Raw genomic sequence first — 47,294 nt, 5'->3', positions numbered from 1 at the left:
CCGCGACGGCCCGCCACCGGCGCACGGAAAACGCTGGTGCTGAGCTGGTCCTGGGCGGCACGGGCGCGCGGGCCGCCGCCTCGCCTTCGGATGGCCGGGTTCGCATCTCGCCGGCGGGGTCGACCCTTGCCCTTCAGCGCGCGCCGGGGCTGACCGCCGGAACCGACGACCATGCCCTTCTTGGTGCCTTCCTTGCGGATCGCACCGCGGCGCTTGGAATTGCCTGCCATGAGTTCTTCGAGTCCTAAGCGTCTTTGAGAGTCCAGGTGGAGCCGCCGGCGCCGTCCTCGACGGCGATCCCGGCGGCGAGCAGCTCGTCGCGGAGCCGGTCGGCGGTGGCGAAGTCACGTCCGGCGCGCGCGGCCTGGCGGCGCTCCAGCATGGACTCCACCAGGGTGCCCAGCGCCTGCCGGGCGGCGTCGCCCGACTCCTCCGCCACGCCGCCGGCGCGGCGAGCGGGTCCAGGCCGAGCACCTCGGTCGTCGCGCGGACCGCGGACGCGGCGCGCAGCGCACCGGTGGCGTCCCCGCCGTCGAGGGCGGTGTTGCCCTCGCGCACCAGGGTGTGCACGGTGCCGAGCGCGAGCGGGGTGCCGAGATCGTCGTCGAGGGCGGCGGTGAACGCGCCGGGCAGCTCGGCGGCGACCTCGGGCAGGCCGTGCCGCTCGCGCACGCGGTGCACGAACGACTCGATCCGCCGGTACGCGGCGACGGCCTCGTCCAGCGCGGCGTCGGAGTACTCGATCGCCGACCGGTAGTGCGGACCGACCAGGTAGTAGCGCAGCTCGGCCGGGCGGACCCGCTCGAGCAGGTTCTCGATCGCCAGGGTGTTCCCCAGCGACTTCGACATCTTCTCCCCGCCCATGGTGACCCAGGCGTTGTGCAGCCAGTAGCGGGCGAAGCCGTCGCCCGCGGCGTGGCTCTGGGCCCGCTCGTTCTCGTGGTGCGGGAAGACCAGGTCCATGCCGCCGCCGTGGATGTCGAACTCCGGCCCGAGGTAGGCGGTCGCCATCGCCGAGCACTCCAGGTGCCAGCCGGGACGCCCGTTCCCCCAGGGGGTGGGCCAGCTCGGCTCGCCGGGCTTGGCGGCCTTCCACAGCGTGAAGTCCAGCGCGTCGCGCTTGTGCCCGCCGTCGCCCTCGCCCTGGTGCACGTCGTCGACGCGCTGGCCGGACAGCGACCCGTAGTCGGGCAGCGTGCGCACCGCGAAGTACACGTCGCCGCCGGCGGGGTAGGCGTGGCCGCGCTCGATCAGCCGCTCGATCAGCTCGACCATCTGCGTGATGTGCCCGGTCGCCCGGGGCTCCACCGACGGCGGCAGGCAGCCCAGCGCGTCGTAGGCGGCGGTGAAGGCGCGCTCGTGGGTGGCCGCCCACTCCCACCACGGACGGCCCGCGGCCTGGGCCTTGCGGAGGATCTTGTCGTCGATGTCGGTCACGTTGCGCACCAGCGTGACGTCGTAGCCGGACCGGGCCAGCCAGCGGCGCAGCACGTCGTAGTTCAGGCCCGAGCGGACGTGACCGATGTGCGGGAGGCCCTGCACCGTCGCCCCACAGACGTACATCGACACGGCTCCGGTCCGCAGCGGCGTGAAGGCGCGCTGCTCCCTGGTCGCTGAGTCGAGAAGTCTGAGGCTCACGTCACCAGGGTACGGGCCTCCGATTCGTCCACTACACGGGCGGTGCCGGGGCGGCAAGGTGTCCTTCATGGCTGTTCAGCGGATGTACCCGCGGCTGGTCGTCGCCGACGCCGACGCCGCGATCGACTTCTACCGGGCCGCGTTCGGCGCGCAGCTCGTGGAGCGCCACACCGACGGCTCCGGGGCGGTCGTGCACGCCCTGCTGCGGGCCGGGGGTGCGGAGTGGGCCGTCAAGGACGGCGACGCCGCCGACCCGGCCCGGACGGACCCGGCGCGGTGATCCTGGCGCTGGAGGTCGACGACCCGGACGCGGTCGCCGCGGCGATGGTCGGGAGCGGCGGCACCGTCGTCTTCGAGGTGTCCGACCATCCCTACGGGCGGGCCGGGCGGCTGGCCGATCCGTTCGGGCACAGCTGGATGGTCGCGGCGCACAGCGGGCCGCCGTCGCCCGTGGGGGGCCGGTGACGGACCGCCGCCGACGCCCACCGGTGCACGACCGGGCCTCGCCCGCCTCACCCCGCCGCCGCCTCCCGGCGCCGCGCCCGTCGCTCGGCCTGCCGGTCCGGGTCCGGCACCGGTGAGGCCAGCAGTAGGGCCCGAGTGTAGTCGTGTGCCGGCTCGCGGGTCACCTGCGACGCCTCCCCCTGTTCCACGATCCCGCCGCGGTGGAGCACGGCCACCCGGTGGCTGATGTGGCGCACCACGTCCAGGTCGTGCGAGACGAACAGGTAGGCGACCCCGGTCGCCTCCTGCAGCTCGAGGAACAGGTCGAGCACCCTGGCCTGGGTCGACAGGTCGAGCGCGCTGACCGGCTCGTCGCACACGATGAGCTTCGGGCGCAGCGCGAGCGCCCGCGCGATCGCGATCCGCTGCCGCTGACCGCCGGAGAACTCCCGGGGCAGCCGGTGCATCGCGTCGCGCGGGAGATGGACCCGGTCGAGCAGCGCGGCGACCCGGTCCCGGGCCTCCGCGCCCCCGATCCCCTGCACCTGCAGCGGCTCGGACAGCGTGTCCCCGACCGTCAGCGCCGGGTTGAGCGAGCTGTACGGGTCCTGGAAGACCACCTGCAGGTCGCGGCTGAGCACGCGACGGGTGGCCCGGTCGGCGGCGGAGATGTCCCGGCCGTCGAACACGATGCGGCCCCCGGAGACCGGGGCGAGCCCGAGGACGGCCCGGCCGATCGTGCTCTTGCCCGACCCCGACTCGCCGACCAGGCCGAGCGTCTCACCGGCCGCGACGTGCAGCGACACCCCGTGCAGCGCGCGGAAGGCGCGGCCGAAGCGCTTCGCACGGAACTCGACCACCAGGTCCTCGACACGCAGCAGCGCGCCGCCGTCGATCGTCGGGCTCATCGGGTGCTCCCCTGGTTCTCGGTCCGCGCCGGGCTCCGGTCCGGCGCCACAGTCGCGAGCGGCCGGGCCCGCGGTGGCTTGTCGGCGAGCATCGCCTCGAGCAACGAGGCCGTGTACCCGTCGGTGGGTTCGCGCAGGATCGTGCGGACGTCGCCGGACTCCACCACCGTTCCGTCGCGCATGACCACGACGCGGTCGCAGAGGTCGGCGACGACGCCGAAGTTGTGGGTGACCAGCAGGACCGCCAGGCCCAGCCGCTGCTGCAGGTCGCGCAGGACGTCGAGCACCTCCGCCTGCACGGTCACGTCGAGCGCGGTGGTGGGCTCGTCGGCGATCACGAGGTCCGGCTCGCAGGAGATCGCGCCGGCGATCAGCACCCGCTGGGCCATGCCGCCGGAGATCTCGTGCGGGTAGGACCGCATGATCCGGGTCGGGTCGGTGATCCCCACGCTGCGCAGCAGCTCCTCGGCCCGGGCGGTGGCCGCGGCGCGCGGGACACCGAGCAGGTGCCGCATCGGCCGGGTCAGCTGGTACCCGACGGTGAACGCCGGGTCGAGGTTGCTCATCGGTTCCTGCGGGATGTAGCCGATCCGCCGGCCGCGCAACGGGGCGAGCCGGCCCTGGTCCACGGCGACGTCACCGGGGCCGACGGTGAGCTCGTCGTCGATCCGGATCGTGCCGCCGGTGATCAGGGCGTCGCCCGGGAGCAGCACCAGCACCGCGAACGCGGTCTGGGACTTGCCCGAGCCGGACTCCCCGACGACCCCGAGCACCTCACCGCGGTCGAGGGTGAACGACACCCCGTCGACCACCTGCCTGGTCGTCCCGTCCCCCTGTGGGTAGGCGATCCGCAGGTCGCGGACCTCCAGCAGGTGCCCGCCCCCGTCGGGGACGGCGCCGGCGGAGCCGGACCGGCGCCGCGCGACCGCGTCCCGGACCGCGGCGGCCGCACCCGCACCGCCGGACCCGGCGCGGGCCGGGTCCTCGAGCGCGTCACGCAGCGCGTTGCCCAGCAGCACCAGCGCGCTCGTGGTGACCGCGATCGCCAGCGCCGGCCACAGCAGGGTCATCGGCGCGTCGTACACGCTGCGGAAGCCCTCGTTGAGCATCACGCCCCAGGTGGGCACCGAGGCGTCACCGAGGCCGAGGAACTCCAGCCCGGACTGGACGGCGATCGCGATCCCGCAGACCAGGGCGCCCTGGATGATGAGCGGGGCGCGGACCACGGAGAGGACGTGCCGGCGCAGGATGCGGGCGTCGGACAGGCCCGACACCCGCGCCGCGTCGATGTAGAGCTCGGCGCGCACCCCGCGGACCGCGGTGCGGGCGAGGCGGAAGAACCCCGGCGCGAGCATGACCCCGAAGACGGCCATGGCGATCCACACCGACGGTCCCAGCGCGGCCCGCATCGCGAGCAGGACGATCATCGACGGCAGCGCGAGGACGATGTTGGTGACCCAGGTCCCCGCGGCGTCGATCCCGCCCGCGAAGTAGCCGGCGAGCAGCCCGGCGGGCACCCCCACCGCGATGGCGACGCCGGCGCACAGCAGCGCCGCCAGCAGCGTCGTCCGCCCGCCCCAGAGCAGCCGGCTCAGGACGTCCCGGCCGCCGCTGTCGGTGCCCAGCGGGTGGTCCGGTGAGCTGCCCGCCAGGATGTTGCGGATGTCGGCGTAGGTGGGGTCGAACGGGGAGAGGACGCCGGCGAGCAACGCCCCCAGCACGATCAGGCCCAGTACGACCGACGCGGTGAGGCCGAGCGGGTTGCGCAGCAGCCGCCGGGCGACCTCACCGCCGCGCCCCCGGGGGGCCGGCGACGCCGGGACGGGCGGGACGGTGGATCCGGTGTGCTCGGTCATGCGACACGCACCTTCGGGTTGAGCCAGCCGTTGGCCACGTCGACCAGCAGGTTGACCACGACGACGATCACGGTCGTGTAGGCGACCACCCCCATCACCAGCGGCAGGTCACCGATGGTCGTCGCCGACACGGCGAGCGTCCCGACCCCGGGCAGTGCGAAGACCTGCTCCAGCACGACCACGGCGCTCAACATGCCGATGAACTGCAGGCTCAGGACGGTGAGCCCGGCCGGAGCCGCGCTGCGCAGGACGTGCCGGACCAGGATCTCGCGTTCGGGCAGGCCGCGGCTGCACAGCGTGCGGACGTGGTCGCGCGACATCTGGGTGAGCACGGCGCCGCGCACCTGCTGGGCCGACGCCGCGACGCCGTTGATCAGCAGCGCGATCATCGGCAGGGTCAGCGAGGCGACCCACGGGCCGATCCCGGACCCCGGCGCGATCGTGCTGACGGCCGGGAACCAGGGCAGGGCCACCACGAACAGGCTGACCAGCAGCAGTCCGATCAGGAAGCTGGGCAGTGCGTCGCCGATGGCCGCACCGATCTGCACGGCCCGGTCGGCCCGGCCGCGGCGGACGGCGGCGGTCGTGCCGAGCGCGGTCGCGATGACCCCGATGGCGACGATCGCCACGGCGACGACGGCCAGGGTGACCGGCAGCCGGGCCGCGAGCGCGGCGACCACGGTCTCGTTGTTGAACCAGGACGCACCGAAGTCACCGGTCAGCGCGCCGGCCCACCACTCGGCGAGCCGCTCGAGCAGGGGCCGGTCCAGGCCGAGCTCGGCGTTCTTCGCCGCGATCTGGTCGGGGGTCGCCTGCTCACCGAGGATGGTGGAGGCGACGTCGTCGGTGGAGAAGAACAGCAGCAGGAACGCCAGACAGCAGACGGCGGCGAGAACGACCGCGCCCGACAGCAGCCGGCGGAGCAGGAACAGCAGCACCGCGTCCTCCTTGGTGTGCGACGGCCGTGGGTCAGCCGACCGGCCGGTAGTTGTAGATCGAGGGGATGACCTGGCCGATCTGCGGCTCGACCGCGATCCGCTCCGGGTCGATGGCGTTCGTGGTGCCGATCCGGGCCCACGGGGCGAACCAGGCCTGCTCGGTGACGTGGCGGGCCATCTGTCTCGCCACGTCGTCGGCGTCCGGGCCGCCCGCCCGCACCCGGTCGAGCATCGCGTCCAGCGCCGGGTCCCGGGAACGCAGCGGGTTGTAGAGGGTCTGCGGGACGAGCAGCTGCTCCACCGCCACCCAGGTCGGCCCCTGGAAGATCGCGAAGAAGCTGGCCGGGTAGCGCCCGCTCCCGATCGCGGCCTGCGACGACTGCGCGGGCACCGACTCGATCCGGGCCGTGATCCCGATGTCGGCCAGGGGCTGCACGATGAACGGGATGAACTCGTTGAGACCGGTCGACAGCGGCATGGTCATCGAGAAGCCGTCGGGGTACCCGGCCTCGGCGAGCAGCGCACGGGCGCGGACGGGGTCGTAGCCGTAGTGGTCGTCCAGCGCCGGGTCGAAGGCCGTGCTGGCCTCGCCGAAGACCTGGCTGGTCGGCGTGCCGTAGCCGTTCAGCACCCCCTCGATGGTCACCTCCCGGTCGAACGCGAGGTTGATGGCCCGGCGGACACGCACGTCGGCCAGCTCCGGGGCGATCGCACCGTCCCGGTCGAACAGCAGCAGGCCCGCCCAGTTCGCGTCCCAGCTCACGATCTCGCGGCCTGCGTTCTCCGCCTGGGCGATGTTGCGCGGGCTGATCTGCGTCGCGTCGATCTGCCCGGAGACCAGCGCGTTGATCCGCGCGGTCGGGTCGGTCAGGACCTTCAGCACGACCTGGTCGAATCTCTGCAGCGCCGGGTCCCAGTAGTCCGGGCGGGCCCGGAAGACGTACCGGTCGCCGGGCACCGAGGCGGCGGCGTCCATCACGTAGGGCCCCGCCCCGACCGGGACCCGGTCCAGGGCGGGGTCGCCCAGCGCGGCCGGGCTGGCCATCATCCCGGCGGCCTGGCTCAGGTAGAACTCCAGCGCCGGGTTCGGGCGCTCGAGCTCGATCTCGACCCGGTCGGTGCCGCGCGTGCGGACCTCGGCGACGTCGGCCAGCTGGACCGCCTGCGGGCCGTTCGCCGTCCGGAAGTGCTCCAGGTTGGCCGCCACCGCCGCGGCGTCGACCGGGGTCCCGTCGCTGAAGGTGACGCCCTCCCGGATCCGCAGCGAGAACGTCGTGTTCGTGCCGTCGGTGTAGCCCCATCCGACGGCGAGCATCGGGACGAAGGTCCCGTCCGGCTCCCGCCGGATCAGGGTGTCGTAGGCGGGCTGGAACGCGACCAACCGGTGTCCGTTGTGGCCCTGCCCGGTGTCCCAGGTGGCCACGTCCTGGACCAGACCGATGTTGAGCACACCCGGTGGGGCGGTGGGGGTGCCGATGCCGGTGCACCCGGCCGCCGCCAGCACGCCCAGCACCGTCAGCAGGACGGGGAGAACTCGTCGGGTCGACCTCATCGTCAACAACCTCGTGGGTCCAGGGGTCCGCCGGCGGAGCGCCGGACCACGCGTCGGACAGCGTGCGGGATCCCGGCACGGGCCCGGATCGGGACCGGCGTGCCGGCAGGTGGTGCGGACCGGCCACCGGGGCCGGTCCGCTCAGAGCAGCTTCTCGTAGCCCAGGTCGACGAGGTGCTCGCGCGAGGTCGCCAGGCAGTCGAACGCGTCGCGGCCGTAGAGGACGTCCTGCTCGATCAGCAGGTACTCCGCCCCCGAGGCGATCGACTGGTCGACGATCTCGGCCCACTCCAGGTTGCCCTCGCCGACCTCGCCGAACTCGACGACGGCGGCGAACTCGCGCAGGAAGGCCTCGCGGTCGCCGCTGCGCTGGGCCTCCAGCGCCCCGGGGCCGAGCTCGCCGATTCGGTAGTCCTTGAGGTGGACCAGGTCGACCAGCCCGGCGTACTTCTGCAGGGTCCGGACCGGGTCCCTGCCGCCCCGCTGCACCCAGTGCACGTCGATCTCCAGGCGCATGCCGGGCGCCTCGGCCCGGATGGCGTCGAGGACGGTGACACCCCCGCGTCTGGCGAACTCGACGTGGTGGTTGTGGTAGTGAAGCTGGACCCCCTCGTCCGCGAGGCGGGTCGCGATGTCCTGCGTCCGCCGGCAGAACTCGACCACGCCCTCGGTCGTGGCCAGCGCGGACAGCGGCATCATCCCGATGCGCACGTGCCGGGCGTCCAGCGCCCGGCAGTCGGCAACGATCTTGTCGAACCGCTCCACCAGGCAGTCGTTGGGCCCGGGGCCCACCGCGGCGGACAGGGCGCCGAAGTCCACCCCGAGCTCGTCGCGGGCACGCCGCATCTCGGCCACGTTCTCCGGGGTCATCGGGATCTGGGAGACCTCGACCGCCCGGAAACCCGCGTCGGTGAGCCGCCGGAGCACCTCGTAGGGCCCGGCCTTCCCGACCTCGTCGCGCAGCATCATCATCTGGACGCCGATCGTGGGCATCGTTGCTCCTTCAGACGTTCAGGGGGTGGGCCGGGCCGAGCCGGCTCCGGCGGTAGACGTCGGTCAGCACGCGCAGGGACCGCATGGCCTCGCGGGGCCCGATCCAGAACGGCTCGTCGGGTGGCCCGGAATGGAAGTCCCGGATGAGCGCCTCGTGGGCGACGCCCCAGTAGGACCGCCCGTTCGACGACGCGCGGCGTTCGGTCACGGTCTCGGTGCGGCCGTCGGCGTGGGAGACGGTGAGGTCCCCCCGGATCGACAGGCTCCCGTGCTCGGCGGTCACGTCGACCGTCACGGGTGCGTGCACGACGTTCGCCAGCGACCCGAACAGCACGCTGCGGGCGCCGCCGGCGTGCGAGAGCAGCAGCTCGGCGGTGTCCTCGACCTCGATGACGTCGCCGAGCAGCCGGGTGGAGGCGGAGCCGGAGACCTCGACGACCTCGCCGAGGAACCACTCCACGAGGTCCAGTGTGTGGATGGCCTGGTTGATCAGGAGCCCGCCGCCTGCGGTCGCCCACCGGCCCCGCCACGGCTTGGCACGGTAGTAGTCGGCGTCGCGGGTCCACAGGACCGTCGCGGTCGCGCCGCGGACCGCGCCCAGCTCGCCGGAGCCGAGGATCCGCCGCACGGCGCGCGAGGTCTCGTTGTAGCGGTTCTGGAGGCACACCCCGATGCGGGTCCCGGTCCGCTCGGCCGCGGCGACGATGCGCCCGGCCTCCTCCACGGTGTGGGCCAGTGGCTTCTCCAGCAGCACCCGGACCCCGGACTCCAGCAGGTCGAGTGTCACCTCGACGTGCTGGTGGTGCGGGGTGCAGACGTGGACCGCGTCCGGTGCGGCGCCCGCCAGCAGCGCGCGGTGGTCGGTGAAACCGGGGACGCCGCGCGCCGTGGCCGTGCACTCCAGCACGTCCGGATCGGTGTCACAGACCGCGACGAGCTCGATGCCGTCGATGGCCGCGATCGCGTCCAGGTGCACCGTCGAGACGTCGCCGCAGCCGACGACCGCCACCCGGGTGGTCACCGGAACCCGATCCCCTCGGCCGTCAGGATCCCGGTGAACGCCTTCCACGCCTCGGTGAACAGGTCCGGTCCGGAGAAGCCGCCGAGGCTGTGCGCCTGCGACAGGTGCGGCTCGAGCGAGAAGAAGCCGTCGAAGCCGTCCGCCCGCAGTGCCCGGACGGTCTCGACCAGCTCGCCGTCGCCGAGGCCTGCCGCGACCACCTCGCCGTCGTCCAGGCGGGCGTCCTTGATCTGCACGTACTCCAGGTGCGGGCGCAGACCGGCGTAGCCGTCGCTGAAGGGGCGCACCCCGACCTGGACGAAGTTCGCCGCGTCCCAGGCCGCACGCAGGTTCGGCGACCCCACCGACTCGACCAGGTCGACGCACCGGCGCGGGACGTCGCCGTAGATCTCCTTCTCGTTCTCGTGCAGGAGGATCACGTCGCCCCGTTCGGCCAGGTCGGCGAGGGCGCGCATCCGCCGCAGCACCTCGTCGCGCTGGGCGTCGGGGTCGGTCCCGGGGCGGACGAAGAAGGAGAAGACGCGGATGTAGCGGGCGCCGAAGCGGTGGGCGAGGTCCACGGCGTGCCGGGACCGGACGAGATGGGCGTCGAAGTCCTCGTCGACGAAGATCTTCCCGATCGGGGACCCGATGCTCGACACCCCGATGTCGTTCGCGTCCAGCGTGCGCTTGACCTCGCCGAGCCGGTCGGCGTCGAGGTCGAGCACGTTCGTGCCCCAGGCACTGCGGAACTCCAGCCAGGACATGCCGAGCTCGCGCAGCAGGGTGGTCTGGTCCCCGGGGTCGGGGGAGATCTCGTCGGCGAAGCCGGAAAGAGTCCACATACGCAGAGATCCTCACTGATCCGTCGGCCCGGATTGCCCCACCACCCTGTGCGGGGGCCCGGTGGTCGGCCACGACTTGCCATTTGTTGCGTCGCCGGTGGACGCGACGGCCCGGGGCGTGTGGCAATCCGTGCGACGGCCGCGTCCGACCCACGAAGGAGAACCGCCGCATGACCAGGAAGGTCAGACTCGGGATCATCGGTCTCGGGGCCCAGGGGACCCTCTACGCCGACTTCCTGCGGGACGGCACGATCCCGAACACCGAGCTCGGCGCCATCGCCGACATCGACCCGGCCCGGCGCGCCGCCGCCGAGGCCTACGGGGTGCCGGTCCACGACGACCACCGGGCGCTGATCGCGAGCGGCGACGTCGACGCCGTGGTCACCACCGTGCCCCACTACCTGCACCCCGAGATGGGCATCGCCGCGCTGGAGGCGGGGATCCACGCGCTGGTCGAGAAGCCGGCGGGGGTCCACACCCGGCAGGTCGCCGAGCTCAACGCCGTCGCCGCCCGGCACCCCGAGCTCACCTTCGCGATCATGTTTAACCAGCGCAACAACCCGCTCTACCGCCGCATCAAGCAGATCGTCGACGACGGCGAGATCGGTGCGATCCGGCGGACGAACTGGATCATCACCACCTGGTGGCGGCCGCAGGGGTACTACGAGCAGTCCGCCTGGCGGGCCACCTGGGGTGGCGAGGGCGGCGGTGTGCTGGTCAACCAGGCGCCGCACCAGCTCGACCTGTGGCAGTGGATCTGTGGTGTCCCGCGGTCGGTGTACGCCAAGGTCGCCTACGGGTTCCGCCGCGACATCGCGGTGGAGGACGAGGTCACCGCGGTCGTCGACTACGGCGACGGCGCCACCGGCACCTTCGTCACCGCGGTGCACGACATCGCGGGGACCGACCGGTTCGAGATCCTCGGCGACCGCGGCAAGATCGTCGTCGACGGCTCGCGGACGGCGGCCGTCACCCGCCTGGTGAAGGACGAACGGGAGATCTCGGACTCGCTGACCGGCGACGACGTGCGGAAGCTGTTCACCGGCCGGCTCGACCGGAGCGAATACTACACCCAGGAGGTGCTCGAGTTCGAGTCGGCCTGGGGCGCCCAGCACCGGGGCGTGCTCGAGAACTTCGCTGCTAACGTCCTCGACGGGACCCCGCTGCTCGCACCGGGCAGCGACGGCACGGCCGGGGTCCGGCTGGCCAACGCGATCCATCTGTCCAGCTGGCTCGGCCGGGAGGTACCGCTTGAGTTCGACGAGGACCTCTACCTGTCCGAGCTGAACGCACGCATCCGGGCCGAGGGCAGGTTCGCCGAGCGGGGCCCGGGCGCGTCCGGCTGACGCCGGGCGGGACGGCACCGCCGGTCCCCCGACCGCACCGACGGAGGGCCATGCAGTCCCGGCACACGATCTACGACGTCGCCGCGCTCGCCGGGGTCTCCTCCTCCACCGTCTCGCGGGCCCTGGCGCGGCCGGGCCAGGTCAGCGCGGCCACCGCGGAGCGCGTGCGCCGGGCCGCCGAGCAGCTCGGCTACCGCGCGGCGGCGGTGGGCGCGCCGGCGGGACCGGCACGGACGGGCATCGTCCTGCTGGTCACCGCCGATATCGGCAACTCCTTCGTGTTCGAGATCCTGCGCGGCGCCGAGGAGGTCGCGGCCGCCGCGGACCTCACCGTCGCCGTGATCGACTCGCACGAGTCGGGCACCCGGGAGCGGGAGCTGGTGGAGCGGATGCTCCCGCTGGCCGACGCGGTCGTCCTGGCCAGCTCCCGGCTGCCGGACGCCGCGATCCGGATACTCGCGAAGCAGAAGGCGACCGTCGTGCTCAACCACGCCGTGCGCGACGTCGCCAGCGTGTCCACCGACTACCGGCCCGCGGCCCGCGACATGGTGGCGCACCTGCGCGAGCTGGGACACGACTCCGCCGCCTACCTCGCCGGGCCCGCGGCGTCGTGGGCGGACGGGGCCCGCTGGCGGGCCCTGCTGGACGCGGCACGCGCCGGCGGGGTGGCCCTGCACCGGGTCGGCCCGGCCGCACCGACGGTCGAGGGCGGGGCCCGGTTCGCCGGGACGCTGGCCGGGCGGCCACCGACCGCCGTGGTCACCTTCAACGACCAGCTCGCGGTCGGCCTGGTCCAGGGCCTGGGCGCGGCCGGCCTGGCGGTCCCCGGGGACGTCAGCGTCGCCGGGTTCGACGACAGCGTGCTCGCCGGGCTGGTCCTGCCGACTCTCACCTCGGTCGCCACGCCGCTCGCCTCGATGGGCCGCACGGCCCTGCGCACCGCGGTCACCCTGCTCGGCGGCACCGTGCCCACCCCCGTCGAGGAGATGCCCGCCGAGCTCGTCGTCCGGGACTCGACGGGCCCGCGTCGCCGACGGGCGGGACTCTGACCGGTCCGGCCCCGGTTCCGGCGCGGCGGCGTGGACGCAAGCCCCGGCAACACCTTGTCCACCACCGCCGCCACGACCACCGTGGGTCTCCGGCACGACCAACGACGACGGGAGCCGGAGTGACCACGCAGCTGGGCAGGCCACTGGCCCGGGGCCGGGACGGCGCGCACGCCGTACGGCCGACCGGGATCGTCCACATCGGCCTGGGCAACTTCTTCCGCGCCCATCTGGCCTGGTACACCGAGCACGCGCCGGACCGCGACGACTGGGGTATCGCCGCCTTCAGCGGGCGCAGCACGGACCTGGTGCACCGGCTCAACGCGCAGGAGGACCTCTACACGCTGATCACGCGTCATCCGGGCGGGCCGGCGGTCGAGACCGTCTCCAGCGTGGCGCGGAGCCTGCCGGGCCCCGACCACGCGAGCTACCTCGCCCTGCTGGCACAGCCGCGCACCCGGATGGTGACCCTCACCGTCACCGAGGCCGCCTACCACCGCGGACCCGACGGCGGTCTCGACCACGCCCACCCCGCCGTCGCCGCGGACCTGGCGGCGTGGCACCGCTCGGCGCAGGCGCCGGTGACCACCGTCCCGGTCCGGCTGGCCGCCGGGCTCGCCGCCCGTCGTGCGGCCGGCGCGGGCCGGGTGACGGTGCTGTCGTGCGACAACCTCGACCGCAACGGCGCGGTGACCGCCCGGGTGGTGCACGACGCCGCCACGGCCCTCGACCCGTCGCTGGCGGCGTGGATCGCCGAGCACGTCGCGTTCCCGTCGTCGATGGTCGACCGGATCACCCCGCGCGCCGAGCGTGCCGACGTCGACGACGTGCTCTCCGCGGCCGGGATCGCCGACCGGGCCCCGGTCGTCACCGAGCCGTTCAACGAGTGGGTGCTCGAGGACGCCTTCCCCGCGGGACGGCCGGCCTGGGAGGCGGCCGGGGCGCGGTTCGTCGCGGACGTGACGGCACACGAGCGGCGCAAGCTGCTGATGCTCAACGGGGCGCACTCGCTGCTGGCCTACGCGGCCCCGCCCCGGGGGCACCGGACGGTCGCGGACGCGATGACCGACCCCGTCGTCCGGGGCTGGGTCGACCAGTGGTGGGAGCTGGCCCGCCGGCACGTCCCGCTCGACGAGCACACCCTCACCACCTACCGGACCGAGCTCGCCGACCGGTTCGCCAACCCCGCGATCCGGCACCGGCTGGCCCAGATCGCCGCCGACGGGTCGCAGAAGCTGCCGGTGCGCGTGCTGCCCGTCCTGCACGCCGAGCTCGCCGCGGGCCGCCCCGCCCGGGCCGCGCTGCGCACGCTCGCGGCCTGGCTGCTGGCCCTGCGCGGCGACGAGCGGCCGGCCGACCCGCTCGACGGCACCCTGGCCACCGCGGCGGCCGGCCCGCTCGCCGAGGCCGCGCCGCGGGTGCTCGAGGTGCTCGAGACCGGTCTCGCCCGGACCCCGGGGGTCGTCGAGGGGCTGCTCGCCGAGGCGGAGCGTCTGGGCCGGGCGGCGGGATGAACGCGCGTACGGCGTGGATCGACGCCGGGGCCGGCGTGGCCGGGGACATGCTGCTCGGTGCGCTGCTCGACGCCGGTGCCGATCCGGAGGTCGTCCGGCACCGGATCACCTCGATCCTGCCGGGGGAGGTCGCGGTGGACATCGGCCCGACCCGGCGGGCGGGCCTGCGTGCCACCCGGGCCCTGGTGCGCAGCACCGCCGAGGACCACCCGCACCGCGCGTGGGCCGACATCCGCGACCTGCTCGCGCACGGCCCGCTGCCGCCGGAGGTGCGGGACCCCGCGCTCCGGGTGTTCGGGCTGCTCGCCGAGGCCGAGGCCCGGGTCCACGACGTGCCGGCGGACCGGGTCCACTTCCACGAGGTCGGGTCCTGGGACTCGATCGCCGATGTGGTCGGGGTCTGCGCCGCGGTCGCCGATCTCGCGCTCACCGCACTGGTGTCGGGCCCGGTGGCGCTGGGGTCCGGTCGGGTCCGCACCGCGCACGGCGACCTGCCGGTGCCGGTGCCCGCGGTGCTGGAGCTGGCCGTGGGCAGGCCGGTGGTCGCGGGCGGGGAGGGCGAGCTCACGACGCCGACCGGGATGGCGCTGCTGCGCGGGCTCACCGAGCAGGCGGGTCCGCTCCCCGCGATGACCGTCGAGGCGACCGGCTACGGCGCCGGGGCCCGCGACGTGCAGGGCCGGGCGAACGTGGTGCGGGTGGTGCTCGGGTCGCCCGCCGACCGGCCGGCCCCGGCGGCCGGGGAGCTGGTCGTGCTGGAGACCAACGTCGACGACATGGACCCGCGGGTCTGGCCCGGCGTGCTGCAGGGCCTGCTCGACCGGGGTGCCGCCGACGCCTGGCTCACCCCGATCCTGATGAAGAAGGGGCGGCCCGCGCACACCCTGCACGTGCTGACGGCCCCGGAGGGGGTCGCGGTGCTGCAGGCACACGTGCTGCGGGCGACCTCCACGCTCGGCGTGCGGCGGACCGTGGTGTCCCGGCACGCGCTGGACCGCACCTGGACCCGGGTGACCGTGGAGTCCGCACCCGTCCGGATCAAGATGGGCGTCGACGACGGGCTGATCATGCACGCCGCACCCGAGTACGAGGACGTGGCCGCGCTGGCCGTGGACCGGGACCTCCCGGCACGCCAGGTGCTGGAGAGCGCCGTGGCCGCCGCCGAGGCGGCAGGCCTGCGGCCCGGGGCGCCGGTCCCGCGCGACTGAGCGCGCCGGCGGCTCAGCCGGGCGCGGCGATCTGCGCGGCGAGGTGCCCGGCACCGTAGCCGTTGTCGATGTTGACCACGGCGACGCCGGGTGCGCAGGCGTTGAGCATCGTCAGGAGCGCGGCGACCCCGCCGAAGGCGGCGCCGTAGCCCACCGAGGTGGGGACCGCGACCACCGGAGCCGGGATCAGCCCGGCCACGACGGTGGGCAGCGCTCCGTCCATCCCGGCCGCCACGACCACCGCCCGGGCGGTCCGCAGGGTCTCCAGGTGGGCGAACAGCCGGTGCAGGCCGGCCACGCCGACGTCGGCGACGAGCTCGGTGCGGCGGCCGAGGTGCGTCGCGGCGACCGCCGCCTCGCGGGCGACCGGCAGGTCGGAGGTCCCGGCGGCGAGCACGACGACCCGGCCGCCCTCGGCCGCCGGGGGCTCGGCCGGCCAGGCGAGCATCCGGCACTCCGGTACGTGCAGCGCCCCCGGGGCCACCTCCGCGACGGCCGCGGCCTGCTCCGGCGAGGCACGGGTGAACAGCGTCCGGGCCCCGCGGGCGACGAGCTCGCGGGCGATCTCCCGGACCTGGTCGGTGGTCTTGCCCTCGCAGAACACCGCCTCACCGAAGCCCCGGCGGTGCTCGCGGCCCAGGTCGAGGTGGGCGAAGTCGCCCACCTGCACCGTCGCGTCGCCGTCCGGGACGCTCACCGGACCGACACCAGGGGCAGGGTGAACGCACCGGACTGCAGCCCGGCGAGGTCGACCGTGACGAACCGGAACCCGGCCTCGCGCACCGCGGCCAGCAACGCGGCGCGGGCGGCGCCGAGCGCGGCCGGGAGGGCGTCCTCGGGCAGCTCGATCCGGGCGACCTCGCCGTGGTGCCGGACGCGGACGTCGTCGAACCCCAGCGCGCGCACCGCCCGCTCGGCCCGTTCCACGGCCGACAGCTTGTCCTCGGTGACCGGGTCGAAGTGCGGGATCCGCGAGGCGAGGCAGGGGGCGGCGGGCTTGTCCGCGTTGCGCAGGCCCATCGCCCGGGCGATCCGCCGCACCGCCGCCTTGTCCAGGCCTGCGGTGGCCAGCGGGCGGAGCACGCCGTGCTCGGTCGCCGCGCGGGCGCCCGGCCGGTCGAGCCTGCGGGTGTCGTCGAGGTTCTCGCCGTAGGCGACCGCGGTGAGGCCGTGCCGGGCGGTGACGGTCGCGTCGACCGCGGTGAAGAAGGTGTCCCGGCAGGCGTAGCAGCGGTCGGGACCGTTCGCCCGGTAGTCCGGCCGGTCGAGTTCGGCGGTCGCGATCTCGACGATCCCGACCCCGAGGTCCGCGGCGACCCGGTGCGCGAGCTCCCGCTCCTCGGCGGCCAGACTGGCCGAGGTCCCCACCAGCGCCAGTACCCGGTCGCACCCGAGCCCGACGGCGGCGAGGGCGAGCAGCACCGACGAGTCGACACCGCCGGAGAGGGCGACCCCGAGCCGGTCGACGCCGCGGACCTCGCCCAGGACCTCGGCCACCATCCTCCGGTCGCCGTCGTCCAGGGCGTCGCGCCACCCCTCGACCGGTGTCCTGTCCGGCACCACCACGTCGGTCCTCCTCGCTCGCCGGTCCTCCGGTCGCGGACACCGGCGCCGTCACCGCGACCCCCACGACCCGGCGACCCCGCGACCCGGGCACCGGACGACGCCATTGACCCCCGGGGAGCTCCGCGACGGCAACAGGTTGCCGTCAGTTGCGGGGTTAGGCTACCGGCCGTGACCGGCCGCCCGACGATCTACGACGTCGCCCGCGCGGCCGGCCTGGCGCCGTCGACGGTGTCCCGGGCGCTGACCCGGCCGGGCCGGGTCAGCGCCCACACGGCCGAGCGGGTCCGGCGGATCGCCGCCGAACTCGGCTACACCCGTGCCCCGGCTCCGGGGCCCGTCGCGCCGGGCCAGGTCGTGGCGCTGATGACCTGCGACATCACCAACCCGCACGTGGCCGAGATCGTCCGTGGCGCCGAGCAGGAGGCCGCCCGGCGCGGCTACACGGTGCTGCTGTGCGACACCCGGGAGTCGCCGGCGCGCGAGGCCGACGTGCTGCGCCGGGTCCTCCCGGTCGTCGACGGGGTGGTGCTCGCGAGCTCCCGGCTGTCCGACGCCGAGGTGGGCGAGGCCGCCCGCACGCGACCGACCGTCGTGATCAACCGCTCGCTCGAGGGCGTCCCGACCATCGTCCTGGACCACGCACAGGGAGCCCACCTCGCGATCGACCACCTGCACGGGCTGGGTCACCGCTCGGTCGGCTACGTCCCGGGCCCGGCGACGTCACCGGTGGAGGACGAACGCTCCCGCGGCCTCGAGCGGGCCGCGCGGGAGCGCGACGTCGGCCTGGTCCGGCTCCGTCCCGCGAGCCCCACCCTGGAGGGCGGTGCCGGCGCCGGCGCCGAGCTCGTGCGGACCGGGGTGGGCGCGGTGATCGGCTACAACGACCTGATCGCGATCGGTCTCCTGCAGGGCCTCGCCCGTCGCGGCGTGCGGGTCCCCGACGACGTCAGCGTCGTCGGGTTCGACAACATCGACCTCGGACGGGTCGTGCGCCCCCGGCTGACCTCGGTCGGCGCGCCGCTGCGGACCCTGGGTGAGTCCTCGATGCGCAACCTGCTGCAACGGCTGACCACGCCCGGCCGGGGCACCGTGCGCACCGCCCGGCTGCCGGTCGGGCTGGTCGTACGGGGATCGACCGGGCCGCCGGCTCAGGCCGGGCCGCGCAGCCGGTAGAGGATCTCCCCGGCCGGGTCGACCACCAGCGTCGTGGGGTCGGCGCGCTCGGCGTCCAGGTCGACGGCCGCGGGGTCGGCCCACCCCAGGTCCACCGCCTCCACCGTCGCGCGCGGGATGCCGGTCGCGAGCGTCACCCGGACCCGGGCCCGTTCCCCCTCGACGGGGTCGTAGGTGCCCGCACCGCGCAGGTGCGTCGAGTGCGCGAGCACCCCCCAGGGGACGTGCCGGAAGCGCTCCCACTGGGCGGTGAAGTAGTCCCGGCAGTGGTAGCCGATCTCCTCGATCTCCGGGTGCGTCACCGAGACCGTGTCGATGCCCGGCGCGACGATCACGACCTCGCCGCCGTCGGCGACGACGGGTTCGAGCTTGTAGAAGCCCTTGGCCGCGGTCCAGATGTCCTCGTACTTGTCGGGCATGACCGAGACCACCCGCCGGACCGGCGCGTCCAGGTACCGGACGTGGGTCGCGGCCGAGACGTCGGCGGCCGCCGCCCAGGCCCCCTCCGGCTCCCCGAACGTCATCGCGTGCAGATCGGTGGTGCCCGACCGCACGACCAGGCACAGCGCCCGCCGCTCGGTCGGGATCATCGCGGCCGCCTCGTCGATCAGCGCCCGGACCGGCGTGATCCCCCGGGTCCCGATGATCTCGACGCTGGAGATGAGGGCACCGAGCCAGTGCGAGAGGTCGATGATCTCCGGGCCGGCCACACCCGGGAAGAAGTACTTGTTGCCGCCGGAGAAGCCCACCACCTCGTGCGGGAACACCGGCCCGACGACCAGTGCCAGGTCGGCCTCGACGACGTGCCGGTTCACCCGGACGTCCACCGCCTCCGACAGCCGCCCCTCGGACAGCTCGCGCACCCGGTCGGCGCTCACGACCCCGACCGACACCAGGCTGTCGGGATCCCACCAGGCGTGGTTGCGCACCGTCATGCCCGGGAAGGCCGTCTCCGGCGACTGCCCCGGGCAGCCGATGTGGGCCGCCAGCCGCTCCGGTGACATCGGCTGGTGGGTGCCGAGCGCAACCAGCACCACCACCTCGCGCGCCCGGCCCGCCAACGAGCGGTGCACCCGGTCGATCAGCAGCGGCAGCGGGCAGCTCCGGGTCCCGTCGGGGACGACCACACACACCGAGCGGCCCTCGGCCGGGAGCGCGTCGAGCTGCTCGGTGACGAAGGCACCGGCCTCGTCCGGGTCCAGGACCGTGTCGGCCGACCCGATCGTCGGCACCGGCCTCGTGGCGTTCACCATGCCGACGACGGTCGCCGGTCGGGCCCTCCGGGGCAAGGCCGGGAGCAACCGATGGCAATCCCGGGGCCGGTCGCAACCGGTGGCAACCGCTTGTCCGCGTCCGCAGCGGGCTCGGATCCTGACCGGCATGCCAGCACTGCGGCTGCACCCGGACCGTCTCTTCCCGTCCGACCCGGCCACCCGCCGGATCGCCAGGGACCTGCATCGCACCGTGCAGGACCTGCCCGTCATCTCGCCGCACGGCCACGTCGACCCGCGGTGGCTCGCCGACGACGTCCCCTTCACCGACCCCACGTCACTGCTGATCAGCCCGGACCACTACGTGACCCGGCTGTTGCACTCCTCCGGCGTACCGCTCGACGAGCTCGGGGTCGGTGCCGAGCCGTTGGACGAGGACACCGCGCGCCGCGCGTGGCGCACGTTCTGCCGGCGGTGGCCGCTCTTCCGCGGGACGCCCGTGCAGTACTGGTTCGAGGTGGAGCTGCACGAGATCTTCGGGGTCCGGGAGCGGCCCGACGCGGACAACGCCGACGCCCTGTTCGACCGGATCTCGGCCGCGCTCGCCACGCCGGCGTTCCGGCCGCGCGCACTGTTCCAGGACTTCGGTATCGAGGTGCTGGCCACCACCGACGACCCGGCGGACGACCTGGCGGCCCACCGCGCGCTGCGCGACGACCCGTCGTGGGACGGCCGGGTCGTCCCCACCTTCCGCCCGGACCGCTATCTCGAGCCCGCGGCGGCAGGCTGGGCCGACGCGGTGGCCGCGCTCGGACGGGCCGCGGACACCGACACCGGCTCCTACCCCGGCTACCTCGAGGCGCTGCGCCGACGCAGGCAGTACTTCCTCGACCACGGCGCGACCTCGGCCGACCACAGCCACGCCGACGTACGCTCCGAACCGCTGAGCGAGTCGGCGGCCGCCGCCGTCTACGACCGCGCGCTGCGCGGGGAGGCGACGCCGGAGGAGGCGACCGCCTTCCGCAGGCACATGATCTTCCACATGGCTGCCATGTCGGTCGACGACGGCCTGGTCATGACGCTGCACCCCGGCATCCTGCGGAACCACCACGGCCCGACCTTCGAGCGTTTCGGGCCCGACCGCGGGCACGACATCCCGACCGGCATCGAGCTGACCGAGGCACTCCGGCCGCTGCTGCAGCACTTCGGCACCAGCCCGGGCTTCCACCTCGTGGTCTTCACGACCGACGAGACGGTCTTCTCCCGGCAGCTGGCCCCGCTGGCGGGCTTCTACCCGTCGCTCTACATCGGAGCGCCGTGGTGGTTCCTCGACGCCCCGGACTCGATCGCCCGCTGGCGGTCGGCGGTCACCGAGACCGCGGGGTTCAGCCGCACGTCCGGGTTCATCGACGACACCCGTGCGTTCTGCTCGATCCCGGCCCGCCACGACATGTCTCGCCGCCTGGACGCGGCGCACCTGGCCGAGCTCGTCGTGCGGCACCGCCTCGCCGAGGACGAGGCGGCGGACACCCTCTGCACACTCGTGTCGGACCAGCCACGGGCCGTGTTCAAGCTCTGACCCGGCCACCGGGGCCGGGCCGCTCCTACGCGGCGGGCAGCAGCAGCGCCGTCGCGACGGCGGCACGGCCCTCACCGCGGCCGGTGAGGCCCAGCCCGTCGGTGGTGGTGCCGGAGACCGACACCGGGCCGCCGACCACCTCCGACAGCACCCGTTCGGCCTCGGCCCGACGCTGTCCGATCTTCGGGTCGTTCCCGATCACCTGGACGGCCGCGTTGGCGACGGTCCAGCCGTCGCGGGCCAGCAGGCGGCGGACCTCCGACAGCAGGGCCGCCCCGCTCGCCCCGGTCCACTCCGGACGGCCGGTGCCGAACACCGCACCGAGGTCGCCCAGCCCCGCAGCCGACAGCAGGGCGTCGCACAGGGCGTGCGCGGCGACGTCGCCGTCGGAGTGACCGGCGCAGCCGTCGGTGCCGCTCCACAGCAACCCGGCGACCCAGCAGTCCCGGCCCGGCTCGACCGGGTGCACGTCGGTTCCGATCCCGACCCTCACGTGTGTTCCTCCACCTCGGCCCCGGCGAGCAGCAGTTCGGCGATGCGCAGGTCCCACGCGGTGGTGACCTTGAAGGCCAGCGGGTCCCCGGCGACGGTCGCGACCGGGTCCCCCAGCGCCTCGACCAGCCCGGCGTCGTCGGTGCGGGGGTCGGGCGTCCCGGCGTGGGCACGGCGCAGGTCCTCGACGCGGAACCCCTGCGGCGTCTGGACAGCACGCAGCGCGGAGCGGTCCACCGTGGACACGACGGTGCCGTCGGCGTCGACCCGCTTGACGGTGTCGGTCACCGGGAGCACCGGGATGACCGCGGGCGCACCCGCCCGCACGGCGTCGACCACCCGGCGGACGACCGCGGGCGGGGTGAGCGGGCGTGCGGCGTCGTGCACCAGCACGACCTCGGCGTCCGGTCCGGTCACGGCGAGACCCGCCGCGACCGAGGCGGTGCGGTCGGCACCACCGGCAACGACGGTCGCCGGTCGTCCGGGCAGCATCGCGGCGGCGTCGTCCACCTGGTCCGCGGGGACGACGACCACCACGTGCCCGACGACGTCGGACGCGAGGAGGCCGTCGACCGCGCGTACCAGCATGGGCACCCCGGCCAGGCCGACGAACGCCTTGGGCACACCTGCACCCAGCCGCACCCCGGAACCGGCCGCGGGAAGCACCGCGACGACACCCGCCCCGTGGGACGGTCCGTGCACGCCGTCAGGCGTTCGCGGTGGCGAGCACCTCGTCGAGCAGGACCTCGGCCCGCTCCTCGTCGGTGCCCTCGGCCAGCGCGAGCTCACTGACCAGTATCTGCCTCGCCTTGGCCAGCATCCGCTTCTCACCGGCGGACAGGCCCCGGTCCTTCTCCCGCCGCCAGAGGTCGCGGACGACCTCGGCGACCTTGTTCACGTCACCGGACGTGAGCTTCTCCCAGTTCGCCTTGTACCGCCGAGACCAGTTCGTGGGCTCCTCGGTGTGCGGCGCGCGCAACACCTCGAAGACCCGATCCAGCCCCTCCTGGCCCACGACGTCACGAACACCGACCACCTCGACGTTGTCGGCGGGGATGCGCACCGTCAGATCACCCTGCTGGACCTTCAGGACGAGGTACTGCACTTCCTCGCCCTTGATCGTCCGGGTCTCGATCGCCTCGATGAGCGCGGCACCGTGGTGCGGGTAGACGACGGTCTCTCCGACCTTGAAAACCATGTGTCCTCTGGCCCCTTTCGCTGGGTCCAGATTAACACGCCGCCCGGGCGGGACGGTGACCGGCTTTCACCGTCGTCGCAGGTCAGGGGGTTGACAATGGCGGAGGAACGTGTTCCCCGCGGGCGTGGCGCACAACCGGAGCGCCGGGGCCACGTGCCCGTCGCCGCCACGTCACCTCCCCGACCACCGGGTCTGCCGCCCCACCGCGGGGCGGGGACGCGGTCGTCACACCCGGGAGCCCGACCGCGCGTCGCGCCGGAGCCCGCGACTAGGCTGCCCCCGGACAGACCCAGCATGTGCGCCGGGGGCACTTCGGGGCACCGGCAAGGAAGGACACGACGACCGTGAGCCGCACCCGCCGTTCCGCCCGGACCCTGGCCGGGGTCGCCGGCGCCGTCGCCCTGACCGGACTGCTGATCAGCGGCTGCGGGGCAGGGCAGATCTCGCAGACCGCCCTCCAGGTCGCCGCCGTGAACGGCGCCAACGCCACGGTCGGCTCGGTCGACCTGCGCGACGTGCAGATCGCCTACCCGACCGCGCCCGCCGGCCCGGACGCGCTGTACCGCCAGGGCGGCGCCGCACCGATCGTGGCCACCCTGGTCAACACCGGCACCGTCGCCGACCGGCTCCTGTCGGTCACCTCCCCGGCCGCGGCGTCGGTGCAGGTCGAGGGCGACGCGACCATGCCGCAGGACATCGCGCTGGTCTCGCAGGGCAACCTGCAGCTGTCCCCGACCAACGCCAAGCGCGTGCAGCTCGTCGCCGAGGGCCTGACCCGTCCGGTCCCGGCCGGCGCACAGGTCCCGATGACCTTCGTGTTCGAGCGGGCCGGCTCGGTGACCCTCACCGTCCCGACCGGTGTCCCGCACACCGAGGGCGCACCGGGGCACGCCCCCGAGCGGGCCTCGACCGGCTCGGAGGAGTCGGGCGCCAACGGCGCCGAGACCGGGTTCAACTCCGAGACCGGGGGCCAGGCCGAGGTCCCGCCGGTCGACCGGCCGAACCCGGTGCCGGCCGGTGAGGGCGCCGAGGTCGCGCCCGGCAACGAGGGCAGCGGCGCCGGCGGCGCCGCCGGCAACTGACGCCCCGGTCGCGCGCCGCGCGCTCGGGCGGCTACCGCTGCACCGAGTGCGACCACCGCACGGCGCAGTGGGTGGGCCGGTGTCCGGGCTGCCAGGCCTGGGGATCGCTCGAACAGGTCGAGCCGGTGCGCACGGGCGGGGGCGGGCGGACCGTCGTCGCCGGGGCACCCAGCACCCCGGCCCGGCGGATCGCCGAGGTGGAGCTGGACTCCGCCCGGGCCCGGCCGACCGGCGTCGACGAGCTGGACCGGGTGCTCGGGGGCGGTCTCGTCCCGGGCGCGGTGGTGCTGCTGGCCGGTGAGCCGGGCGTCGGCAAGTCGACGCTGCTCCTCGAGGTCGCGGCGCAGGCGGCGTCCCGGTCCCGGGTCCTCTACGTCTCGGGCGAGGAGTCCGCCGGCCAGGTCCGGCTGCGCGCCGAGCGCACCGGCGGCGTCCACGACGAGCTCTACCTCGCCGCCGAGTCCGACCTCGAGTCGGTGCTCGGCCACGTCGACGCGCTGCGCCCGTCGCTCCTGGTCGTCGACTCCATCCAGACCATGTCCACCGCCTCGGTCGACGGCAGTCCCGGCGGGGTCACCCAGACCCGCGCCGTCACCGTGGGACTGACCGCGCTGGCCAAGGAGCGCGGTCTCGCCGTGCTGCTCGTCGGCCACGTCACCAAGGACGGCGGCATCGCCGGGCCCCGGGTCCTGGAGCACCTCGTCGACGTGGTGCTGCACTTCGAGGGCGACAAGCACTCCGCACTGCGGATGGTGCGCGGGGTGAAGAACCGGTTCGGCCCGGCCGACGAGGTCGGCTGCTTCGAGCTGCGCGACTCCGGCATCGTCGGCCTCGCCGACCCCTCCGGACTGTTCCTCGGCCGGTTCGGCCAGGGCGCCGAGTCGGTGCAGCCGGGCACCGCGGTCACCGTCGTGATGGACGGCAGGCGGCCGCTGCTGGCCGAGGTGCAGGCGTTGGTGGCGGGGGCGAACATCCCGAGCCCGCGCCGGGCGGTGACCGGGCTGGACTCGTCCCGGGTACCGATGCTGCTCGCCGTCGTCGAGCGGCGGGGCGGGCTCAAGCTGCACGACGCCGAGGTCTACACCGCCACCGTCGGCGGGATGCGGATCACCGAGCCGGCGGCCGACCTCGCGATCGCGCTCGCGGTGGTCTCGGCGAAGCGCGACGCGGCGCTGCCCGCGGACCTCGTCGGGCTGGGCGAGCTCGGGCTGGCCGGCGAGCTGCGCCGGGTGCACGGCGTGGACCGGCGCCTCGCCGAGGCCGCACGGCTGGGCTTCACCCGGGCGATCGTCCCGACCGGGGCGGAGGTCGGGCGGACCGGGATGCAGATCACCGAGGCGTCGTCGCTGCGCGAGATCATGGCCCGCATCCGCTGAGCCTCAGCTCATGAGCAGCGGGGCCGGCTCGCTCACGACCCGGTCGAGCCGGGCCAGGACCCGGTAGCCGCCCGGACCCACCCGGTTCCGTTCACCCGCGCAGCCGGGTTCGGAGGCGAGGCCGGTCCAGGTCACGGCGAAGGCCACCGGCTGCCCGGGCACCAGGGTGCGCAGGTCGTCCGACGACGGGTTCGCGCAGTCGTTGGACGACCACAGCCTGCTCGCCCCGTCACCGCTCCACACCGCGATCTCCTGCTCGGCGCCGTCGAGGTCGCGCACGCAGGGCTGGCCGGAGACGTTGGTGACGACCAGCCGCAGCTCGGGCCGTGCGTCGGAGGGGTAGGTCGGCTGCCCGGTCTCGGCCCGCACCTCGATCATCGCGTCGGTGCACGGCACCGGGCCGGTCGGCGGCGACGGCGCGGCCTGCGGCACCTGCACCGAGGGGCGCGGGGTGTCGTCGGGGCGGACCGTCTCGTCCGCCGGGCCCGCGTTCGGGGTCGCGGGCCCGGCGGACGACCCCGCCGCGGGAGCCGGGGGAGCTCCGGGGGCGGCGGGGGCGGGGAGCGGCGCGGACGTGTCCGGCGCCCCCGGCCCCGGGGCTGGGGATGCCGGGGACGGGGACGCCGGGGCGCCCGGTGTGGTCGGCGGCGGCGCCTGCGAGGTCTGCGCCGCGGTGCCCGCGGGCTCGTCGGAGCCCCGCGGGACGAGCATCCAGGTGGTCAGCCACAGCAGCGCGACCAGCGCGACGCCGACCGCGCACGCGCGCCGACGCCAGTAGACCGACGCCGGCAGGGGACCCACCGGGTGCATGTCACCGACGGTAGATCGCCGGTTACACGAAGTCGCCGTCGCCGCGCCGGGACGGGACAGGTCCGGCGAGGTCCACCCGGCGGGGCGACCCGGGCCTCCCGAGCGGGTGAGCACGCCTGCGCACCGCTCCTGCGAACGGCTCGCGGCCCGACCCGGACGGGGTCGGCGACCCGGATCGCCCGACCCCCGGGCGGGTGGCACACCGACCCCGGGTGACCGCCGCCGCCCGCCGACGTGGTCCCGCCCGGTCCCCGGCTGCCGGGAACCGCCCCGGTCGTGACGCGCGCCCCGACGGCGATCGCGGTAGTGGCCCCCGTCCGCGCGCCGGTCCGGGAGGGCCGCCGTGCGGCGGCACGGTGCCCGCTCCGTGACCCCGGCGGGCCCGTCGTCGCGGACCGGGCCGGGCACGCGACACTGGACCCGTGGTGGCCGATCTGATCTCCCCGTGGTTCCGGGCGCACGCCCGCGACCTGCCGTGGCGGCGCCCCGAGACCACCCCGTGGGGCGTGCTGGTCAGCGAGTTCATGCTCCAGCAGACCCCGGTCGCCCGGGTGGAGCCGCTCTGGCGGGACTGGATGGCGCGCTGGCCCACCCCGTCGTCGCTGGCCGCCGCGCCGCGCGCGGACGTGCTGCGGGCCTGGGGCAGGCTCGGCTACCCGCGCCGGGCGATCCGGCTGCACGACGCGGCCGCGGCGATCGCCACGCAGCACGGCGACACCGTCCCGTCCGACGTCGAGGCCCTGGAGGCGCTGCCCGGCGTCGGGTCCTACACCGCGCGGGCCGTGGCCGCGTTCGGGTTCGGGCTGCGGGCGGCGGTCGTCGACACGAACGTCCGGCGGGTGGTCGCCCGCGCGGTGCACGGGCAGGGCGACGCCGGCCCCGCCCGCACCCGGGCCGACCTGGCCGACGTCGACGCGCTGCTGCCCGCCGACGACGCCGGGGCCGCCGTCGTCTCGGCCGGGCTGATGGAGCTGGGCGCGGTGGTGTGCACCGCCCGCGCGCCGCGCTGCGCGGACTGCCCGGTCGCGACCCGCTGCGCCTGGGTGGCCGCGGGCCGTCCCGCCTACGACGGCCCGCGCAAGCCGGTACAGGGTTTCGCCGGCACCGACCGGCAGGTCCGCGGCAAGCTGATGGACGTGCTGCGCACCGCGCACGGGCCGGTCGAGCGGGCCGCACTCGACGCCGTCTGGTCCGAGGCCGGTCAGCGCGACCGGTGCCTGCACTCGCTGCTGGTCGACGGCCTCGCCGAGCAGACCGACGACGGCCGCTTCGCCCTCCCCCGCTGAGCGGGGGGACCGATGCCCGGGACCGTCCGCTTCCGCCTCGACGACGACGGCGCCGCCTCGCTGACCGCACTGCGTGACCGGCTCGCCGCCGCCGGGGTGCCGGTCGCGACCGGGACGCCGCACGTGACCGTCGCCGCGGCCGGAACGGTCCCGCCACCCGCCGTGCGGGAGCTGACCGCGGACCTGCGCCTGGTCGCGCTGCCGGTGCTGTGGCTGGCCGGGCTCGGAACGGTCGGTCCGCACGCACCGGACGTGCTGGCGCTGACCGCCGTCACCGACCCCGAGGTGCTGGCCGTGCACACCGCGGTGCACGACGCACTGGCCGGGCGGGTGCGCGGCGTGCACGCACCACATCTGCCGGGGTCCTGGCTGCCGCACGTGGTACTCGCCACCGGGCGGCCCGACCGGGCCTTCGCGCTGCTGCACCCGGTCGAGCCGGTACGGGCGCGGATCACGGCCGTCGAGCTGCACGACTCGCGCACCGGGGAGACCGTGGCCCTCAGCGCGGGCTGAGCCCCGCCATCGCCTGCTCGACCAGCGCGTCCAGCACCGGGGTGAGGGGTCCGCGCCGGGTGGCGGGGAGCGCGCACCAGCGTTGGACGGCGCCGAGGTAGGCGTCGAACAGCAGGTCCGCGGCGATGTCGGGATCGGTGCCCGCGGCGATCCCGCCACCGTCGCGCCCCCGGTCGATCCACCCGGCCAGCTGGTGGGCCGCGGTGGTGCGGTGCCGGACCGGCCCGAGCGCGGCGAGCCAGCCGAGCATCATCTGCTCGGTCCCGCCCGGGTCGGCGTCGGCCAGCTCCCCCAATGCCCGGAACCAGGCCCGGATCCGGTCGGGGACGTGGTCTCCCGGCCCCGGCTCACCGACCGCCGCGTTCGCCGCGGCCTGCCGGCGCGACGCCCACTCGACCGCCAGCCGGCCCTTGTTCGGGAAGTGGTTGAAGGCCGTGCGACGGGACAGCCCGGCCCGCTGCGCGACGTCCTCCATCGTCGTCGCGGCGAAGCCGTGCTCGGCGAACAACGCGGTCGCGGCGTCGTAGAGCAGCTCTCGGCTGCGCACCCCCCGAGGATCGGGAGCCCGGGTCGTCACGGCGTACCCCCCTCGACATTTTCTGCACTCAGGTGCACTCTAGCACTCTTGCGCCTGAGTGCAGAAAAGGGAGGTCGTCATGTCCGAGGTCTTCGCCGACGAGGCACTCGCCGGGGTCGCCGCCGGGTCGTCCGCGTTCGGTTCCCCCGATGTCGCGTCGATCCGGGCCGCGATCGCGGCCCGCGCCGCCGGCCGGCCCCCCGGGCCGCGGATGCGCGAGGTCCGCGACCTCGCACTGCCGACGTGCCCGGGCCGGCTGTACCGCCCGGGGCCGGGCCCGGCACCGCTGGTCGTGTACCTGCACGGCGGCGGCTGGACGGTCGGAGACGTCGTGTCCTTCGACCGGCCGGTGCGCCGGCTCGCCGCGACGTCCGGTGCCGACGTGCTCGCGCTCGACTACCGGCTCGCGCCCGAGGCACCGTGGCCCGCGTCGGTGGACGACACCGTCGCGACCCTGCGGGCCGTCGCCGCGGGGGCGCTCGGTGCGCGGCCGCCGGCGGTCGTCGTCTGCGGGGACAGCGCGGGCGGCACCCTGGCGGCGCTGGCCTGTCTGCGGCTGCGCGACGAGGCCCCGGACGCATCGCCCGACCTGCAGGTGCTGGTGTATCCCAACGCCGACCTGTCCGACACCACCTCGGTGTCGATGCGGGAGAAGGCGGGCGGCTTCGGGTTCGACGCCGCGGCCGCCACCTTCTTCGCCCGGCTCTGGGTCGGCGGTGACGAGTCCCTGCTGCGGGATCCACGGGTCAGTCCGCTGCACGTACCGGACCTGTCCGGGCTGCCGCCCGCGGTCGTCGTCACCGCCGAGCACGACCCGATCCGGGACCCGGCCGAGGCCTACGCCGCCCGGCTCGCCGCGGCGGGTGTCCCGACGACGCTGCGCGGCGAGCCCGGGATGATCCACAACTTCCTGCAGCTCGACGAGGTGTCGCCCGCCGCCGCCGCGGCCGACGACCGGGTCGCCGCCGACGTGGCGCCGGCGCCCCGGGCCGCGCGGACCCGGGCGGGGGTGCGGTGACCGCCGGCCCGGCGCAACCGTGCGGCCTGCCGGCCGGCAGGTCCGGCCCGGTGTCCACGGTGGACACCGGGGCAGGCGCGGCCCGCGGGGTGCCCGGCCCGGCGCGGCCGCCCCACCGGGTCCTCGTCGCGCAGTTCGTCGGCTCGCTCACCGACGGCGCCGTGCTCGCCACCGCGGTCCTGTACGCGACCACCCGGATCGGGGTGGGAGCCGCGACCGTCGGCGTCGTGCTCGCGACGGCCGCCGCGGCCGCACTGGTGCTGTCGGTGCCGATCGGGATGCTCGCCGACCGGGTGGGACTCGGCCGGGCCGCGACCGGCCTGGGCGCGGTCGCGGCGGCGGGGCTGCTGCTCCACGCGGGTGCGGGCGGCACGGCCGGCTACGCCGCGGGCGCGGTCTGCTTCGCGGTCGGCCAGGCCGGGCTGTCCGCGGTCCGCCAGGCCGTCGCGGTGTCCGCGGTGGCACCGGCGGCGCGGCGACCTGGCAGGCCGCACTGGCCCGCGTGCCCGACGGCGCGCACGGCGAGTACCAGGCGGTGTTCGGCACGTCGTCGTCGCTGGCCCGGATCCTCGGGCCGGCGATCGCACTCCCCGCCGTCCTGGCCGGCGGGACCGTCGGCTGGCTCGGGGTGGGTGTGGTGACGGCGGCGGCGTCGCTCATCCTGGCGACGCTGCTGCGCCCCCTCCGGTCGCCCGCAGCAGCGCGGTGACCTCGGCCGTCCAGGTCTCGGGAGCGGTGTCGTGGACGAGGTGCCCGGTCCCGGGGACGCGCACGTGCCGCGCGCCGGGGACCCGGCCGGCGAGCTGCGCGAGCTGCCCCGGCGGCGCGACCGACGTCCCGGCCTCCAGTACGTGCAGCGGCACCCGGACCGCGCAGGCGCGGTCCAGCAACGGGGTGCGCACCCAGTGCCGGGCGACGGCCAGGGCGTCGTCGACGGCGCAGGCCAGCCACCAGCCGTCGTCACGGCGGACGGCGCAGCGGCCCATGTGCCGTCCGACCTCGGGATCCGGCCCGGCCAGCGCCCGCTCCAGTGCGGCCCGGGTCGGGTGCGGCCCGGCGACGGCGGCGAACCAGGCCCGCGCGTCGTCGAGCCGGTGCGGCGGGCTCGCGGTGAGGTCGAGCGGCGGGTCCTCGGCGACGACGGCACCGACCAGGTCCGGCCGGGCGGCCGCGGCGAGCAGCGCGGAGATCCCGCCCATCGAGTGCCCGACCAGCGCGGCGGGGGCGTCGAGGGTCTCCAGCAGCGCGACGACGTCGGCGGCGAGCCGCTCCGGCGACCACGCGACCGGGTCGCCGGGGTCGGACGGCCGCCCGGACCGGCCGTGCCCACGCGCGTCGGGCGCGAGCACCCGGCCGTACGGCCTCAGCGCCGCCGCCCGCGGTCGCCAGCTCTCCGCGCAGCTCATCAGCCCGTGCAGCAGCACCACCGGCGCTCCGGTCCCCCCGAACGCGGTGACCGCGAGCTCGACACCGTCGGAGGAGCGCACCCCCCGACCCTAGGCTGACCGTGTGGCTGGTGAGCAGGACGTGCGCCGGATCGCGCTCGGTCTCGACGGGGTCGTCGAGAACCCGAGCGACGGGTTCGATTTCCGCGTGCGCGGCAAGGGCTTCGTGTGGTCCTGGCCGGAGCGGGTGCCCGGGCGGCGGCGGGTCATCCGGACCGACGTCGCGGTGCTCTACGTCGGCGACGAGGCGGAGAAACAGGCCCTGCTGCGCGGCGAGCCCGACCTGTTCTTCACCGACCCCGGGCACGAGCCGTGGCCGCTGGTGCTGCTGCGTCTGGACCGGGTGGCCGACGAGCGGCTGGCCGAGCTGGTCGGTGACGCGTGGCGCATGCGCGTCGACGAGGCCGGGCGGGGATAACGTGGCGGACATGGCCATTGTGAAGATCAACGCGATCGAGGTCCCGGAGAACGCGGGCCCCGAGCTGGAGAAGCGGTTCGCGAACCGCCTGCACGCCGTCGACGGGCAGCCCGGGTTCCTCGGGTTCGAGCTGCTGCGTCCCGTCTCCGGCGAGGACCGGTACTTCGTCGTGACCCGCTGGGAGACCGAGGCCGACTTCCAGGCCTGGCGCGAGGGGCCGGCCGCCGAGGCGCACGCCGGCCAGCGCTCGCCGCAGCCGGTCGCCAAGGGTGCGTCGCTGCTGGAGTTCGAGGTCGTCGACCTGCAGCAGATCGCGGCGGGGTCCTGATCACACCCGACGAGGTCGCCGCGGCCTTCTCCGAGGAGATCGCCGCGGCGGCCCGTCTGGTCGGTGACGCGCGGGCCCTGCTGGTGACGGCCGGCGCCGGGATGGGGGTCGACTCCGGGCTGCCCGACTTCCGCGGCGGCGAGGGCTTTTGGCGGGCCTACCCGCCCTACGCCCGGCTCGGGCTGCGTTTCGAGGAGCTGGCCGACCCCGCGCACTTCGCCGACGACCCGGCGCTGGCCTGGGGCTTCTACGGCCACCGCCTGCACCTCTACCGCGACACCGTGCCGCACCCGGGGTTCGCGGTGCTGCGCCGCTGGGCGGGCCGGGTGCCGTCGAATGTGTTCACCTCGAACGTCGACGGCCAGTTCCAGCGGGCCGGGTTCGCACCCGACGACGTCGCCGAGGTGCACGGCTCCATCCACCACCTGCAGTGCCTGCGGCTCTGCGGGTACGGGGTGTGGCCCGCCGACGACGTGACGGTGCCGGTCGACGAGGCGACCATGCGCGCCGTGGGGGAGCTCCCCCGCTGTCCCGGGTGCGGCAGCCTCGCCCGCCCGGCGATCCTCATGTTCGGCGACGGCGGCTGGGACGACTCGCACGCCGCGGCGGCGCTGCAGCGCCACGTCGACTGGCTGTCCGTGCACCGGGCCGAGGTGGTCGTCGTCGAGCTGGGGGCGGGCGGCGCCCTGCCCACGGTGCGGCGCCGCTCGGAGCTGGCCTCGGCCGCCACCGGCGCGCTGGTGCGCATCAACGTGCGCGAACCGCAGGTGCGCCACGGCCGCGGGGTCGGCATCGCCGCACCCGCCGCCGCGACGCTGGCCGCGATCGACGCGGTGCTCGACCCGGCCCGCAGGCCTCAGTCGGGCACGGACTTCTGACCCGGGACGACGATCGCGGGCAGGTCCGCCAGCCCGGCCAGCGCGGCGTCGTGCACCTGGGCGGCCGGCACCGTGCCGAGCACGCCGGGCAGGTCCCGGGTGGCCGTCGCCGCCGCGACCACGGTCGGCACGTAGCCGCCGGAGAACGCGCTGCGCGCGGTCGAGTTCACGCACATGTGCGTCATGAACCCGGCCAGCACCAGGTCCTGATGGCCCTCCAGCAGGTCCGCGAGCCCGGTCTGGACGAACGCGCTCGGGAAGTTCTTCGTCACGACGGGCTCGCCGTCGCGCGGGGCGACCGAGCGGTGGATCGCCCCGATGGGGGCGTTCACGTCGTAGGGGCTGCCCTCCCCCGCGTCGTGCCGGACGTGGATCACCGTGGCGCCCGCGGAACGGGCACGGTCCAGCAGGACGGCGGCCTCCTCCAGGGCGGGCTCCACGTTCTCCAGCCGCAGCAGTCCCTCGGTGTAGGTGTTCTGCAGGTCGATCATGATCAGGGCGGAGCGGGACAGCGGGGCCGGGTCGGACGGCAGGCCCATCAGACCACGCAGGGTGTGCGACATCGGTTCTCCTCACGCGGACGACCACGGCCCGGGAGGGTCTCCCGGGCCGTGGTGGTTCAGTCCTGCATCGCACGCCACTCGTCGTCGGTGAACAGCCGGGAGCGGATCAGGAACCGGACGCCCTCCGGCGCCTCGACCGAGAACCCGCTGCCCCGTCCCTTCACCACGTCGACGGTGAGGTGCGTGTGCTTCCAGTACTGGTACTGCGACGCGGACATGTGGAACCCGATCGGCCTGTCCAGCCCGGGGACCTCCAGGTCACCCAGGTGGACGTCGGACTCACCGAGCCGGAAGTCCCCGTCCGGGTAGCACATCGGCGCGCTGCCGTCGCAGCAGCCGCCGGACTGGTGGAACATCAGCGGCCCGTGCAGGTCGGTGAGCCTGACCAGCAGGTCGGCGGCCGCCGGCGTCAGCGCCACCCGCTCGGTGCGGGTGGCGCCGCCGCCGTCACCCATCAGAAGAATCCCAGCGCGTTCGGCGAGTAGCTCTGCAGGATGTTCTTCGTCTGCTGGTAGTGGTCCAGCATCATCTTGTGGTTCTCGCGCCCGATGCCGGACTGCTTGTAGCCGCCGAAGGCCGCGTGCGCCGGGTAGGCGTGGTAGTTGTTCACCCACACCCGGCCGGCCTCGATCTGGCGGCCCGCACGGTAGGCGGTGTTCGCGTCGCGGCTCCACACACCGGCACCGAGGCCGTAGAGCGTGTCGTTGGCGATCTTCATCGCGTCGTCGTAGTCGCTGAAGCGCGCCACCGACACGACCGGGCCGAAGATCTCCTCCTGGAAGATCCGCATCTGGTTGTTGCCCTCGAACACGGTCGGCTTGATGTAGTAGCCGCCCGCGAGGTCGCCGCCCAGCTCGGCCTTCTCCCCACCGGCGAGGACCTTGGCCCCCTCCTGACGACCGATGTCGATGTAGGACAGGATCTTCTCGAACTGGTCGTTCGAGGCCTGCGCGCCCATCATGACGTCGGTGTCGAGCGGGTTGCCCTGCTTGATCTGCTCGACGCGCTTGACGGCCTGCTCGATGAACTCGTCGTAGATGCCGCCCTGGATGAGCGCGCGCGACGGGCAGGTGCAGACCTCGCCCTGGTTGAGGGCGAACATCGCGAAGCCCTCGAGCGCCTTGTCGTAGAAGGCGTCCTGCTGCGAGGCGACGTCGTCGAAGAAGATGTTGGGGCTCTTGCCCCCCAGCTCCAGGGTGACCGGGATCAGGTTCTCCGAGGCGTACTGCATGATCAGCCGACCGGTGGTGGTCTCACCGGTGAAGGCGATCTTGCGGATGCGCTTGTTCGAGGCCAGCGGCTTGCCGGCCTCCACGCCGAAGCCGTTGACGACGTTCAGCACGCCCGGCGGGAGCAGGTCCGCGACCAGCTCGAGCAGCACGTGGATCGAGACCGGGGTCTGCTCGGCCGGCTTCAGGACGATCGCGTTGCCGGCGGCCAGCGCGGGGGCCAGCTTCCAGATCGCCATCAGGATCGGGAAGTTCCACGGGATGATCTGGCCGACGACGCCCAGCGGCTCGTGGAAGTGGTAGGCGATGGTGTCGGCGTCGATCTCCGAGGAGGTGCCCTCCTGCGCCCGGATCGCGCCGGCGAAGTAGCGCAGGTGGTCGACGGCGAGCGGGATGTCGGCGGCCAGGGTCTCGCGGCAGGCCTTGCCGTTGTCCCAGGACTCGGCGATCGCGATCAGCTCGAGGTTGGCCTCGACCCGGTCGGCGATCTTGTTCAGGATGTTCGCGCGCTCACCGGCGGAGGTCTTCCCCCACGCCGGGGCCGCGGCGTGCGCTGCGTCGAGGGCCTTCTCGACGTCCTCCGCGGTGCCCCGGGCGACCTCGGTGAAGTTCTCGCCGGTGATCGGGGTCGGGTTCTCGAAGTACTGACCCTTCACCGGGGCGACGTACTCGCCGCCGATGAAGTGCTCGTAACGCGGCTTGAAGGAGACGACGCTGCCCGGCTGACCGGGGTTGGCGTAGACGGCCATGAATGGTCCTTCCCTGAGGTGCTTCGTCGAACCGAGGGCGCGGTGCGGAACGCACGTTGCGCGTGACCGCCGACACTAGGAAGGTGGGGGTTGCACGGGAGTTGCACGCAGATGCGGAACCTGTCCCTCCGGTGAGTACCGATCACGCGGATTCGATTCAGGTTAGGCAAAGCTGACCGTAAGGTGGGGCCGTGGCAGCGCAGCACGCGGATCGCCGGGTGTACGAGCGGGCCCGCGACGCCGTGCTCGGCGGGTCGGGTGGAGCGCGTCCGGCCGGTGTCCGGGCCGAGGTGCACGCCTCCTGGACCCGCTCGCTGGCGGCGGCGGTCGACCCGGAGCGGTCCCGTCCCCCGCACGACTACGACCGCGCCGAGACCGCCGACCGGCGCGCGGCGCACCCGCTCGCCGCGGTGCTGCCGGTGCTGCGCGACACCCTGACCGAGGCCGCCGAGCAGGCCCGGCACATGATGATCGTGACCGACGAGCGGGGCCGGATCCTGTGGCGCGAGGGGGCCCGCACGGTGCTGGCCCGGGCCGAGCGGGTCGACCTCGTCGAGGGCACCCGGTGGAGCGAGGACGCCGTCGGCACCAACGCGATGGGCACCGCGCTGGCCGGCGCCGCCCCGGTCCGCATCCACTCCGCCGAGCACCTCGTGCGCGCCTACCACCCGTGGACCTGCGCGGCCGCCCCGGTGCGCGACCCGGCGACCGGCCGGGTGGTGGGCACCGTCGACGTCACCGGGCCGGAGGAGACCTTCCACCCCACGACGCTCGCGCTGGTCACGGCGGCCGCGCGGCTGGCCGAGCACCGGCTGCTGGCCATCGCCGAGGCCCACGACCGGCGGCTGCGCGAGGAGTACTGGCCGCACCTGACCCGGCTCGGGGGTAGCCCGGGCGCGTTGCTGTCCGCGCACGGGCGGGTGCTGGCCGCGTCGCCGGGCAGCGGGTTCCCGGAGCGGATCGCCCTGCCCGACGGCGGCGACCGGGTCGTGGTCGACGGCGTCACGGTCGACGGGGTGGCGCTGGGCGGCGGCCCGGTCGCGGGGGTGCTGGAGCCGCTCGGCGAGGGCTGGCTGCTGCGGCTGCCCGCGGGCGGCCCCGTCCGGACGACCCTGACCCTGCCGCTGCTCGGGGCCCGCACCCCGGTCCTCGCCCGCCGGGACGGGCGCCCGGTACGGCTGGGCCTGCGCCACGCCGAGGTCCTCGCGCTGCTCGCGCTGCACCCGGAGGGCATGACCGCCGACCAGCTCGCCTGTGCCCTCTACGGCGACGGCGGCCGCGCCATCACCGTGCGCGCGGAGGTGCACCGGCTGCGCCGCGCCGTCGGTGAGGACACCGTGCGTACCCAGCCCTACCGGCTCGTCGCCGACGTCGACGCGGACTTCCTGCGGCTGCGCACGGCGCTGCGCGAGGACCGGGTCCGCGACGCCGCGGCCGAGGCCGCCCGCGGGCCGCTGCTGCCCACCTCCGACGCCCCGGAGATCCGCCGGGCCCGCGAGCAGCTCGCCGTCGCGGTGCGGTCGGCGCTGCTGCGGGCCGACGACCCGGACGCGCTGTGGACCGTGATGCGCGCCGGCCGGGCCGACGGCACCGACGACGAGGAGCTGCGCCAGCGGCTGCGGGCACTGCTGCCGCCGTCGGACCCCCGGCGCGACGAGCTCGGCTGAACGCCGGTCAGGCCGGGTCCGTCCGGTCGGGGATGCCGTCGTCGTCGGAGTCGGGCAGACGCGGGTCCTCCTCACCGGCCCGGACGGCCTCCAGCTGCGCGGACAGCGCGACCCCGGCCAGCAGCGCGACCCCGGTGATGTTCGCCCAGATCAGCAGGGCCATCACCGCCGTCAGCGGGCCGTAGGTCTCGCCGAAGGTGTCCGCGACGGCGACGTAGAGCCCCAGCAGCCCGGACGCGACCAGCCACAGCAGCACCGTCACCGCCGCCCCGACGCCGAGCCAGGACAGCCCCGGCTGTCGGCGCCGGGGCGCGAACCTCAGCAGCACCGTCACCGCGACGACCAGCAGCGCCAGCCCGGCCGGCCAGCGCACGACGTCCCACACCGTCTCGGCGGCCGCTCCCCACCGGTACACCTCGCGCACCGCGTCCCCGAACGGCTCGCCCGCCACGATCAGCAGCAGCCCGGCCGCCATCGCGACGCCCGCGGTGGCGGTGAGCACCGCGGCGCGCGCGTACTTGGCGAGTGCGGGGCGGTCCCGCTCGGTGCCGTAGATCCGGTTCGCGCCCCGCTCCAGCTGTGCGAACGCCGAGGTGGCCGCGGCGAACGCGGTGAGCAGGCCGAGCCCGAGCACGAGCTCGCCGCGTTCGCCGGTGGGGGTGTCGTCGCGTTCGCGCTGCTCGCCGGGGTCCTCCGGATCGCCGGTGCCCGGGCCCGTCGCCCCCGAGCCACGGACCGCGTCGGCGACCAGCTCGTCGCTGGTCCCCGGGGACAGCGCCAGCACCGTCCGCGCGACGACCTCCGAGGCGCCCTCGGCACCCGCAGCGGCGGACAGCCCGACCCCCGCGATGATCAGCGGGACGGCGGCGAGGGCGAGCTGCAGGGCGAACGCGCGGGCGTGGGAGAAGCCGTCGCCGTAGCGGAAGCGCAGGAACCCCGCGGACAGCAGGTGCCCGAGGCCGTAGCGCGCCACGGTGTGGGCGGCGTCGTCGGCGGAGAGCTCCTCGCCGGTCATCAGCCGGGTCTCGGGGACCGGGCGCACCGAGCTCATGGCGGAAACCTAGCGCCTCGCGGATCCGGACGGCGGGCGGACAATGGTGCCCGTGGACACCCCGGCGCGCACCGAGCGCTTCCAGGATCTGGTGGACCGGGCCCGGGGTCTGGCGCAGGGCCGCCGACGGACGGTGCTGGGCATCGCCGGCTCCCCGGGCGCCGGCAAGACCACCCTGGCGGTGGCGCTGGTCCGCGCGCTGGCCGCGACCCCGCCGGACGGCCTGGGCCCGGAGTGGGTCGCGCACGTCCCGGTGGACGGGTTCCACCTCGCCGACGTCGAGCTGGAGCGCCTGGGCCTGCGCGACCGCAAGGGCGCACCGGACACCTTCGACGCCGACGGCTACACCGCACTGCTGACCCGTCTGCGCCGCATCCCGGCCGACGACGCGGGCCCGGTCTACGCCCCGGCCTTCGACCGGGAGATCGAGCAGCCCGTGGCCGGCTCGGTGCCGGTGCACGCGGTGTGCCGGCTGGTGGTCAGCGAGGGCAACTACCTGCTGCTCGACGAGCCCCGCTGGCGCGCCGCCCGGGCGGGCTGCGACGAGGTGTGGTTCCACGAGACCGACGAGGCGCTGCGCCTCGAACGCCTGGTGGCGCGGCACATCCGCTTCGGCAGGACCCCGGAGGCGGCCCGCGCCTGGGTGGAGCACACCGATGAGCCGAACGCCCGCCTGGTGGAGGCGTCCCGCCCGCGCGCCGACCTGGTCGCCGCCCCGGGCGTCGTCCCCGGGGTGCTCCCGTAGCGCTCCGTGCCCCCGGAGCCCCGGGAACCGCGGTGGTCCGGCCGGGAGTCGCGCCGGAGCGGCACCGACGACGGCGGGCCGCCCCGGAGATCCGGGACGGCCCGCCGTCGTCGTGCGTGGTTCTAGCTCACTCCTCGCCGGCCAGAGCGGTCGGCGGGGAGTCCGGCACCGGCTCGGACGGCTTGCGCTCACCGCGGAAGGTGAACTTGGCCTTGTCCGACCAGGCGTTGGAGCCCTCCTCCGCGGAGGTGTCGAGACCCTCGACGTCGACGATGACGATCTGCCCGGCCTCGATCTCGCCGAACAGGATCTTCTCCGACAGCTGGTCCTCGATCTCGCGCTGGATCGTCCGGCGCAGCGGCCGGGCGCCCAGCACCGGGTCGAACCCGCGGTGGGCCAGCAGCTTCTTGGCGTTGTCGGTGAGCTCGATGCCCATGTCCTTGTTCGCCAGCTGCTTCTCCACGCGCCCGATCATCAGGTCGACCATCTGGATGATCTGTTCCTGGTTGAGCTGGTGGAAGACGATGATGTCGTCGATGCGGTTGAGGAACTCCGGCCTGAAGTGCTTCTTCAGCTCGTCGTTGACCTTCGTCTTCATCCGCTCGTAGTTCGACTTCTCGTCGCCGCCGGAGGAGAAGCCCAGCCCCACGGCCTTCGAGATGTCCTGGGTGCCCAGGTTCGAGGTGAAGATCAGCACGGTGTTCTTGAAGTCGACCGTGCGGCCCTGGCCGTCGGTGAGACGGCCGTCCTCGAGCACCTGCAGGAGGGTGTTGTAGATCTCCTGGTGCGCCTTCTCGATCTCGTCGAACAGCACCACCGAGAACGGCTTGCGCCGCACCTTCTCGGTGAGCTGGCCGCCCTCCTCGTAGCCGACGTACCCGGGAGGGGCACCGAACAGCCGCGAGGCGGTGTAGCGGTCGTGGAACTCACCCATGTCGATCTGGATGAGGGCGTCGTCCTCACCGAACAGGAAGTTCGCGAGCGCCTTGGACAGCTCGGTCTTACCGACACCGGACGGGCCGGCGAAGATGAACGAGCCGGACGGGCGCTTCGGGTCCTTCAGGCCGGCGCGGGTACGGCGGATCGCCTGGGACACGGAACGGACCGCGTCCTCCTGGCCGATGATCCGCTTGTGGACCTCGTCCTCCATCTTGAGCAGACGGGTCGTCTCCTCCTCGGTCAGCTTGAACACCGGGATGCCGGTCCAGTTCCCCAGCACCTCGGCGATCTGCTCACCGTCGACCTCCGCGACGACGTCGAGGTCACCCGACTTCCACTGCTTCTCGCGCTCGGCCTTCTCGCCGAGCAGGGTCTTCTCCTGGTCGCGCAGGTGCGCGGCCCGCTCGAAGTCCTGCGCGTCGATCGCCGACTCCTTGTCCCGGCGGACGTTCGCGATCTTCTCGTCGAACTCCCGCAGGTCCGGCGGAGCGGTCATCCGGCGGATGCGCATCCGGGCGCCGGCCTCGTCGATCAGGTCGATCGCCTTGTCCGGCAGGAAGCGGTCGTTGATGTAGCGGTCGGCCAGCGTCGCCGCCGAGGCCAGTGCGTCGTCGGTGATGGTGACGCGGTGGTGGGCCTCGTACCGGTCCCGCAGACCACGCAGGATCTCGATCGTGTGCTCGACCGACGGCTCGGACACCTGGATCGGCTGGAAGCGGCGCTCCAGCGCGGGGTCCTTCTCGACGTACTTGCGGTACTCGTCGAGCGTCGTCGCACCGATGGTCTGCAGCTCGCCGCGGGCCAGCATCGGCTTGAGGATCGAGGCGGCGTCGATCGCGCCCTCGGCGGCACCCGCACCCACCAGGGTGTGGATCTCGTCGATGAACAGGATGATGTCGCCGCGGGTGCGGATCTCCTTGAGCACCTTCTTGAGGCGCTCCTCGAAGTCACCGCGGTAGCGGGAACCGGCGACCAGCGAGCCGAGGTCGAGGGTGTAGAGCTGCTTGTCCTTCAGCGTCTCCGGGACCTCGCCCTTGACGATCGCCTGGCCGAGGCCCTCCACGGCGGCGGTCTTGCCGACGCCGGCCTCGCCGATCAGCACCGGGTTGTTCTTGGTCCTCCGCGAGAGGACCTGCATGATCCGCTCGATCTCCTTCTCCCGGCCGATGACCGGGTCCAGCTTGCCCTCACGGGCCTGCTGGGTGAGGTTGCGACCGAACTGGTCCAGCACCAGCGACGAGGACGGGGTGCCCTCGCCACGGCCGCCGGTGCCGCTCTCCTGCGGCTCCTTGCCCTGGTAGCCGGACAGCAGCTGGAGCACCTGCTGGCGGACACGGTTGAGGTCGGCGCCCAGCTTGACCAGCACCTGGGCCGCGACGCCCTCGCCCTCGCGGATGAGACCGAGCAGGATGTGCTCGGTCCCGATGTAGTTGTGGCCGAGCTGCAGCGCCTCGCGCAGCGACAGCTCCAGCACCTTCTTCGCCCGGGGGGTGAAGGGGATGTGCCCGGACGGGGCCTGCTGCCCCTGGCCGATGATCTCCTCGACCTGCTGTCGCACGCCCTCCAGAGCGATACCGAGGGACTCGAGCGCCTTCGCGGCGACGCCCTCTCCCTCGTGGATCAGGCCAAGGAGGATGTGCTCGGTCCCGATGTAGTTGTGGTTGAGCATCCGGGCCTCTTCCTGGGCCAGGACGACAACACGTCGCGCTCGGTCGGTGAACCTCTCGAACAATTCGCACTCCTTGCCTGCTGCGCCTCACTGACGGCGCGACCAGCATCTCCGTACGGTCCGGGGCGGCCCGAACCGACACTGCGCCCTCGCGTGACACCGCGCCAGGCCACCCTCACGGGAGACCTCATACCACTGTATCGGTCGAAGGGGCCCCGGCGCCTCCACCTGACGTGCACCGGGGTACGTGCCCGCAGTAACACGGGGGCCACCTGCCGTGTTCCCGGCGGTCGTCAGCCGGTCGTGGTGGCGGCCTCCTCGCGTTCCCGCTCGGCCGCCTTGAACTGCCGGAACCCCTCCTCGTCGCGCCCGCGGCGCCAGTAGCCGGAGATCGACAGGTCGTCCTTGGCGACGCCACGCTCGCGGGTGAGATGCCTGCGGAGTTCGCGCACGGCGATCGCCTCGCCGTGCACGAAGGCGTGCACCCGCCCGGGGAGGAACCCGAGACCGGCGCCGGCGGCGGGCAGCTGCGCCGAGTCCGGGTCGCCCCCGGCATCGGTGCGGTACAGCCACCGGAGGTCCGCCCCGGGGTGCGCGGGCACCGCGATCTCGTCGCCGGGAGCGTCCACCTGCAGGACGGCGACGACCGGACGCCCGGCCGGGATCCGCTCGATCGCCGCGCAGATCGCGGGCAGCGCGGCCTCGTCGCCGACGAGCAGGTGCCAGTCGGCGTCCGGGTCCGGGGCGTAGGCCCCGCCGGGGCCGAGCATCCGCAGCCGGTCACCCGGGCGGGCGGCGGCCGCCCACGGGCCCGCGAGGCCGGTGTCGCCGTGGTGGACGAAGTCGATGACGAGCTCGCCGGCGGCGTGGTCGAGCGAACGCACGGTGTAGGTCCGCTGGGCGGGCCACCGGTCGCGCGGCAGCTCGGCGTGCACCCGGTCCATGTCCAGCGGCTCGGGGTAGTCGACGCCGGGGAGCGGGAACAGGAGCTTGACGTAGCGGTCGGTGTACCCGGTGTCGGGGAACGCGGCCAGGCCGTCGCCACCGGCGACGACGCGCACCATGTGCGGGCTCAGGCGTTCGGTGCGGAGCACCCGGAGATCGGTGACGGGGCGGGCCATGAGGCTGCCTCCCTGGCGCGGAGGGGAAGGGGCCGTCGCGACGGTACCCCTCCCCCGGCCCGGCGGGTAAGGTAGTCCTTAGTTCTCCTGGTGATAGGCCTCGAGGACCTCGGCCGGGATACGGCCACGGTCGGAGACCTTCATCCCGCGGTTGCGGGCCCACTCGCGGATCGCTTGGTTCTGCTCGCGGTCCACCGACGGTCGACGGGCCGCCGCGCCGGAGGAGCCGCTGCTGCGCCGGCGCGCCGCACCGCCGGCCCGGCGGGCCGCCGCGACGTAGTCGGCGAGCACGTCGCGCAGCTTCCTGGCATTCCCGTCGGACAGGTCGATCTCGTAGTTGCGCCCGTCGAGACCGAACTCGATCGTCTCGTCCGCCGCGTCACCGGTCAGATCGTCGACGAGCCGGACTTCCTTGATCTGCGCCATCTCCGCAGCCTCCCTGAATGGCCGAACACGTTCATGGTGAGGGACCGGGGCCGGACATCATCGACTGCGCTGTGCAATGGCAGGACGCAAATCTGAAGCCACCGGGGACCGGTTCCGACTCGAATCAGAGCGTATCCGAGAAATGTTCGTGGCGTCGACCTGGGTACGTGGAATTCCGCGAACCGCCTTCGACACCACTCGTCCGGGTCGGACAAAGACGACGCCCCCGCTCGCTCTTCGCGGGCGGGGGCGTCGTCGGATGTGCGTTCAGAACCGGTTCAGGACTCCCCACGGACCAGCGGGAACAGGATCGTCTCGCGGATTCCGAGGCCGGTCAGCGTCATCAGGAGACGGTCGACACCCATTCCCATGCCACCGGTGGGGGGCATGCCGTACTCCATCGCGCGCAGGAAGTCCTCGTCGAGCTGCATGGCCTCCGGGTCACCGACGGCGGCCCTGAGCGACTGGGCGTGCAGGCGTTCCCGCTGCTCGACCGGGTCGACCAGCTCGGAGTAGGCCGTGGCCAGCTCCACCCCGAACACGATGAGGTCCCAGGACTCCGACAGCCGCGGGTCGTCGCGGTGCGCACGGGTCAGCGGACGCACCTCGACCGGGAAGTCGCGGACGAAGGTCGGCTCGTGCAGCGTGTGCTCGACCAGCTTCTCGAACAGCTCCAGCACGATCTGTGCCGCCGTCGGGTAATCGGTGATGTCGACGTCGTGGTCCTGCGCGATCTGCTGCAGTTCCGAAAGAGAGGTGTCCGGCGTCACGTCCCGGCCGACGGCGTCGGACACCGATCCGTGGATGGTGACCGAACGCCACTCGCCGCCGAGATCGTGCTCGGTGCCGTCGTGGTGGCGCACCGTGGTGGAACCGAACAGCGCCCGCGCCGAGGACTGGATCAGCTCGCGGGTCAGTACCGCCATGTCGTCGTAGGTCGCGTACGCCTGGTAGGCCTCCAGCATCGCGAACTCGGGCGAATGCGTCGAGTCGATGCCTTCGTTGCGGAACACCCGGTTCAGCTCGAAGACACGCTCGATACCGCCGACCACGCAACGCTTCAGGAACAGCTCCGGCGCGATCCGCAGATACAGATCGGAGTCGAGTGCGTTCGCGTGGGTGACGAACGGGCGCGCGGTGGCCCCGCCGTGCAGGTTCTGCAGCATCGGCGTCTCGACCTCGATGAAGTCGCGGCCGGTGAGCGCCTCCCGGACGGTCCGCAGCACGGTGGACCGCGCGCGGACCGTCTCGCGGGCCTGCGGGCGCAGGATCAGGTCGACGTAGCGCTGCCGGACCCGGTTCTCCTCCGAGAGCTCCTTGTGCGCGGTCGGCAGCGGCCGCACCGACTTCGCGGCGACCGACCACTCGTCGACCATCACCGAGAGCTCACCACGCCGGGAGGTGATGACCTCGCCGCGCACCGCGACGAAGTCACCCATGTCGACGACGGACTTCCAGCGCGCCAGGGCGTCCGCCCCGACCCGGTCCAGCGACAGCATGGCCTGGAGCTCGGTGCCGTCACCCTCGCGCAGCGTCGCGAAGCACAGCTTCCCGGTGTTGCGCACGAAGATCACCCGGCCGGCGACGGCCACCGTCTCGCCCGTCGCGGTGTCCACCGGCAGGTCCGGGTGGGCCTCGCGGACCTGGCGCAACGTGTGCGTGCGGGGGACCTCGACGGGATACGGGTCGGTGCCCGCGGCGAGCAGCTCCGCGCGCTTGGCCCGGCGCACCCGCATCTGCTCGGGCAGGTCGGCCTCGGTCGCCGGGTCGGTCGGGGTGCCGGGAGTGTTCACGACCGGTCAGGCTATCGGCGGTACCCCCGGGCCCCCGTCGTCACCCCCGCCGGACGGGAGTTCCCCGGCGGCCTACCGTGCAGGGGTGAGCGACGACACGGTGGACCGGGGGCGCGCCTTCGGTGCCGTCGCCCGTGCCTACGACGACCACCGGCCCTCCTACCCCGACGCCGCCGTCGACCTGGCGCTGTCCGGGGGCGATCCGGAGCCGGCGCGGGTCCTCGACCTCGGCGCGGGGACCGGCAAGCTGACCCGGTCGCTCCTGGCGCGCGGGCTCGACGTCGTCGCGGTGGAGCCGGACCCGGGGATGCTCGCGGTGCTGCGCGAACGCAGCCCCGGCGCCGAGGCCCGCTCGGGGTCCGCCGAGCGGGTCCCGCTGCCCGACGGCGCCGTCGACGCCGTCCTGGTCGGGCAGGCCCTGCACTGGTTCGACCTGGACCGGGCCGTGCCGGAGATCGCCCGGGTGCTGCGCCCCGGCGGGGTGCTGGCCGGGCTGTGGAACGCCGGCGACGACGAGGTGGCGTGGGTCCGGGAGCTCGGTGGGCTGAGCGTGCAGGGACGGCGGGTACCCGACAATCCGGCGGGCGGCGGGGGACCGGCCCGGCTCCCCGGGGAGCCCTGGTTCACCGACGCCCACCAGGAGCGGGTCACGTGGTCACGGCCGACCGGCGTCGAGGAGCACCTCGCCGACATCGCCACCCACTCCTGGTCGCTGCTCAGCACCCCCGCCGAGCGCGACGCGGTGTTCGGCGCCGTACGCGGCTTCCTCGTGGACCGGGTCGCCGACGCCGACGGCCGGTTCACGATGCCGATGCGCACCATCGTGTGGCGGGCCCGGCGCGCCTGAGACGGTCAGCGGGCGCGGTGGTGGCGCAGGTGGGTCAGCCGCAGCCCGTGCAGGGTGAGGTCCGGCACGTGGTGGGTGATCGTGTCGGCCCGGCCGTACACCAGTTCGGCCAGGCCGCCGGTGACGATGACGGTGACCGGCAGCGCCTCCGGTCCCAGCTCGGCCAGGATCCGGCGGACCAGCCCGTCGACCTGGCCGGCGGCTCCGTAGAGCACCCCGGCCTGGACGGCCTCGACCGTCGTCCGGCCGATCACCGAGCGCGGCTCGACCAGGTCCACCGGCCGCAGCGACGACGCCCGCTCGGCCAGCGCCTGCATCGCGATGTCGATGCCCGGGGCCAGTGCCCCGCCGAGGAACTCGCCCTTCGCGGTGACCACGTCGATGTTCGTGCAGGTCCCGAGGTCGACGCAGACGCAGGTGGTACCGAACAGGTGGTGCGCGGCCAGCGAGTTCACCACCCGGTCCGCGCCCACCTCGCGCGGCTGGTCCACCAGCAGCGGCACCCCCGTCCGCACACCCGGCCCGACGACGAGCGTCCGCATCCGGTCCGACCAGCGCGACAGCAGGCTGCGCAGCTCCCGGGACGGCCCGGGCACCGTGGACAGCGCGGCGACCGCGGTGACCTCGGGGAAGTGGGCGCCCAGCATCCCGGTGACGGTCAGGTCCAGCTCGTCGGCGGTGGCGCTGGTGTCGGTGCGCAGCCGCCAGCGACGCTCCGGCTCCGGGGCGAGCTCCTCCGCCACCGTCCCGGCGTCGGGGTAGAGCCCGAGCGAGACGTGGGTGTTCCCGACGTCGATGCAGAGCAGCACCGGCCCGGCCCTACCGCGCCGCGCTGGTCAGCAGACCCGATCCCTCCGGGGCGTGCCCCGGGTCGGCACCCAGGTCGGCGATCCGGTTGTCGGCGTCGACGAACACCACCCGCGGGCTGTAGCCGCGCAGCTCGGCCTCGTCGTAGGAGCCGTAGGAGATCAGGATGACCAGGTCGCCGGGGTGCACCAGGTGCGCCGCGGCCCCGTTGATGCCGATGACCCCCGAGCCGGGCTCACCGGTGATCACTTAGGTCTCCAGACGGGCGCCGTTGGTGATGTCGACGATGCTGACCTGCTCCCCCTCCAGCAGGTCGGCGGCCGCCATCAGGTCGGCGTCGACGGTGACCGAGCCGACGTAGTGCAGGTCGGCCTGCGTCACGGTGGCGCGGTGGATCTTGGACTTCATCATCGTACGGTACACGGCAGCTCTCCTAGAACGCGACGGGTGCGTTGTCGATGAGGCGGGTGGTGCCGACCCGGGCGGCGACGAGCAGGCGGCCGTCGCCCTCGCCCGGTCCGGGCGCGGGGCCGAGGTCGGCGTCGCGCAGCTCCAGGTAGTCGACGTCGACACCGGGCTCGGTGGCCAGCTCGGCGCGCGCGGCGGCGAGCACGGCGTCGTGGCCGCGCACCGACACCGACGCCCCGGCGGCGAGCGCGCGGGACAGCACCGCGGCGGCGCGACGCTGCTCGGGGTCGAGGAAGACGTTCCGCGAGGACAGGGCCAGGCCGTCGGTCTCGCGGACGGTCGGGACACCGACGACCCGGGTCGGGAAGTCCAGGTCGCGCACCATCCGGCGGATCAGCGTCAGCTGCTGGTAGTCCTTCTCGCCGAACAGCGCGACGTCCGGGCCGACGATGTGGAACAGCTTCGACACGACGGTGAGGACGCCGTCGAAGTGGCCCCGGCGGGAGGCGCCCTCCAGCTCGTCGCCGAGCGGCCCGGCGCAGACGCGGGTCTGCGACCCCGGCGGGTACATGTCCTCGGGCCGCGGGGTGAACACCAGCTCGACGCCCTCCTCGCGACAGGCGTCGAGATCGGCCTCGATCGGGCGCGGGTAGCGGTCCAGGTCCTCGCCCGCGCCGAACTGCAGCGGGTTCACGAAGATCGACACGACCGGGACGACGGCGCCGGGGATCCGCTTCGCGTGCCGGATCAGCTCGCGGTGGCCCTCGTGCAGGGCGCCCATCGTGGGGATGAGGACGACCTTGCGGCCCGCGCCGCGCAGCGCGCGGGTGACCGGGGCGAGCCTCGCCGGGTCGGCGTGCACGGTCAGCCGACCGGTGCCGTAGCCGTTCCGGGTGGAGCCGGGGGTGCTCACTTCTCCTCCAGTGCGGTCTCGATCTCGCGGACGCCGTCCGGGCCGAGCAGCCCGGCGGCGGCGGCCCGGTGGGCGGTGCGCCCGGCCAGTGCCCGGTAGACGACCGCCAGGTCGGGATCGGCGTCGCCG

The 47,294-nt window shown here is 74.3% G+C and carries 47 protein-coding genes and 3 pseudogenes (1 of these 50 cut by a window edge); 20 read left to right on the top strand and 30 right to left on the bottom strand.

The features are described from left to right. Both KPF47_RS07820 and cysS read right to left on the bottom strand, forming a co-directional pair. Positions 1-230 (bottom strand): annotated as a pseudogene (locus KPF47_RS07820) (23S rRNA (guanosine(2251)-2'-O)-methyltransferase RlmB); the annotation flags it as partial. Between the two features lie 14 nt (positions 231-244). After that, positions 245-1,638, bottom strand: a pseudogene (gene cysS, locus KPF47_RS07815) (cysteine--tRNA ligase). Positions 1,639-1,705: 67 nt separating this feature from the next. Here cysS and KPF47_RS07810 point away from each other — a divergent pair. Then, complete coding sequence (locus tag KPF47_RS07810; protein WP_224387839.1) at positions 1,706-1,918, top strand: glyoxalase/bleomycin resistance/extradiol dioxygenase family protein; 213 nt, start codon at positions 1,706-1,708, stop codon at positions 1,916-1,918. Next, entirely contained in the window at positions 1,915-2,103 is a 189-nt protein-coding gene (locus KPF47_RS07805; protein WP_308015355.1) for a VOC family protein, read from the top strand. Before KPF47_RS07810 ends, KPF47_RS07805 begins: the two co-directional genes overlap by 4 nt. A gap of 47 nt (positions 2,104-2,150) precedes the next feature. Here the strand turns inward: KPF47_RS07805 and KPF47_RS07800 are convergent, their stop codons facing one another. The 7 genes from KPF47_RS07800 to KPF47_RS07770 all read right to left on the bottom strand — a co-directional run bounded on the left by KPF47_RS07800 (position 2,151) and on the right by KPF47_RS07770 (position 10,174). Next, positions 2,151-2,990, bottom strand: a complete 840-nt coding sequence (locus KPF47_RS07800) for an ATP-binding cassette domain-containing protein (protein WP_224387272.1) — start codon at positions 2,988-2,990, stop codon at positions 2,151-2,153. Then, the gene (locus KPF47_RS07795; RefSeq protein WP_224387271.1) at positions 2,987-4,846 is read right to left on the bottom strand and encodes a dipeptide/oligopeptide/nickel ABC transporter permease/ATP-binding protein; all 1,860 of its coding nucleotides are present in this window, start codon (positions 4,844-4,846) and stop codon (positions 2,987-2,989) included. Before KPF47_RS07795 ends, KPF47_RS07800 begins: the two co-directional genes overlap by 4 nt. Continuing rightward, positions 4,843-5,784, bottom strand: coding sequence for an ABC transporter permease (locus KPF47_RS07790; protein ID WP_224387270.1), 942 nt, complete (start codon positions 5,782-5,784; stop codon positions 4,843-4,845). The genes KPF47_RS07795 and KPF47_RS07790 overlap by 4 nt, the downstream gene beginning before the upstream one ends. Positions 5,785-5,815: 31 nt before the next feature. After that, the gene (locus tag KPF47_RS07785) at positions 5,816-7,336 is read right to left on the bottom strand and encodes an ABC transporter substrate-binding protein (protein ID WP_224387837.1); all 1,521 of its coding nucleotides are present in this window, start codon (positions 7,334-7,336) and stop codon (positions 5,816-5,818) included. Positions 7,337-7,477: 141 nt separating this feature from the next. After that, positions 7,478-8,329: a sugar phosphate isomerase/epimerase gene (locus KPF47_RS07780; protein WP_224387836.1), complete on the bottom strand. Its 852-nt coding sequence runs from the start codon at positions 8,327-8,329 to the stop codon at positions 7,478-7,480. Positions 8,330-8,339: 10 nt separating this feature from the next. Then, entirely contained in the window at positions 8,340-9,350 is a 1,011-nt protein-coding gene (locus tag KPF47_RS07775) for a Gfo/Idh/MocA family protein (RefSeq protein ID WP_224387835.1), read from the bottom strand. After that, a complete protein-coding gene (locus KPF47_RS07770; protein WP_224387834.1) occupies positions 9,347-10,174 on the bottom strand; it encodes a sugar phosphate isomerase/epimerase in 828 nt (275 codons plus the stop codon). The genes KPF47_RS07775 and KPF47_RS07770 overlap by 4 nt, the downstream gene beginning before the upstream one ends. A gap of 170 nt (positions 10,175-10,344) precedes the next feature. Here KPF47_RS07770 and KPF47_RS07765 point away from each other — a divergent pair, with 170 nt between their 5' ends. The 4 genes from KPF47_RS07765 to larC all read left to right on the top strand — a co-directional run bounded on the left by KPF47_RS07765 (position 10,345) and on the right by larC (position 15,288). Next, on the top strand, positions 10,345-11,520 hold the full coding sequence (locus KPF47_RS07765; RefSeq protein ID WP_224387833.1) for a Gfo/Idh/MocA family protein: 1,176 nt from the start codon (positions 10,345-10,347) through the stop codon (positions 11,518-11,520). Between the two features lie 50 nt (positions 11,521-11,570). Beyond that, positions 11,571-12,569, top strand: coding sequence for a LacI family DNA-binding transcriptional regulator (locus KPF47_RS07760; protein WP_224387832.1), 999 nt, complete (start codon positions 11,571-11,573; stop codon positions 12,567-12,569). Between the two features lie 119 nt (positions 12,570-12,688). Next, a complete protein-coding gene (locus tag KPF47_RS07755; protein WP_224387831.1) occupies positions 12,689-14,080 on the top strand; it encodes a mannitol dehydrogenase family protein in 1,392 nt (463 codons plus the stop codon). Beyond that, positions 14,077-15,288 carry a nickel pincer cofactor biosynthesis protein LarC gene (gene larC, locus KPF47_RS07750; protein WP_224387830.1) on the top strand — a complete coding sequence of 404 codons (1,212 nt, stop codon included), beginning with the start codon at positions 14,077-14,079 and terminating at the stop codon, positions 15,286-15,288. Before KPF47_RS07755 ends, larC begins: the two co-directional genes overlap by 4 nt. Before the next feature lie 13 nt (positions 15,289-15,301). Here the strand turns inward: larC and larB are convergent, their stop codons facing one another. Both larB and larE read right to left on the bottom strand, forming a co-directional pair. Continuing rightward, entirely contained in the window at positions 15,302-15,985 is a 684-nt protein-coding gene (gene larB / locus KPF47_RS07745) for a nickel pincer cofactor biosynthesis protein LarB (protein WP_224387829.1), read from the bottom strand. Next, positions 15,982-16,854 (bottom strand): ATP-dependent sacrificial sulfur transferase LarE, encoded by an 873-nt coding sequence (larE, locus tag KPF47_RS07740; protein WP_224387828.1) that lies wholly within the window; start codon positions 16,852-16,854, stop codon positions 15,982-15,984. The genes larB and larE overlap by 4 nt, the downstream gene beginning before the upstream one ends. A gap of 168 nt (positions 16,855-17,022) precedes the next feature. On the opposite strand from larE, the gene KPF47_RS07735 reads away from it, so the two are divergent. Beyond that, positions 17,023-18,027, top strand: a complete 1,005-nt coding sequence (locus KPF47_RS07735) for a LacI family DNA-binding transcriptional regulator (protein WP_224387827.1) — start codon at positions 17,023-17,025, stop codon at positions 18,025-18,027. Here KPF47_RS07735 and KPF47_RS07730 read toward each other — a convergent pair. Continuing rightward, positions 18,003-19,280, bottom strand: a complete 1,278-nt coding sequence (locus tag KPF47_RS07730) for a lactate racemase domain-containing protein (RefSeq protein WP_224387826.1) — start codon at positions 19,278-19,280, stop codon at positions 18,003-18,005. The genes KPF47_RS07735 and KPF47_RS07730 overlap by 25 nt on opposite strands. Positions 19,281-19,407: 127 nt before the next feature. Between KPF47_RS07730 and uxaC the strand changes: the two genes are divergently transcribed. After that, the gene (gene uxaC, locus KPF47_RS07725) at positions 19,408-20,817 is read left to right on the top strand and encodes a glucuronate isomerase (protein WP_224387825.1); all 1,410 of its coding nucleotides are present in this window, start codon (positions 19,408-19,410) and stop codon (positions 20,815-20,817) included. A gap of 25 nt (positions 20,818-20,842) precedes the next feature. Here the strand turns inward: uxaC and ispF are convergent, their stop codons facing one another. The 3 genes from ispF to KPF47_RS07710 are packed head-to-tail and all read right to left on the bottom strand — an operon-like array spanning position 20,843 to position 22,507. Then, entirely contained in the window at positions 20,843-21,310 is a 468-nt protein-coding gene (gene ispF, locus KPF47_RS07720; RefSeq protein WP_224387824.1) for a 2-C-methyl-D-erythritol 2,4-cyclodiphosphate synthase, read from the bottom strand. Continuing rightward, the gene (gene ispD, locus KPF47_RS07715; protein WP_224387823.1) at positions 21,307-22,011 is read right to left on the bottom strand and encodes a 2-C-methyl-D-erythritol 4-phosphate cytidylyltransferase; all 705 of its coding nucleotides are present in this window, start codon (positions 22,009-22,011) and stop codon (positions 21,307-21,309) included. Before ispD ends, ispF begins: the two co-directional genes overlap by 4 nt. 4 nt (positions 22,012-22,015) lie before the next feature. Further along, on the bottom strand, positions 22,016-22,507 hold the full coding sequence (locus KPF47_RS07710; protein ID WP_020625956.1) for a CarD family transcriptional regulator: 492 nt from the start codon (positions 22,505-22,507) through the stop codon (positions 22,016-22,018). Between the two features lie 344 nt (positions 22,508-22,851). Here KPF47_RS07710 and KPF47_RS07705 point away from each other — a divergent pair, with 344 nt between their 5' ends. Together KPF47_RS07705 and radA are read left to right on the top strand one after the other, a co-directional pair. After that, entirely contained in the window at positions 22,852-23,589 is a 738-nt protein-coding gene (locus KPF47_RS07705; protein ID WP_224387822.1) for a copper chaperone PCu(A)C, read from the top strand. Then, on the top strand, positions 23,586-24,965 hold the full coding sequence (radA, locus tag KPF47_RS07700) for a DNA repair protein RadA (protein WP_224387859.1): 1,380 nt from the start codon (positions 23,586-23,588) through the stop codon (positions 24,963-24,965). Before KPF47_RS07705 ends, radA begins: the two co-directional genes overlap by 4 nt. Positions 24,966-24,968: 3 nt before the next feature. On the opposite strand, the gene KPF47_RS07695 is transcribed toward radA, so the two are convergent. Beyond that, positions 24,969-25,775 carry a hypothetical protein gene (locus tag KPF47_RS07695; RefSeq protein ID WP_224387821.1) on the bottom strand — a complete coding sequence of 269 codons (807 nt, stop codon included), beginning with the start codon at positions 25,773-25,775 and terminating at the stop codon, positions 24,969-24,971. Positions 25,776-26,197: 422 nt separating this feature from the next. Here KPF47_RS07695 and KPF47_RS07690 point away from each other — a divergent pair, with 422 nt between their 5' ends. Together KPF47_RS07690 and KPF47_RS07685 are read left to right on the top strand one after the other, a co-directional pair. After that, positions 26,198-27,061, top strand: coding sequence for an A/G-specific adenine glycosylase (locus KPF47_RS07690; RefSeq protein WP_224387820.1), 864 nt, complete (start codon positions 26,198-26,200; stop codon positions 27,059-27,061). Positions 27,062-27,073: 12 nt separating this feature from the next. Next, positions 27,074-27,574, top strand: a complete 501-nt coding sequence (locus KPF47_RS07685; protein WP_224387819.1) for a 2'-5' RNA ligase family protein — start codon at positions 27,074-27,076, stop codon at positions 27,572-27,574. Here KPF47_RS07685 and KPF47_RS07680 read toward each other — a convergent pair. Continuing rightward, positions 27,561-28,121, bottom strand: a complete 561-nt coding sequence (locus KPF47_RS07680; protein ID WP_224387818.1) for a TetR/AcrR family transcriptional regulator — start codon at positions 28,119-28,121, stop codon at positions 27,561-27,563. The two genes, KPF47_RS07685 and KPF47_RS07680, sit on opposite strands and share 14 nt — an antisense overlap. Before the next feature lie 109 nt (positions 28,122-28,230). Here KPF47_RS07680 and KPF47_RS07675 point away from each other — a divergent pair, with 109 nt between their 5' ends. Next, the gene (locus KPF47_RS07675; RefSeq protein ID WP_224387817.1) at positions 28,231-29,169 is read left to right on the top strand and encodes an alpha/beta hydrolase; all 939 of its coding nucleotides are present in this window, start codon (positions 28,231-28,233) and stop codon (positions 29,167-29,169) included. 50 nt (positions 29,170-29,219) lie between these two features. Continuing rightward, positions 29,220-29,810, top strand: a complete 591-nt coding sequence (locus KPF47_RS07670) for a hypothetical protein (protein ID WP_224387816.1) — start codon at positions 29,220-29,222, stop codon at positions 29,808-29,810. A gap of 15 nt (positions 29,811-29,825) precedes the next feature. On the opposite strand, the gene KPF47_RS07665 is transcribed toward KPF47_RS07670, so the two are convergent. Further along, entirely contained in the window at positions 29,826-30,656 is an 831-nt protein-coding gene (locus tag KPF47_RS07665) for an alpha/beta fold hydrolase (protein ID WP_224387815.1), read from the bottom strand. 22 nt (positions 30,657-30,678) lie between these two features. Between KPF47_RS07665 and KPF47_RS07660 the strand changes: the two genes are divergently transcribed. The 3 genes from KPF47_RS07660 (at position 30,679) to KPF47_RS07650 (ending at position 32,238) form a co-directional block, all read left to right on the top strand. Continuing rightward, positions 30,679-31,032: an MmcQ/YjbR family DNA-binding protein gene (locus KPF47_RS07660; RefSeq protein WP_224387814.1), complete on the top strand. Its 354-nt coding sequence runs from the start codon at positions 30,679-30,681 to the stop codon at positions 31,030-31,032. A 10-nt stretch (positions 31,033-31,042) separates the two neighbouring features. Further along, a complete protein-coding gene (locus KPF47_RS07655) occupies positions 31,043-31,360 on the top strand; it encodes an antibiotic biosynthesis monooxygenase (RefSeq protein WP_224387813.1) in 318 nt (105 codons plus the stop codon). An 83-nt stretch (positions 31,361-31,443) separates the two neighbouring features. Then, entirely contained in the window at positions 31,444-32,238 is a 795-nt protein-coding gene (locus KPF47_RS07650; protein WP_374108809.1) for an NAD-dependent deacetylase, read from the top strand. Here the strand turns inward: KPF47_RS07650 and KPF47_RS07645 are convergent. From KPF47_RS07645 to KPF47_RS07635, 3 genes are read right to left on the bottom strand one after another with little or no spacing between them, the layout of a single operon-like run. Continuing rightward, entirely contained in the window at positions 32,217-32,801 is a 585-nt protein-coding gene (locus tag KPF47_RS07645) for a cysteine hydrolase family protein (protein ID WP_224387812.1), read from the bottom strand. The two genes, KPF47_RS07650 and KPF47_RS07645, sit on opposite strands and share 22 nt — an antisense overlap. A 56-nt stretch (positions 32,802-32,857) precedes the next feature. After that, complete coding sequence (locus KPF47_RS07640; RefSeq protein WP_224387811.1) at positions 32,858-33,256, bottom strand: DUF779 domain-containing protein; 399 nt, start codon at positions 33,254-33,256, stop codon at positions 32,858-32,860. Next, complete coding sequence (locus KPF47_RS07635; protein WP_224387810.1) at positions 33,256-34,779, bottom strand: aldehyde dehydrogenase family protein; 1,524 nt, start codon at positions 34,777-34,779, stop codon at positions 33,256-33,258. The genes KPF47_RS07640 and KPF47_RS07635 overlap by 1 nt, the downstream gene beginning before the upstream one ends. 191 nt (positions 34,780-34,970) lie before the next feature. On the opposite strand from KPF47_RS07635, the gene KPF47_RS07630 reads away from it, so the two are divergent. Then, positions 34,971-36,446: a helix-turn-helix domain-containing protein gene (locus KPF47_RS07630; RefSeq protein ID WP_224387809.1), complete on the top strand. Its 1,476-nt coding sequence runs from the start codon at positions 34,971-34,973 to the stop codon at positions 36,444-36,446. Positions 36,447-36,453: 7 nt separating this feature from the next. On the opposite strand, the gene KPF47_RS07625 is transcribed toward KPF47_RS07630, so the two are convergent. Further along, positions 36,454-37,497 carry a YihY/virulence factor BrkB family protein gene (locus tag KPF47_RS07625; protein WP_224387808.1) on the bottom strand — a complete coding sequence of 348 codons (1,044 nt, stop codon included), beginning with the start codon at positions 37,495-37,497 and terminating at the stop codon, positions 36,454-36,456. 43 nt (positions 37,498-37,540) lie between these two features. On the opposite strand from KPF47_RS07625, the gene KPF47_RS07620 reads away from it, so the two are divergent. Continuing rightward, positions 37,541-38,242 (top strand): nucleoside/nucleotide kinase family protein, encoded by a 702-nt coding sequence (locus KPF47_RS07620; protein WP_374108808.1) that lies wholly within the window; start codon positions 37,541-37,543, stop codon positions 38,240-38,242. Between the two features lie 127 nt (positions 38,243-38,369). Here KPF47_RS07620 and KPF47_RS07615 read toward each other — a convergent pair whose 3' ends face one another. From KPF47_RS07615 to lysS, 4 genes are all read right to left on the bottom strand, one after another. After that, positions 38,370-40,913 carry an ATP-dependent Clp protease ATP-binding subunit gene (locus tag KPF47_RS07615; RefSeq protein WP_062398450.1) on the bottom strand — a complete coding sequence of 848 codons (2,544 nt, stop codon included), beginning with the start codon at positions 40,911-40,913 and terminating at the stop codon, positions 38,370-38,372. 230 nt (positions 40,914-41,143) lie between these two features. Then, positions 41,144-41,971 (bottom strand): siderophore-interacting protein, encoded by an 828-nt coding sequence (locus KPF47_RS07610; protein WP_224387806.1) that lies wholly within the window; start codon positions 41,969-41,971, stop codon positions 41,144-41,146. A 78-nt stretch (positions 41,972-42,049) separates the two neighbouring features. Further along, a complete protein-coding gene (locus KPF47_RS07605) occupies positions 42,050-42,397 on the bottom strand; it encodes an Lsr2 family protein (protein ID WP_224387805.1) in 348 nt (115 codons plus the stop codon). A gap of 278 nt (positions 42,398-42,675) precedes the next feature. After that, positions 42,676-44,133: a lysine--tRNA ligase gene (gene lysS / locus KPF47_RS07600; protein ID WP_224387857.1), complete on the bottom strand. Its 1,458-nt coding sequence runs from the start codon at positions 44,131-44,133 to the stop codon at positions 42,676-42,678. A gap of 142 nt (positions 44,134-44,275) precedes the next feature. Between lysS and KPF47_RS07595 the strand changes: the two genes are divergently transcribed. Further along, entirely contained in the window at positions 44,276-45,037 is a 762-nt protein-coding gene (locus KPF47_RS07595; RefSeq protein ID WP_224387804.1) for a class I SAM-dependent methyltransferase, read from the top strand. A 5-nt stretch (positions 45,038-45,042) separates the two neighbouring features. On the opposite strand, the gene KPF47_RS07590 is transcribed toward KPF47_RS07595, so the two are convergent. The 4 genes and pseudogenes from KPF47_RS07590 to KPF47_RS07575 form a co-directional block, all read right to left on the bottom strand. Then, entirely contained in the window at positions 45,043-45,846 is an 804-nt protein-coding gene (locus KPF47_RS07590; RefSeq protein WP_224387803.1) for a type III pantothenate kinase, read from the bottom strand. A gap of 10 nt (positions 45,847-45,856) precedes the next feature. Further along, a pseudogene (gene panD, locus KPF47_RS07585) lies at positions 45,857-46,267 on the bottom strand (aspartate 1-decarboxylase). A gap of 10 nt (positions 46,268-46,277) precedes the next feature. Then, positions 46,278-47,165 (bottom strand): pantoate--beta-alanine ligase, encoded by an 888-nt coding sequence (gene panC, locus KPF47_RS07580; protein WP_374108807.1) that lies wholly within the window; start codon positions 47,163-47,165, stop codon positions 46,278-46,280. Next, positions 47,162-47,294, bottom strand: partial view of a Rossmann-like and DUF2520 domain-containing protein gene (locus KPF47_RS07575; protein WP_224387802.1) — the end only. The gene runs 791 nt beyond the window's last position; 133 of the gene's 924 nt are visible here — the last part of the coding sequence; its start codon lies off the right edge, out of view; the stop codon is at positions 47,162-47,164. Before KPF47_RS07575 ends, panC begins: the two co-directional genes overlap by 4 nt.

The organism is Pseudonocardia sp. ICBG1293 (assembly GCF_020131355.1).
Classification (GTDB): Bacteria; Actinomycetota; Actinomycetes; order Mycobacteriales; family Pseudonocardiaceae; genus Pseudonocardia.
The sequence above is the reverse complement of the archived record's forward strand: the minus strand, read 5'-3'. Positions and strand labels throughout refer to the sequence as shown.

What these genes read in the sequence shown, in the direction of transcription:
- KPF47_RS07810 (WP_224387839.1), top strand. Translation starts at nt 1,706, where the DNA reads ATGGCTGTTCAGCGGATGTACCCGCGGCTGGTCGTCGCCGACGCCGAC.
- KPF47_RS07800 (WP_224387272.1), bottom strand. Translation starts at nt 2,990, where the DNA reads ATGAGCCCGACGATCGACGGCGGCGCGCTGCTGCGTGTCGAGGACCTG.
- KPF47_RS07795 (WP_224387271.1), bottom strand. Translation starts at nt 4,846, where the DNA reads ATGACCGAGCACACCGGATCCACCGTCCCGCCCGTCCCGGCGTCGCCG.
- KPF47_RS07785 (WP_224387837.1), bottom strand. Translation starts at nt 7,336, where the DNA reads ATGAGGTCGACCCGACGAGTTCTCCCCGTCCTGCTGACGGTGCTGGGC.
- KPF47_RS07780 (WP_224387836.1), bottom strand. Translation starts at nt 8,329, where the DNA reads ATGCCCACGATCGGCGTCCAGATGATGATGCTGCGCGACGAGGTCGGG.
- KPF47_RS07770 (WP_224387834.1), bottom strand. Translation starts at nt 10,174, where the DNA reads ATGTGGACTCTTTCCGGCTTCGCCGACGAGATCTCCCCCGACCCCGGG.
- KPF47_RS07765 (WP_224387833.1), top strand. Translation starts at nt 10,345, where the DNA reads ATGACCAGGAAGGTCAGACTCGGGATCATCGGTCTCGGGGCCCAGGGG.
- KPF47_RS07760 (WP_224387832.1), top strand. Translation starts at nt 11,571, where the DNA reads ATGCAGTCCCGGCACACGATCTACGACGTCGCCGCGCTCGCCGGGGTC.
- larC (WP_224387830.1), top strand. Translation starts at nt 14,077, where the DNA reads ATGAACGCGCGTACGGCGTGGATCGACGCCGGGGCCGGCGTGGCCGGG.
- KPF47_RS07730 (WP_224387826.1), bottom strand. Translation starts at nt 19,280, where the DNA reads ATGGTGAACGCCACGAGGCCGGTGCCGACGATCGGGTCGGCCGACACG.
- uxaC (WP_224387825.1), top strand. Translation starts at nt 19,408, where the DNA reads ATGCCAGCACTGCGGCTGCACCCGGACCGTCTCTTCCCGTCCGACCCG.
- KPF47_RS07710 (WP_020625956.1), bottom strand. Translation starts at nt 22,507, where the DNA reads ATGGTTTTCAAGGTCGGAGAGACCGTCGTCTACCCGCACCACGGTGCC.
- KPF47_RS07695 (WP_224387821.1), bottom strand. Translation starts at nt 25,775, where the DNA reads ATGCACCCGGTGGGTCCCCTGCCGGCGTCGGTCTACTGGCGTCGGCGC.
- KPF47_RS07685 (WP_224387819.1), top strand. Translation starts at nt 27,074, where the DNA reads ATGCCCGGGACCGTCCGCTTCCGCCTCGACGACGACGGCGCCGCCTCG.
- KPF47_RS07675 (WP_224387817.1), top strand. Translation starts at nt 28,231, where the DNA reads ATGTCCGAGGTCTTCGCCGACGAGGCACTCGCCGGGGTCGCCGCCGGG.
- KPF47_RS07655 (WP_224387813.1), top strand. Translation starts at nt 31,043, where the DNA reads ATGGCCATTGTGAAGATCAACGCGATCGAGGTCCCGGAGAACGCGGGC.
- KPF47_RS07645 (WP_224387812.1), bottom strand. Translation starts at nt 32,801, where the DNA reads ATGTCGCACACCCTGCGTGGTCTGATGGGCCTGCCGTCCGACCCGGCC.
- KPF47_RS07640 (WP_224387811.1), bottom strand. Translation starts at nt 33,256, where the DNA reads ATGGGTGACGGCGGCGGCGCCACCCGCACCGAGCGGGTGGCGCTGACG.
- KPF47_RS07635 (WP_224387810.1), bottom strand. Translation starts at nt 34,779, where the DNA reads ATGGCCGTCTACGCCAACCCCGGTCAGCCGGGCAGCGTCGTCTCCTTC.
- KPF47_RS07625 (WP_224387808.1), bottom strand. Translation starts at nt 37,497, where the DNA reads ATGAGCTCGGTGCGCCCGGTCCCCGAGACCCGGCTGATGACCGGCGAG.
- KPF47_RS07620 (WP_374108808.1), top strand. Translation starts at nt 37,541, where the DNA reads ATGGTGCCCGTGGACACCCCGGCGCGCACCGAGCGCTTCCAGGATCTG.
- KPF47_RS07610 (WP_224387806.1), bottom strand. Translation starts at nt 41,971, where the DNA reads ATGGCCCGCCCCGTCACCGATCTCCGGGTGCTCCGCACCGAACGCCTG.
- KPF47_RS07605 (WP_224387805.1), bottom strand. Translation starts at nt 42,397, where the DNA reads ATGGCGCAGATCAAGGAAGTCCGGCTCGTCGACGATCTGACCGGTGAC.
- lysS (WP_224387857.1), bottom strand. Translation starts at nt 44,133, where the DNA reads ATGCGGGTGCGCCGGGCCAAGCGCGCGGAGCTGCTCGCCGCGGGCACC.